This window comes from Streptomyces sp. NBC_01465, assembly GCF_036227325.1.
GTDB lineage: Bacteria > Actinomycetota > Actinomycetes > Streptomycetales > Streptomycetaceae > Streptomyces.
In genome coordinates this window covers 1022514-1078279 of sequence record NZ_CP109467.1, presented here as the reverse complement: position 1 = coordinate 1078279, position 55766 = coordinate 1022514, and the positions used below count along the sequence as shown (strand labels likewise).

The window sequence follows — 55766 nt, the reverse complement described above, 5'->3', positions numbered from 1 at the left end:
AGATAGGCGTTCCACTGCACCTTCACCGTGTCGGCGGTGTTCAGACGCTCCCAGGGGCGGCCGTCCACGTACAGCAGCAGGTGCGCGCAGGCGTCCCCGGCGAGGTCGGTGAGGCGCAGCTCCGTACCGCGCGCCAGGACGTTGTGGGCGTAGTTGCCGCCGGCCACCGTCTCCGCCCAGACGACGGGTCCGGGCGCGTCCCCGGGCCAGTCGCCCGCGGGCACCACGGGCATGGCCTCGGCGCGGCCGCCCTGCTGGGCGCGGGCGTGGTCCCTCGCCCCGTGTGTCGTGGCTGTCGCCATGGCTCGGCCTCCTCCGGATCGGCAGTCATTTCTGTCGTGCGACAGAAATTAGGGCGGCCCGGAGTCCTGCCCATTGCCCGTCTGTTGCGGGGGAGTTACCTGATCCTCACGGGGACCGGCGCCAAGATCCGGCGGCCCGCCGGTGTGCGACGATCGGTGGCATGAGCACCACGGGACGGCGCGTAGGACGGCCGCGCGCAGCGCAGCGGCCGGAGAGCGGGCTCTCGGCCCGCGACGAACTCCTGGAAGCCGCCGCCGAGTTGTTCACCACGCGCGGCTACGCGGCGACGACCACCCGCGCCGTCGCCGAACGGGCGGGGATGCGCCAGGCGACCATGTACCACTACTTCTCCGGCAAGGAGGAGCTCCTCGCCGAGCTCCTGGAGTCCACGGTCACCCCGTCGCTCGCCCTCGCCCGGCAGCTGCTGGCCGACGACACCGCGGAGCCCGCGAGCCGGCTCCACGAACTGTGCCGGTCGGACGTGGAGCTGCTCTGCGGCGGTCCGCACAACCTGGGCGGGCTCTATCTGCTGCCCGAGGTCCAGTCGGAGGCCTTCGCCGGATTCCACCAGGTGCGCGCCGATCTGAAGGACGCGTACGGGCAGCTCCTCGCGGCGACGCACGCGTGCGGGGCGCTCGACAAGGCCGAGCTGGCGCTCCGTACCGACCTGGTCTTCGGGCTGATCGAGGGCGTCATCCTCATCCGCCGCTCCGACCCCGACCGCACGGTGACCACCCTCGCCGAGGCGATGGCGGACGCGGCCCTGCGGATCGCGGGGGTCGTGTCAGCCGGCTGACCACGCTTCCAGGGTGCGGCTGCTCTCGAACCGGTGCTCACGACCCGTCACCGGATCGGTGAACTCCAGCCGCCGGGACAGGAGTTGGAGCGGGTGCGTGAAGTCGTCCGGGGCCGGGTCGGTGAGCACGGGGAAGTACGGGTCGCCGACGATCGGGACGCCCAATGTGTTCATGTGGACCCGCAGCTGGTGGGTGCGCCCGGTCACGGGGGTGAGGCGGTAGCGGCCGAGACCGCCGCGCTGCTCCGTCAGTTCGACGCGGCTCTCGCTGTTGGGCTCGCCCTCGATCTCCCGGGCGGCGACGATGCCGCGCACCTTCTCGATGCGGCTGCGGACCGTGCGCGGCAGGTCGAGATCGGCCCGGTACGGGGCGATCGCCTCGTACTCCTTGCTCACCTTCCGGTCCCTGAACAGCGTCTGGTACGCGCCGCGCTCCTCCGCCCGTACGCAGAACATGACCAGCCCCGCCGTCAGCCGGTCCAGCCGGTGCGCCGGGCTGAGCGTCGGCAGCTCCAGGTCGTGGCGGAGCCGCGAGAGCGCGGTCTCCGTGATGTGGCTGCCGCGCGGTGTGGTGGCGAGGAAGTGCGGCTTGTCGGCGACGACCAGATGCTCGTCGCGGTACAGCACCTCGACGGGGAACGGGACCGGGATCTCCTCGGCCAGGTCCCGGTGGAACCAGAGCGTGGAGCCGGGGACAAAGGGCGCATCGGCGCGGACCGGCCCGTCGAGCCCAACGAAAGCGCCGTCCCCCAGCATCGCGTCGACGACGTCCTCGCCCACGGGCAGCCGCTCGACGAGGTGGTCACGGACGGTCGCCCACTCCCCGTCCAGCGGCAGCTTCAGCCGTACGGGATCGACACCGAGGCGCTGCGGCAGCGGCGACGGCGGGAGGGGTGATCTTCGGCGGTGGCTCATCGCCTCAAGAGTACGAGTGCGCCTCGTCGAGTCGCTGAGCCAGTTCTACGAGGCCGGGCGCATCCAGCGTCCGCCCGCCCCACCCGGGCAGGGGTACGTGCAGCGGCGCGGTCCACCGCGCGGGCACGGCCCCGATCCCGTACACCGCACCGGCGAGCCCGCCGGTCACGGCGGCGACGGTGTCGGTGTCCCCGCCGAGGTCGATCGCAGCACCCAGCGCGGCCTCGAAGCCGGAGGTCGTGCGCAGCGCCCACAGGGCGGATCCGAGGCAGGGCCACACGGCACCGTTGAACTCCGTCGCCAGACCGGGATGCCAGTCCGGGTCCAGTACGGCCGCCCACCGCTCCCGGTGATCGGGGTGCACGGCGGCGAGGGCGTCCGGCAGAGCGGCCAGCGGATCGCGTCCGTCCAGAGCGTGCCGTACGAGCTCGTGGAAGACCGCGGTGCCCTCCCAGGCGGCCCGGTCGCCATGGGTGAGAGCGGCGATGCGGCGGGCCGCGTCCATGGTGGCGTCGCGGCCCGCCCGGGCGAAGTACACGGCGGAGGTGGCGGCCCGCATCAGCGAACCGTTGCCCGCGGCACGCCCGTTGACCTGGAAGTGCAGCGCTGCGGCGAAGTCCCACGCCTCGCCGTTGGTCAGGACGTCCTCGGTCTGCAGCCCGATGTCCTTGGGCTCGGACGCGGCCCAGCGCTGGAACCGCCGGAAGATGTCGGGGAGTTCGAGCCCGCCGTGCTCAAGGAGCGACTCACCGACGAGCACCGCCATCTGCGTGTCGTCCGTGGCCTCGCCCGGATCCCAGCCGCCGCCCCCGCACATCTCACCGACCCCGTCGGGAAACCGCTCGGCGAAGACGCCGGGCAGCCCGAACTCGAAGGGCGCGCCCAGCGCATCACCCACCGCCGAGCCGACGACGGCCCCGGCCACCCGGTCGCTGCGCTCCATCCCGCCAGCCTACGCAGTGGCCGTGCGCCTCCGCCGCAGCCGGTAGACCGCGCCGAGCGCCACCGTGGCTCCGACGAACAGCACCGCGAACCAGCGGAAGTACCAGTGCCCGCCCGCCGGGTCGTAGACCGTTCCCCGCGGCCACGCCAGGTTGACCGTCATGAACAGGCCGTAGACCAGCGCCAGCGCGTTGACCGGCACACCCCAACGGCCCAGCGAGAACAGCGGTTTGCCCTGTTCGTCCACCCCCTCCGTGCGCGCCGCGTACTCGCCCCGCAGCCGCCGGTACAGCATCGGACCCGTCACCATCGAGTACGCCAGGTACAGCATCACGATGCAGGTGGTCCCGATCGCCAGAAACGCGTCCGGGGAAGCGAAGTTGAGGAGCAGGAGCACCGCGGAGAGGATCCCCACGACCAGCGCCGGAGCGGTCGGCATCCCGGTGCGGCGGTTGACCCGGGAGAGCAGTCCCGAGCAGGGCAGCCGCCCGTCGCGGGCCATCGAGAACAGCATCCGGCAGGCCGCCGTCTGGACCGCGAGCGTCGCCACCGCGATCGCCACCACCACGTCCACCAGGAGCGCCCGGCCGACGCCGTCGCCCAGACTGCTGGTGAGGACGTAGCTCATGCCGTCGACCGCCAGGCGCCCGTCGGTGAGACTCGGCGCCGCCAGCAGCCCGCCCAGGACCAGCAGCCCGCCGAGGAGTCCGGCCGCGCCGAGCGCGGTGAGGACGGTGCGCGGTGCGGTACGGCGCGGGTCGCGGGTCTCCTCGCTCATCTCGCCCGCGCTGTCGAAGCCGATCATCACGTACGCCGCCGTGAACGAGCCCACGAGCAGCGCGCCGACCAGGCCCGCTTCCGTACCGCCGGTGTGGAAGGTGATGCCCGGGGTGCGCTCGGAGTGCGTGAAGAGCAGAACGGTGATCAGTACGGCGCCGATGATCTCGGCGGTGACGCCGACCCGGTTGACGAGCGACATGATCCGGTTGTCGAGGACGTTCACCAGGGTCGTCAGTACCAGCAGGATCGCCCCGAGCACCGCCGCGTTCGCCGCGCCCGACGACGTGAGGGGCGCGGGGTCGCCGCCGACGAGCTGGAAGCCGGACCAGATCGGCGGCAGCACCATCTGCAGCGCCAGCGCGGCGGCCGCGACGACCACGATCTGGCCGATGACCATGATCCAGCCGGCGAACCAGCCGAAGGTGAGGTTGCTGAGCCTCGTGGACCACTGGTAGATCGCGCCGGAGATCGGGTAGCGCGCGGCGAGTTCGGCGAAGCAGGCGGCGACCAGGAGCTGGCCGGCGAGGACCGCGGGCCAGGTCCAGAAGAAGACCGGGCCGCCGAACGCGTAGCCGACGGCGAAGAACTGGAAGACGGTCGTCAGGACGGAGATGAAGGAGAACCCGGCGGCGAAGGACGCGTACCGCCCGAGGCTGCGGTGGAGCTCCTGCTGGTACCCGAACTCCTGGAGGGAGACGTCGGGTTCGGTGCGTACGGGAGGATCCGGGCGGACGTCGGCGGGGGCGGTGGCGGACATGTGCGGCACCTGCTCTCAGGGGCTGGGGACGACGGGGGTGTGGCGGGCTTCCTGGCCGAAGGAGGAGAGGGCGAGGGCTCCGTCGGGCAGGGCGATCTCACCGGCGGCGAGCCGCTCGCGCAGATAGCCGAAGGTCTGGACGGTCTGCGCGTAGAGGTGTTCACCTGCGACGACGCCGGCGCGTGCGGGGCGGCCGGGTCCGGTGAAGGCGGGGAGCGGGGCGATGCGGGTGTCGTAGTCGACGGTGCAGAAGAGGGGGAAGGAGTAGCGCTCCTCGGCGACCTTGCGCACCCGGTGGGAGGTGGCGGCGAACTCGCCGTTGGTCCACAGCTCCAGCAGGTCCCCGGTGTTGACGACGAAGCAGTCGCCGAGCGGCGGTGCGTCGATCCACTGGCCGGAGCCGTTCATGACCTCCAGGCCGGGGGCGGTGGGGCGCAGCAGGGTGAAGCATTCGTAGTCGGTGTGGGCGCCGATGCCGGGACGGTCCTCGGCCGTCGGGTCGTACGGGTAGTGGATGAGCCTCAACTGGCTGGTGGGGCGGGTGAGATACGGGGTGAAGGCGTCGCGTTCCAGGCCGAGGGCCTCGGCGAAGCCGCCGAAGAGGGTGCGGCCGAGCGCGAAGACGGCGTCGTACCAGGCGGTGACGGCCTCGCGGAATCCGGCCGTCGCGGGCCACTGGTTGGGGCCGGTCAACGGGTTGTCGCGGTCGGGGAGTTCGAGGGAGAGGTCGAAGGCCTCCTTGCGGTCGGGGGTGCCGCCCGCGAAGACCTCCTCGCCCTCGGGGACGTAGCCGCGGTGGTTGGACGAGTTGCCGATCCAGCAGCGCATCTTCTCCTCGACGGGCCGGGCGAAGAAGTCCCGCGTCGCGCGCAGCAGCCGCTCGAAGAGCGCCGGGTCGACGCCGTGCCCCGAGACGTAGAGGAACCCTGTATCGCGCGCCGCACGGCCCAACTCGGCGACTGCGGCGGCGCGTTCGGGGCCGGACTCCTCGCGCAGCGCGGAGATGTCGACGACGGGCAGTGCGGTGAAGTCGGCGGAGCTCATCGGCGGGCGCCTTCCGATACGGGGGCGGGGGAGTGGAGCGCGTCGAGCGGGCCCTCGGCGGCGGTGATCTCGAAGGTCCGGGTGTACGGGGACGCGTCGTGGTCCGTGTCGCTCACCCGCAGCCCCGAGCAGCCGTCCAGGGCCGGTGCGAGACGGGCGCCGGTGCGATGGGGGAGCGTGGAGCGGGCGATGGTCCAGCGACCGTCGGCGATCCGCCCGAGGGAGAGCTCGAAGTCGACGAGGCCCCGGGCCCGTTCGAGCCCGTCGGCCCCGCGGACGAGGTCTTCGAGCGGGGCGTCGGCGGGTACGGGCTCGGCCCGGTCGCGTACGTAACCGAACCAGGACCCGGCCCTGACCAGCAGGCCCGCGCTGCCGGTCGCCGGATCGAGGAGCTCCAGGGCGGCGAACGGGCCGCCGGTCCGCTCGGGCTGCCAGTGCTCGACGTACGGAACGTGCTCGCCCGTCTCGACCAGTACGCCGTCCTCGTGACGGAGCCGCCCCGCGTCCGGCAGCGAGACAGGGCCGAAGTCGAGGAGCCGCGCCCAGTGGAAGACGTCGCCGCGCTTCCGCAGCCGGCCGGCGAAGGCCTCCTGGCGGGTGAGCGCGATGAGGTCCGGAAAGCCGAGCGCGGCCAGCGAAGCAGCCCCGGAGCGTGCCGGGTGGCCCGCGGGCTGGCGCAGATCGGCGTAGCGGGCGGGCCCCTGCACCCAGGTCACGGTGGTGGTGGTGTCCCGGACGCCGTCCGCGCCGACGAGCAGGGAGCGGTGCCAGACACCGGGGAGCCGGGAGAGCGATACGGGGGAGTCGGACATGGCAGCTCCTGATTCCTGTCGGATGACAGAAATTAGGGACGGCCTGTTTCTGGCGGATGACACGGCCGTGTCGGGGTGGCACCTAAGTGCTCACGGTGAACGGTCGCCGAAAGACGCGATACATCGCGGGTTGACGGTCTGGGAGGGTCGCGATATGTTCGGCTACGAGTATTCGTAGACGAGGTGAGGGTGATGGCAGGCAAGCGTCGCAAGCTCGGCAACCCACTGGCACTGGCCGTGCTGGTGCTGCTGTCCGAGCGCCCCATGCATCCGTACGAGATCGCGCAGACGCTCCGCCAGCGCGGCAAGGAACACAGCGTCAAGATCAACTTCGGCTCGCTCTACACCGTCGTCCAGAACCTGGAGAAGCACGGCTATGTCGAGGTCGCGGAGGTGCAGCGGAAGGGCAACCGCCCCGAGCGCACCCTCTACGGGCTCACCGAAGAGGGCCGGGTGGAGATGGTCGACTGGATGTCCGACCTCCTCGCCGTCCCGGCCGTCGAATACCCGCTCTTCGCGACCGCCGTCTCGCTGATGCCGGTGCTGCCGCCGGACGACGTGGCCCAGCACCTCGAGGACCGGCTGTCCAAGCTGGAGGTGCAGGCCGCCGGGATCCGGGGCGTGCTCCTCGCGCTCCACGAGAAGCTCCCGCGGCTGTTCCTGCTCGAGACCGAGTACCAGCTGCACATGATCGAGGCCGAGACGGAGTGGGTCCGCGCCTTCCGCAAGGACCTTCTCGACGGCTCGGTCGGCGGCCAGGAGGAGTGGGACGCCTGGCACCGCACCGGTGAAGTCCCCCAGGACTGGCAGGACTTGGAGGAGCAGAGCCCCAGAGAGTAACCAAGAAAAAGACCCCGGCGGTCGCCGTTGCAGCGGCTCCCGCCAGGGTCTCGAACCCCGGACCGAACTGCCGTGAAGGCAGGCCAGGCGATCGAGGTGCGGCACACCCAGGATAGCCCGGCGCTCTTCACGCGGCTCGGCCCGTCATGCCCGAGAACCCCGCTGACCACAGGAGAGCCCTGTCATGAGCACCCGTGCGCCCGCTGTCGCGGCGCGAGAACTGATCAAGACCTATCCCGGCGACGTCACCGCGCTGAACGGCATGGACGTCACCGTCGAGGCCGGCACCGTCTTCGGACTGCTCGGCCCCAACGGCGCCGGAAAGTCCACCACCGTCAAGATCCTCACCACCCTGGCCCGCCCCGACAGCGGCGAGGCGAGCGTCGCGGGACACGACGTCCTGCGCCACCCCGACCGCGTCCGCCGCGCCATCGGCGTCGTCGCCCAGAAGTCCGGCGCCGACCCCGTCGCCACCGGGCGCGAGAACCTCCTGCTGCAGGGGCGGCTGTACGGACTGAAGGGTGCGGCCCTGGCCCGGCGCGTCGATGAACTCCTGGAGCGCTTCGACCTCGCCGACGCCGGCGGGCGGATCGTCAGGGGCTACTCCGGTGGGATGCTGCGCCGCCTCGACGTCGCCCTCGGACTGGTCCACCGGCCCGAGGTGCTCTTCCTCGACGAGCCGACGACGGGGCTCGACCCCGAGGCCCGCACCGCCATGTGGGAGGAGATCTCCCGCCTCGCCGGTGACGAGGGGCTGACGATCCTGCTCACCACGCACTACCTGGAAGAGGCCGACCGGCTCGCCGAGCGCATCGCGATCGTCGACCGCGGCAGGGTCGTCGTCGAGGGCACCCCCGACGACCTCAAGGGCGAACTGCGCGGCGACGCCGTCCACTTGGAGCTGCGTACGGAAGGCGACCGCGTGGTCCTCAGCTCCGTGCTCTCCGGGCTTCCCGGCGTCCACGAGGTGCTCGTCGAGGGGCGCAGGGTCAGTGTCCGCGCCGACGACGGAGCCGCCGCCGTCCCCGCCCTGCTGGCCGCTCTGGAGCGTACGGGCGCCGCCGTCGCCGCCGCGACCGTCGCCAGGCCCTCGCTCGACGACGTCTATCTGCGCTACGCGGGCCGCCGCTTCTCGGAGGCCGAAGCCCAGTCCCAGTCGTCCGAACTCCTTCCCGCCGGAGATGCCCGATGAGTACCGAAACCCTCACCCAGACCTGGTACATGACGCAGCGTCAGCTGATGGCGATCGTCCGGCAGCCCGTCTTCCTGGTGATCTCCCTCATCCAGCCGGTGATCTGGCTGTTCCTCTTCGGGAACCTCTTCAAGAAGGTCGTCGAGCTCGGCGGCTTCGGCACGACGTCCTATCTGGACTATCTGATCCCCGGCATCGTCGTGATGAGCGCGCTCGGCTCCAGCATGTGGGCCGGCATGGGCACCCTGGAGGAGATCGAACGCGGCACCCTCAACCGCTTCCTCACCACTCCCGTCAGCCGCAGTGCGCTGATGAACGCCAACGTCGTACAGAACGGCATCTCCACCGCCGTGCAGTCGGTCGTCATCGTGCTGCTCGGACTGCTCGGCGGGGCCGACTACCCCGGCGGCTTCGGCGGACTGCTCATCCTCGTCGTCGCGTCGATCATGCTCGGCACGGTCTTCGGCGCGCTCTCCAACGCGCTGGGCATGCTGGTGCGCCAGCGGGAGTCCATCATCGGCATCAACACGTTCCTGCTGCTGCCGCTGACGTTCCTCTCCTCGGCCTTCATGGCGCCGTCCCAGATGCCGTCCTGGATGCAGCACATCGCGGACTTCAACCCGGTCAACTGGGCGATGATCGCGGGCCGTTCGGCGATGTCCGCCGACCCCGACTGGGGTGTGGTGCTCGGCCGGGGCGGGGCGCTCCTCGCCCTGGCCGTCGCCGCGGTGTGGCTGTCGACGCGCACCTTCCGCTCGTACCAGAAGTCCGTCTAGTACGAGCAGACGCGAAGGCCGGGCGGGGTCAGGCGGAAGCCTGTTCCTGCTCGGCCTCGACCTGTGCGTTCCACTCGCGCTTGATGGCGCGCCAGCCCTCGTCGTTCTGACCGAGGCGCCAGTAGCCCGAGATGGAGAGGTTCTCGCGCGGAACCTCGCGGTCCAGGCGGAGATGGCGGCGGAGCTCCTTCACGAAGCCCGCCTCGCCGTGGACGAAGGCGCAGACGCTTCCCGCGGGGAACTCCAGTTCGCGCACGGCGGCGAGGACGGCCTCGCCCACCGGGGCGTCGCCGCGGTGCAGCCAGGTGATCTCCACGCCGTCGGGCGAGGCGACCTTCTGCTCCTCCGAGGCGTCCGACACCTCGACGAAGGCGTGCACGACGGCGCCCGGCTCCATCCGCTCCAGGGACGCGGCGATCGCGGGCAGCGCGCTCTCGTCACCAACGAGCAGGTGCCAGTCGGCGGCCGCGTCCGGCGCGTAACCGCCCCCGGGGCCCAGGAAGTTGACCTTCGCGCCCGGCTGGACCCGCGCGGCCCACGGCCCCGCGAGACCCTCGTCGCCATGCACCACGAAGTCGACGGTGAGCTCGCGCTGCACCGCGTCCCAGGCGCGCACCGTGTACGTACGGGTGACGGGCCACTGCTCGCGCGGGAACTCCTCGCGGATGCGGTCCATCGCGAAGGGCTCCGGATAGCTCACACCTTCCGGGGCGAAGAGCACCTTGATGTAGTGGTCGGTGAACTCGGTGGCGTCGAAACCGGCCAGTCCCTCACCGCCGAGCACGAGACGCACCATGTGCGGAGTGATCCGCTCGGTGCTGAGGACCTGCGCCTCACGTGACTGCGGCGCCTTGCGGACGGGCTGTTCTGCCACTGCGGACTCCCCTGATTCCCCTGATAAGACAGTGCTTAGGTTTACCTAAGCTAGCACTTCACTCCGCGAGCACGGTCAACAGGCGCTGGAGTGAACCGCCCAGGCCCCACTGCGCCGCCAGCTCGTCCAGCGACGCGGGATCCAGCGGCTCCTTCGGCAGCGCGGGATCGAACTCCGGCAGCGGCACGTCCGAGGCGACCCGCACCACCGTCGGCGCGACCGCGATGTACGGCCGGGCCTCGTCCAGCTTCTTGCGCTGCGACGGCGTCAGCTTCGCCGCCGGGTCGTCGACCGCGGCCATGATCCCGGCCAGATCGCCGAAGGCGTCGAGCAGCTTGGCGGCGGTCTTCTCGCCGATGCCGGGAACGCCGGGCAGACCGTCGCTCGGGTCGCCGCGCAGAAGCGCCAGGTCCACATAGCCGGAGCCGGTCACCCCGTACTTCTCGCGGAGCACCGCCTCGTCGGTGAGCTGGAGGTTCCCGACGCCCTTGAGCGGATAGAGCACGCGCGCACCGCGGGCGTCGTCGACCAGCTGGTAGAGGTCGCGGTCGCCGGTGACGATGTCGACGGGTCCCGTCGCCAGGCCCGCCAGGGTGCCGATCACGTCGTCCGCCTCGTACCCCTCGACACCCACGCGCGCGATGCCGATCGCGTCCAGCACGTCCTCGATCACCGGGACCTGCGGGGCGAGCGTGTCCGGGGTCTCCTCCGTGTCCGGGCCCTCCTCGGTCTCCTCCGCGACGCGGTGCGCCTTGTACGAGGGGATCAGATCCACCCGCCACTGCGGACGCCAGTCGGCGTCCATGCACGCCACCAGATCGTCCGGACGGTGGTCCTGGACGAGGCGCGCGATGAAGTCGAGCAGCCCGCGCACGGCGTTGACCGGCGTGCCGTCGGGTGCGCGCACCGAATCGGGGACCCCGAAATACGCGCGGTAGTAGAGGGAGGCGGTGTCGAGGAGCATCAGTCGTCGGGTCACCACTCGATGATGCCGTACGCCACTGACAGTGACGGCAGGTGAGCTGGCTCACTCCTGTGTTTGGTGTGCATAAACGAGGGCAGGCGCGGCCTCGGAGCGAAACCTGTCCGAATTTCAAGTAACGGACGGGTGAGAGCGGGCCGAACCCGTGTCGCTCCACGACCTGTCGGCACGGGGGTGTCAGGTCGTTTCCGTTCAACGCGTGAGGTGTATGTGTCCAGGCTGCAGGCCGAACACTTGTACAAAGTATTCGGCAGACGACCCGACGAAGCTGTGACCCGGCTCAAGGGCGGTACCGACCGGGACGAGCTGCGCGCCGACGGGACGACCGCGGCCGTGATCGACGCCTCCTTCAGCGTCGACCCGGGCCAGATATTCGTCGTCATGGGTCTCTCCGGATCAGGCAAGTCCACACTGCTGCGCATGCTCAACGGTCTGCTGGAGCCGACCGACGGGCGGGTGCTCTTCGACGGCCAGGACCTGACCGCGCTCTCCGCGCGCGAGCTGCGCGCCGTCCGCTCCAAGAAGATCAGCATGGTCTTCCAGCACTTCGCTCTCTTCCCGCACCGCAGCGTGCTGGAGAACGCCGCCTACGGTCTCGAGGTCCAGGGCGTGCCGCGCGCCGAGCGCGAGAAGCGCGCCACGGAAGCCCTGGAGATGACCGGTCTGGCCGGCTGGGAGAAGTCCTGGCCCGACGAGCTCTCCGGCGGTATGCAGCAGCGCGTGGGCCTGGCCCGTGCGCTGGCGACCGACGCCGATCTGCTCCTGATGGACGAGTCGTTCAGCGCGCTCGACCCGCTGATCCGCCGCGACATGCAGGACCAGCTCCTGGAGCTGCAGAAGCGGCTCAAGAAGACGATCGTCTTCATCACCCACGACCTCAACGAGGCCATGCGCCTCGGCGACCGGATCGCGGTCATGCGCGACGGTGAGATCGTCCAGAACGGCACCGCCGAGGACATCCTGATCACCCCGGCCAACGAGTACGTCGCCTCCTTCACCAAGGACGTCGACCGCACCCGGGTCCTCACCGCCGCCTCGATGATGAGCGAGCCGCACCGCCCCGACGCGGGCAGCGGCTGCAGCTGCGAGACCGTCACCCCCGACACGAGCTTCAACGACCTCTGCGGAGTGGCCGCGCGCGTGCCGCATCCGGTCGCCGTGAAGGACGCCAAGGACAAGCTGGTCGGAGTCGTGCACCAGTCGCGGCTCGTCGGCTTCCTCGGGGAGTACGCCGAGGGACCCGTCGCCTGCGACGCCGCCCCCACGAACAAGGCGGTCGCAAGTGCCTAGGATTCCCTTCGGTGACTGGGTCAACAGCACCGTCGACTGGCTTCTGGACCACATGTCCTGGCTGTTCGATATCCTCAAGACGATCTTCCAGGGTGCGTACGACGGCGTCTACGACGTCCTGTCCGCCCCCGAGTCCCTGCTCATGGCGGGCATCCTCGCGCTCATCGCCTGGTGGCTGCGCGGTCTGCTCGGCGGCGTCCTCGCGTTCGCCGGATTCTCCTTCATCATCTCCCTCGAACTGTGGGACCACGCGATGATGACGCTGTCCCTGGTGCTCGTCGCCACGGTCATCGCCCTCGTGATCTCCGTGCCCGTCGGCATCTGGGCGGCCCGCTCCAGCACGGTCAGCTCGATCGTCCGCCCGGTCCTCGACCTGATGCAGACGCTGCCGGCGATGGTCTACCTCATCCCGGCCCTGCTGTTCTTCCGGATGGGCGCGCCCGCGGGCATCGTCGCCACCCTCGTCTTCGCGCTCGCCCCCGGTGTGCGCATGACGGAGCTGGGCATCCGGCAGGTCGACAAGGAACTGGTCGAGGCCGCCGAGGCGTTCGGCACCTCGCCGCGCAACACCCTCCTGCGCGTCCAGCTCCCCCTCGCACTCCCGACGATCATGGCGGGCGTCAACCAGGTCATCATGCTGGGCCTGTCCATGGCCGCCCTCACGGGCATGGTCGGCGCCGAGGGACTCGGTGCCGACGTCAACCAGGCGATCGGCCAGCTCGACGTCGGCCTCGGCGCCGAGGGCGGCATCGCCATCGTGATCCTGGCCGTCTTCCTGGACCGCATCACCAGCGGCCTGGGCCAGCAGGTCTCCCCGCTCGGCCGTCGCGCGCTCGCCAAGCTGCGGGCCGCGCAGGGCGTGAAGCTCTGGAACTACCAGCTGCAGCCCGTCGCCGCGCTCGCCGGCGTGGTCGCTCTCGCGCTCGTCGCGGGTGGCATGGGCGTCTTCGGCGGTACGTCGTCGCCGGCCACCACCTCGGACGCGAAGAACGTCGGCCAGGGCAAGAAGATCAACATCGGCTACATCCCGTGGGACGAGGGCGTCGCCTCCACCTTCCTGTGGAAGGAGGTGCTGGAGCAGCGCGGTTACGACGTGACCACCAGCCAGCTCGACGCAGGACCGCTCTACACCTCGCTCGCGCAGGGCGATGTCGACTTCGAGACGGACTCCTGGCTGCCGACGACGCACGCCGAGTACTGGAAGAAGTACGGCAAGGACCTGGAGGACCTGGGTTCCTGGTACGGCCCGACCTCGCTCGAGCTCACGGTGCCCTCGTACATGAAGGACATCAACTCGCTCGAGGACCTCAAGGGCAAGAGCTCCACCTTCGACGGCAAGATCACCGGCATCGAACCGAGCGCCGGAATGATGTCGATCCTGAAGGACAAGGTCCTGGGGGAGTACGGCCTCGACAAGGAGTACAAGGTCGTCGACGGCTCCACGCCCGCGATGCTGGCCGAGCTGAAGGCCGCGTACGCGAAGAAGGAACCGATCGTCACCACGCTCTGGTCCCCGCACTGGGCCTACAGCGACTTCGACCTGAAGAAGCTCAAGGACCCGAAGGGCGCCTGGGGCAAGGGCGACGGCGTGCACACGCTGTCCCGCAAGGGCTTCTCCAAGGAGAACCCGACCGTCGGCAAGTGGCTCAAGAACTTCAAGATGACAGAGAAGCAGCTCACCGGTCTTGAAGCGGAGATCAACAAGGCCGGCAAGGGCAAGCAGCAGGAGGCCGTGCAGTCCTGGCTGAAGAAGAACCCGGACGTCGTCGACAAGATCGCCCCGCTGCCGAAGAAGTCCTCGGGTTCCGACGAGTCGAAGAGGCCGCTGAACGCCGCGTACTTCGCGTGGGACGAGAACATCGCGGTCGTGAACCTGTGGAAGCGCGTGCTCGCCGACCGCGGCTACAAGATGAACCTGACGCCGTCCGACGTCGGCCCGGTCTACACCGGGCTCGCGCAGGGCGACCTCGACATCAACTTCGACGCATGGCTGCCGACGACGCAGAAGACGTACTGGGAGAAGAACAAGGCGAACCTCAAGGACCTCGGGTCCTGGTACAGCCCCACCTCTCTCGAAGTCGCCGTCCCGTCCTACGTCAAGAACGTGAAGACCCTCGCCGACCTCAAGGGCAAGGGCAGCACGTTCGACGGAAAGATCATTGGCATTGAGCCGGGTACGGGTGTGATGGCCGCGCTCAAGGACAAGGTCCTGCCGGGCTACGGCCTCGACAAGGAGTACAAGATCGTCTCCGGTTCGACGCCGGCGATGCTGACCGAGCTGAAGGCCGCGTACGCCAAGAAGGAGCCGATCGCGGTGCTCCTGTGGTCGCCGCACTGGGCGTACAACGAGTACAAGCTCACCAAGCTCGCGGACCCCAAGGTCGCCTTCGGCGAGGGGGACAAGATCCGCACGATCACGAGCAAGGACTTCCCCTCGCAGTACCCGCAGCTCACGCAGTGGATCAAGAACTTCAAGATGAGCGAGTCCGAACTCGCCGGCCTGGAGAACGAGATCAACAAGAAGGGCAAGGGCCATGAGGCCGACGCGGTCGACGCGTGGCTGAAGGCGCACCCGGGCTACGAGGACAAGATGGCTCCGCAGTAGTCACCCCGCACGAAGGAGGGGTGGGCGTCGCCTGTGGCGAAGCCCACCCCTTCGCGCTGTCCGCACGGCCCGCGCCCGCCCCTACGCTCGGTCGGATGCAGCCGTCGACCGCCACCCTGCGCCGGCCCGTGGCCGTCGCCGCGGTCGCCCTCGCCGCCGTGCTCGCCCTCGCGCAGATACGGTCCGCCGACGCGACGCCCGTCGCCGCGGCCGCCACCCGTCTCGCCTCGGCGATCGACGACGTACGGAGCTCGGACGGGCACACGTACAACACCACCGACTCCTCGGGGCGCACGATGGACGCGGCCCAGATCGTCCAGGCCGCCGACGGCACCTACCTCGCCGTCTACCACTCGATGCTCGCCGACGGCCGCTTCCACGCCGCCGTCGCCACCTCAACGGACGTGCTCCACTGGCAGCGCCGCCACGACTTCGGCGCCGGCACCTCCCAGCCGGACCTCGCCCGCGCCGACGACGGCCGCTATGTGCTCGCCTGGGAGAAGGACCCGCGCAACCACATCGCCGTACGCGGCTACCGCGACCTCGGCGCACTCCTCGCCGGACGCGCCGACCACAGCTTCGACGCGCCGCTCACCCTCTCCCGCTGCTCCGAGGGCACCCCCAGCATCACCTCGGTCCACGGCAGCACCATCGAGCTCACCGGCCACTACCGAAACAACTGCGACACCGACCACCAACTGCACGCCACCCTCAAGGACTTCACCACCTGGCACGCCGGGAGCGACACCCGCCTCGACCGCGCGCTCTACGACTGGGGCATCGGCGGGAACATCGGCGACCGCGACCCGGTGGTCTACCAGGGCCGCAGCCTGCTGCTCATCGAGGGGCAGGGTCGGCGGGGCGACTTCGCGAGCTGGCGCACGTACGTCTACGACCCGCACAGCGGCCGCGCCGTACTCGCCTCCCTGCACACCCACGGCGGCAGCACCGCCTTCGCCAACCCCTCGGCGACCCGCATCACCGCACCCGACGGCAGGACCGCCCTGCTGGTCAGCGTGTTCATCCCGAAGGAGGGAGCGGCGGCGGGAGAAGCAGGTCAGCTCTTGTACTGGCACTCCCTCTGAGCCCGCCGCGCACTATGGTGGTGCGACCGGACGGGAGGGGAGGCGCGATGACGGACGAGAAGCACGACCAGAAGCAGGACCAGAAGGACGTGCTCCGGGTCGGCGCAGCCGTCAGAAGGCGACGGCGCGGTCTCGGCCTGACCCTCACCACCGTCGCCGCGCGCAGCGGCCTCTCGGTGCCCTTCCTCAGCCAGATCGAGAACGAGCGCGCCCGCCCCAGCACCCGTTCGCTCCAACGGGTGGCCGAGGCCCTGGAGACCACCGCGGACCGGCTGCTGACCGCCGCCGACGCGGCCCGCGTGGTCGGCCTCGTCAAGGCGCAGGACGCCCCGGAGAGCGAGGCGGAGGCGGAGCCGGGCGTGCGGACGCTGGTGCGCGGACAGCACCAGATGCAGGCCCTGGAGTTCACCGGCGAGCACGACGCGGGCCGCGAATTCCTGCACCGCAACGACGAGTTGATGTACGTCGTGGACGGCGCCGCCGAGGTCGAGGCGGAAGGCCGGGTCTATCTGCTCGGCTGCGGCGACACGCTCTATCTGTCCGGGGGAGTACGCCACCGCTGGCGCGCCACCCTCGCCTCCACCCGCATCCTGCTGGTCGCCGTCGGCGACCACATCGACGCGACGGCCCAGCCCACCACGGCCCGTCAGTCGTCGGACGACGCGCCCTGCCGCTGAGCGACCCGGGCGACCCGAGGGGCGGCCAGCAGCCGGCCGTCCGCAAGTCCCCGTACGGTACGGATCCCGGCGACCGCCCAGGCGGCCGCGAGCACGATCCACAGACCCACCGCCAGCCACTCGTACGCGGCAAGCCCGGTGTGCCGCGCCAGCCCCGCCGCCCCCGTCACGCAGGTCCCGATCGGGAAGGTGAAGGCCCACCAGGTCATGGCGAAGGGCATCCCGCGCCGGGCCGCCCGCACCACCAGCGCCGCCGCGAGCGCCAGCCAGAGCAGGGCGAAGCCCATCACGGGGACCCCGTAGACGACGGCGAAGGCGCGGAACGCACCGGCGTACGGAGCCCCGATCGCGCCCTGCGCGACGTCCGCCAGCTGGTTGACGGCGGTGGTGGACTGGCCGAGCGGACCCAGTACGAGAAAGAGCGTGGGAGTCAGCGCCAGGGGCAGTGGGCCCGAGGTGATCAGCCGCCCGAAGACCATCGGCAGCATGACGAGCGTGGCCAGCAGGCTGACCCCGAACAGCGCGTAGCAGGCCAGGAGCATCGCCTCCTGCCACTGCCCGGCGGGCAGATGCGGGACCAGCCCGGGGCCGACCGCAGCGGACACCATGGGGGCGACCACCGGCAGCAGCCAGACCGGCGACGCGCTGCCGGGCTCGACGCGGTGGCGCGCCACCATCAGATACGGGATTCCCGCGGCGGCCACCAGTCCGGTGACCAGACCCGCGCTCCACAGCACCGCGTCGACGGCGACCGCCGCCGAGGTGCCCGTCCAGACATGGCCCACGGCCAGGGTGGCCCCGCCGACCGCGGTGAGCGCCATGGAGAGGCAGCCGTAGAAGGGGGCGACCGCCGGGTCGTCGAGATGGGCGCGGGCCTGGTCCCGGTGGAAGACCCAGTGGCCGGCGCGTGCCGCGAGCAGCACGAGCAGCAGGACCGCCGACAGCGCCCAGACGAACGGCAGCCCGGGGATGTGCACGGGAAGGGCTGCTCCCGCGGTGGCGACGATCGCCGTACCCATCACCGTGGCGTACCAGTTGGGGCCGAGATGGCGCAGCGCGGCGGGTGCGGCCGCGTAGGGGCGGGTCTGAGCGAGGACGGTCATGGTCCCAGGCTCCCGCCGGGCCGGTCGGCCCACCAGAGACCACTCGCCTATGAGGGCATAAGCTCGGCTTATGAGCAGTCCGCTGTCCCACCGCGTCCCCGACCTCGCCGCCCTGGAGCTGCTCCTCGCCGTCGCCCGCCACGGCAGCCTCGGCAAGGCGGCGAAGGAACTGGGCATCACCCAGCCCGCCGCCAGCGGCCGCATCCGCTCGATGGAGGCCCGGCTCGGCGTCGTCCTGGTGGAGCGCTCCCCGCGCGGCTCCCGGCTCACCGACGCGGGCGTCCTCGTCACCGACTGGGCGCGCAGGATCGTCGAGGCGGCCGAGGCCTTCGACGCGGGCGCCCAGGCGCTCCGCGACCGGCGCGACTCCCGGCTGCGCGTCGCCGCCTCCATGACGATCGCCGAGTACCTGCTCCCCGGCTGGCTCATCGCGCTGCGCACCCAGCGCCCCGGCACTGCGGTCTCGCTCCTCGCCGGGAACTCCGTCGCGGTCGCCGCGCACCTCCTGGGCGGCGAGGCGGACCTCGGCTTCGTCGAAGGTCTCGCGGTCCCCGAAGGCCTCGAAGGCACGGTCATCGGCCGCGACCGCCTGATCGTCGTCGCCGCGCCCACCCACCCCTGGGCCCGCCGCCGCACCCCGCTCACCCCGGCCGAACTCGCCGCCACCGCCCTCATCCTGCGCGAACAGGGCTCGGGCACCCGCCAGGTCCTGGACGCCGCCCTCGCCGCACACGGCGGCCTCGCGGCCCCCCTCCTCGAACTCGCCTCCACCACCGCGGTCAAGGCCGCGGCCGTCAGCGGGGCGGGCCCCTCCGTACTGAGCGAGCTGGCCGTACGGGAAGAACTCGCGGCCCGCCGCCTGGTGAAGATCCCGGTAGAAGGCATCCGGCTCAGCCGCGACCTGCGCGCCGTCTGGCCCACCGGACCCCAACCGGCAGGCCCGGCAAGGGACTTGCTGGTCCTGACACGCCCCGGCCGGGAAGCCGGCGGTTTGCCGGACCCGCCGCGGGCTACCCGGACCGCATGACGGATCACAACAGGACCAGCGACCAGGCAGCAACCGACGCCAGCCGCACCGCCGCGGCGGCCAAGGGCGACGCGGAGGCGGCGCTCGCCCAGTCCAGGGAGGCAGCGGGGAAGGCCGGAGAGGCCACGGACACCGCGGCCTCGGCAGCGCTCAAGGGCGCGCACGCGGGCCGGGAGGCCGCCGACGCGGCCAAGGGGGACGCGGACGGTGCGCTCGGCCAGGTGAAGGAGGCGACCGGGAAGGTCGGAGAGGCGGCGGACTCCGCAGCTTCGGCCGCGCTGAAGGGCGCGCACGCCGGCCGGCAGGCCGCCGACGCGGCCAAGGGTGACGCGGAGTCGGCGCTCGGCCACACGAAGGAGGCCGGCGGGAAGGTCGCGGAGGCGGCAGGAACCGCGGCCTCCGCCGCCCTCAAGGGCGTCCAGGCCGGCCGCCAGGCCGTCGAAGCCGCCTCCGGGCAGGCCGCAGCCGCCGCCAACACCACCTGGACGGCACTCAACACACGCAAGGCGCTGGTGATCGGCGCGGGCGCCGGCGCGGCGGTGCTGAGCGCGGCCTCGTACCTGGCCGGCCGACGCAGCGAACAGCACGCGCGAGGCCCCGTCACACGCCTCACCGGCGGCCGCATCTGACCGCGCCCCTCCGCAAATTCACTGGCGGGCCGGATGCCCGGCACGGACCATACGGTGATGAAAGCCGTCGCGCCGCCCGCCACCGGAGTCCGCCTCCACTGGGAGGATCTGCCCGCCCCCGTCCGCCGCGCCGTCGAGAACCTCCTCGGAGCGCCGGTCGACACGGCGGTGACGCAGCCCGGCGGCTTCTCGCCCGGGCTCGCCGCCCGGCTGCAACTCACCGACGGGCGCCGCGCCTTCGTCAAGGCGGTCAGCGCGGAGACCAACCCCCACAGCCCGTCCCTGCACCGCGCCGAAGGCCACAACACCGCTGCTCTGCCGACCGACGTCCCGGTGCCCCGGCTGCTCGGCTCGTACGACGACGGGACCTGGGTCGTGCTCGCCTTCGAGGACATCGCCGGGCACCAGCCGCACATCCCCTGGCAGCCCGAGGAGCTGACCCGGGTTCTCGACGCCGTCGGCGAACTCGCCGCGCGGCTCACGCCGTCACCGGTGGACGTCCCCTACGCGGCCGACATCCTGGAGTCCACCTTCAGCGGCTGGCGCAAACTGGCCGCCGCCGGTGACCCCGGCGATACGGACGGCCTCGACCCCTGGGCCCGCCGCCACCTGGACGCCCTCGTCAGGATCGCCGAAGGCTGGTCCGACGGCGTACGCGGCGACACCCTCGCCCACGGCGACCTGCGCGCCGACAACATGCTCCTCACACCCGACCGGGTCGTCTTCGTCGACTGGCCCCACGCCTGCCGGGCCGCACCCTGGTTCGACCTGCTGGTCATGCTGCCCTGCGTGGCGGCCCAGGGCGGCCCCGACCCGGAGGAGCTGTTCCTGCGCCACCCCCTGGGCCGGGACGCCGACCCGGAGGCGGTGACCGCCGTACTCGCCGCGCTGGCCGGTTATTTCGTACGGAACTCCCTGCAGCCCCCGCCACCCGGCCTGCCCACCCTCCGCGCCTTCCAGGGCGCGCAGGGCGCCGAAGCCCTCGCCTGGCTCAGGAAGCGGCTCGGACCAGCGCTTCCATGACCCGCAGGTCCTCGCCCATCTCCGGATGCCACTGGACTCCCAGCACCCAGCTCCCGCCGGGACGTTCGACCGCCTCGACCGTGCCGTCGGCCGCATGCGCCGAGGCGGTCAGCCCGCGCCCCAGCCGGTCCACGCACTGGTGGTGGTACGTCGGCACGCCCGACTCCTCCGGCACGGCCTCCGCGCAGAGCGAGCCCGGCACCGGCTTCACCGGGTGCTCGGCGAAAGCGCCGACCGGCCCGGTGTGCCCGTCCAGATGCTGTACGAGGGTCCCGCCGAGCGCCACATTGAGCAGTTGCATCCCCCGGCAGATCCCAAGGAGCGGAGTCTCCGACTCCAACGCCGCCCCGATCAGCGCCAGTTCCCAGGCGTCCCGCTCCGGCGCCGCGGGCCCGCACCGGGGATCGCGCGCGGCCCCGTACCGTACGGGATCCACATCGGGACCACCCGCGATCACGACCCCGTCGAGCCGGGCCACCACCTCGGCCGCCGCCGAGGGATCGTCGGGCGGCAGCATCACCGCGAGCCCGCCCGCGTCCCGCACCAGCCGCGGATAGCCGGCGGGCAGCAGCGCGGCCGGGAGATCCCAGACGCCCCAGCGCGCGGACTCCACCAGATAGGTGCTGATCCCGATCAGCGGACGACGACTCACGGGCGGCCTCCCAGGCAGCGCGGCGCGCGGAATTAACCGGCACCGTATCCAAATCCCTTGCCCAGAGCCTACGTTTGGATCATCTTCCGGCCCGTGAGGAGAGGATCCGCCCGTGCCAGTCCGTACGCCCGCGCTCGCCGTCGAGGAGCTGCGCATACTCGTCGAGAGCGGCGAGATCGACACCGTCGTCCTCGCCTTCCCCGACATGCAGGGCCGCCTCCAGGGCAAACGCTTCGCCGCCCCCTTCTTCCTCGACGAGGTCCTCGAACACGGCACGGAGGGCTGCAACTACCTCCTCGCCGTCGACACCGACATGAACACCGTCGACGGCTACACCATGTCCTCCTGGGACCGCGGCTACGGCGACTTCGCCATGCACCCCGACCTCGCCACCCTGCGCCGCATCCCCTGGAACGAGGGCACCGCCCTGCTCATCGCGGACCTCGCCTGGAACGACGGCTCGCCCGTCGTCGCCGCCCCCCGCCAGATCCTCCGCCGCCAGCTGGAGCGCCTCGCCGAGCACGGATTCACCGCGCACGTCGGTACCGAGCTCGAGTTCATCGTCTTCAACGACACCTATGAGCAGGCCTGGGACCGCAACTACCGCGACCTCACCCCGGCGAACCAGTACAACATCGACTACTCGGTCCTCGGCACCGGCCGCATCGAGCCCCTCCTGCGCCGCATCCGCAACGAGATGGCGGCGGCCGGACTGACCGTCGAGTCCGCGAAGGGCGAGTGCAATCCGGGCCAGCACGAGATCGCCTTCAAGTACGACGAGGCCCTCACCACCTGCGACCAGCACGCCGTCTACAAGACGGGCGCCAAGGAGATCGCCTCGCAGGAGGGCGTCTCGCTGACCTTCATGGCCAAGTACAACGAGCGCGAAGGCAACTCCTGCCACATCCACCTCTCCCTCCAGTCCATCGACAAGGCAGGCCACAACGTCATGGCGGGCGAGGGCCCCGACGGGATGTCGCAGGTCATGCGCCATTTCCTCGCCGGACAGCTGGCCGCCCTGCGCGACTTCTCCCTCCTGTACGCACCGAACATCAACTCCTACAAACGCTTCCAGCCCGGCTCCTTCGCCCCCACCGCCGTCGCCTGGGGCCACGACAACCGCACCTGCTCGCTCCGGGTGGTGGGCCACGGCCGCTCGATGCGCTTCGAGAACCGCCTCCCCGGCGGCGACGTCAACCCGCACCTCGCCGTCGCGGGCCTGGTCGCGGCCGGTCTGTACGGCATCGAGCAGAAGCTCGAACTCCCCGACCCCTGCCCCGGAAACGCCTACGCCGCGGACTACGAGCACGTCCCGACCACCCTGCGCGAGGCCGCCGACCTCTGGACCGCCAGCCCCATCGCGCTGGCCGCCTTCGGCGAAGAGGTCGTCGCCCACTACAGCAACATGGCGCGCGTCGAGCTGGAGGCCTACGACGCCGCGATTACCGATTGGGAGCTCCGCCGTGGATTCGAACGGCTCTGACGTGCAGCACACCGTCCTCAACCCGGCGACCGAAGAGGTCGTCGCCACCGTCCCGGCGACCACGGCCGCCGAGGTCGACGCGGCCGTCGTACGGGCAGCCGCGGCCCAGCGCGCCTGGTCGGCGGCCGCCCCCGCCGACCGGGCCCGACTGCTCCGCCGTTTCGCGGTCGCCGTGGACGAACACCTCGAAGAACTCGCCCAGTTGGAGGTACGCGAGGCCGGCCACACCCTCGGCAACGCCCGTTGGGAGGCCGGCAACGTCCGCGATCTCCTCGACTACGCGGCCGGGGGAGTGGAGCGCCTCACCGGCCGCCAGATCCCCGTCCCCGGCGGTCTGGACATCACCCTCCTGGAGCCCCTCGGCGTCATCGGCGTGATCGCCCCGTGGAACTTCCCGATGCCGATCGCCGCCTGGGGGACGGCGCCCGCCCTCGCCGCGGGCAACGCCGTACTCCTCAAGCCCGCCGAGACAACACCCCTCACCGCACTGCGCCTGGCCGAACTCGCCCTGGAGGCAGGCCTCCCCGAGCACCTTTTCCAGGTGCTGCCCGGCGCGGGCGACGTCGCGGGCAACGCGCTGGTCGAACACCCCGGCGTCGCCAAGATCGTCTTCACGGGCTCCACCCGGGTCGGCAAACAGATCATGGCGAAGTGCGCAGACCGGGTGAAGCGCCTCACCCTCGAACTCGGCGGCAAGAGCCCCAACATCGTCTTCGCCGACTCCGACCTGGAGGCGGCGGCCGCGGCCACCCCCATGTCCTTCCTCGACAACTCGGGCCAGGACTGCTGCGCCCGCACCCGCATCCTGGTCGAGCGGAGCGTGTACGACCGCTTCCTCGCCCTCGTCGCCCCCGCGATCACCTCGGTCGTGGTCGGCGACCCGTCGGACGAGAAGACCCAGATGGGCCCGCTGATCTCCAAGTCCCAGCTGGAGAGGGTCCGTTCGTACGTCCCGGCCGACTCCGAGGCGATCCGCGGGACCGCCCCCACCGGCCCCGGCTTCTGGTTCCCGCCGACGCTGCTCACCGCCGAGGCCCCCGACTCCCCGGCCGCCACCGAGGAGATCTTCGGCCCCGTGGCCGTCGTCCTCCCCTTCGACGACGAGGCCGACGCCGTACGTCTCGCCAACGCCACCGAGTACGGCCTCTCCGGCTCCCTCTGGACCCGCGACGTGGGCCGCGCCCTGCGCGTCTCCCAGGCGGTCCGCGCCGGCAACCTCTCCGTCAACTCCCACTCCAGCGTGCGCTACTGGACCCCCTTCGGCGGCTACCGCCAGTCCGGCCTCGGCCGCGAACTCGGCCCCGACGCCCTCACCGCTTTCACCGAAACCAAGAACGTCTTCATCTCCACGGAGGCCTGAGCACATGACCGAAGAGACCACCCCCGTCTGCCGCCGCCTCGTCGGCCGCACCGCCGTGATCACCGGCGCCGGCAGTGGAATCGGCCTCGCCACCGCCCACCGGCTCGCCTCCGAGGGCGCCCATGTCGTCTGCGGCGACATCGACGAGACCGCGGGCAAGGCGGCCGCCGAAGCGGTCGGCGGCACGTTCGTACGCGTGGACGTGACCGACGCCGCCCAGGTGGAGGCGCTGTTCAAGGCGGCGTACGACACCTACGGCAGTGTGGACATCGCCTTCAACAACGCGGGCATCTCACCGCCCGACGACGACTCGATCCTCACCACGGGACTCGAGGCGTGGAAGCGCGTCCAGGACGTCAACCTCACCTCGGTCTACCTCTGCTGCAAGGCCGCCATCCCGTACATGCAGCGCCAGGGCCGCGGCTCGATCATCAACACCGCGTCCTTCGTGGCCCGTATGGGGGCTGCGACCTCGCAGATCTCCTACACCGCCTCCAAGGGCGGGGTGCTCGCCATGTCCCGCGAGCTGGGCGTGCAGTTCGCCCGCGAGGGCATCCGCGTCAACGCGCTCTGCCCGGGGCCGGTCAACACCCCGCTGCTGCAGGAGCTGTTCGCGAGCGACCCCGAGCGGGCCGCCCGCCGTATCGTGCACATCCCGCTGGGGCGCTTCGCCGAGGCGAACGAGATCGCCGCCGCCGTCGCCTTCCTGGCCAGCGACGACTCCTCGTTCGTCAACGCCACCGACTTCCTGGTCGACGGCGGCATCTCGGGTGCGTACGTCACGCCCCTCTAGCCGCTACAGGAAGGTGTGACCCTCGCCCCGGTACGTCGGCACGGTCGCCGTCACCCGGTCCCCTTCCACCAGCTGCAGCGCGTCGAACCGCTCGCACAGCTCGCCCGCCTTCGCGTGGCGGAACCACACCTTGTCGCCGATCAGCAGATCGTCGGCGGGCGAGCCGAGCAGCGGCGTCTGCACTTCGCCGGGGCCCTCCTGCGGGTCGTAGCGCAGCCCCTCGGGGAGGTACGGAACGGGCAGCCGGTCCGGGCCCGCCGCACCGGAGGCCGGATATCCGCCGCCGAGCACGGTCACCACACCCACACCGGGACGCCGCACCACCGGCTGCGCGAAGAGCGCGGCGGGGCGGCCCGTGAACGAGGTGTAGTTGTCGAAGAGGCGCGGCACGTACAGCCCCGAACCGGCGGCGATCTCCGTCACCGCGTCCTCGGCGGCCGTGTGCTGGACGCTGCCGGTGCCGCCGCCGTTGACGAACTCCAGGTCCGGTACGACCGCCCTGACCGCCGCTACGACGGCGGCCCGCCGGGTCGCGAGCTCCTTGCGCGCCGCGGACTGCATCAGCCGCACCGCCCTGGAGCGCAGCGGCCGGCCCGCGATCGAGTCGCCGACACCGGCCACATGACCCTCGTACGCCATGATCCCCACCAGCCGGAAGCCGGGCCGGCGGGCCACCGACCGTGCCAGCTCGGCCAGTTGGGCGGGCTCGCGCAGCGGCGAGCGCAGGGCGCCGATGCGCACCTTGCCGCCGAGCATCCGCAGCGAGGTGTCCAGCTCCAGGCAGACCCTGATCTCCTCCGTGCCGCCGTCGCGCGCCGCGTCGATCAGCGCCAGCTGCGCCACGTCGTCGACCATCACGGTCACGGCGGCGGCGAGCTTGGGGTCGGCGGCCAGCTCCGCGTACCCGGCACGGTCCGCCGACGGATAGGCGAGCAGTACGTCCTCGAAGCCCGACCGTGCCAGCCACAGCGACTCGGCCAGCGTGAAGGACATGATCCCCGCGAACCCCTCCTGCCCGAGGACCCGCTCCAGGAGCGCCCGGCACCGAACGGACTTGCTGGCGACCCGGATCGGCTTGCCCGCGGCGCGGCGGACCAGATCACGGGCGTTGTCGTCGAACGCCTCGAGGTCGACGATGGCGAGGGGGGCGTCGAGATGGGCGGTGGCCCGGTCGTACCGGGTCCGGTCAGCAGCACGAGGCGTCATGACAGAAGCCTGCCAGATGTGATTACCGCAGGGTAGGGGGATGTTCCGGGCAGATGCCGCAGCCCGGAACACTGGTTCCGGCACCGTCGGTGCCAGCCCTTAGAGTTACGGAAAGACCGATGACCAGGGGGCGGGATGAGCACCGAAGCGCAACGCGCTCCAGTTCCGCCACGCCCGACAACACCCCCGCAGACGCTTCCGCCCGCACCCGACACGCCCCCTGCCGGCCCTCCCCGCGAAGCCCCCGCCGAGACCACCACCCGGCTGCGGCCCATCACCGCGCCCGCGCCCTCCCCCCGCGCCGCCGCGCCCCTGCCGCCCGAGATGCCGCCGCGCCCCGCCGCGCCCCCGCTCCCGCCCGGCCCCCCGACACCCGCCCGCCGCCGGCCCGTCGGGTCCGTCGATCTGACGCCGCGGCCCGGCGCCGGGCCGCCCACGCAGTACGCGCAGCCGCGCCCTTTCGCGGCCGAGCACCCGGCCGAGATGACCACCCGGCTGCGCCCCGTCTCGACCCGCCACCCGGCCAGGACCGCGGCCGCCGCCGTCTGCATGGTGCTCGGGCTCGGGCTCATCGGCGGTGCCGCCGCCGGGAGTTGGCTCACCGGAGACACCTCCGCCGAGCCCTCCGCCCGTACCGCCTACACCGAGGCGCGCGGCCTCTGGCACTCCACCCCCGTCGACTCCCTCTTCCCGCGCACCCTCAAGGGCGACGGCGCGGGCCCGGGCGGCGCTGACAGGACCTGGACCCGGCTGGCCGTCGCCCCGGACAGCTCCTGCGCGGGCGGCTTCGACCCGCTGCTGCTCAAGGTCCTCCAACCCGTCGGATGCGTACGGATGCTGCGCGCCACGTACACCGACGCGACCCACTCGTCCGTCACCACGGTCGGCATGGTCTTCACCGAGGCGGACCCCGCCGCGATGTCCGCCCTGCGCAGCCGTTTCACCCGTGAGGGCCTGGCGGAGCGCACCGATCTGCTGCCGCGCACCTTCCCGGTCAAGGCCACCGACGCGGCGGCCTTCGGCGACAAACAGCGCGCGAGCTGGACGGTCAGTGTCCTGACCGACGCACCGGTCGTCCTGTACTCCGTCACCGGTTTCGCCGACGGCCGTACGGTCACCGACCCCCAGCCCGCCGACCAGGCAGCCAGGGACGGCGCGACAACGGCCGCCGCCCAGGCAGGACTCGGCCACGACGCCAAGGGCATCGAGGAGCGCATCGAGCGCGGCGTACGCTCCTCGGTCGCCAAGGCAACGGAGAAACCTCAATGAGACGCCGAGGCCTCGTCGCCCTGCTCACCGCGGCAGCGGTGGCCGTGCTGCCCTCCACCACCGCCCACGCCGACTCCATCCGCGCCCAGCAGTGGGCGCTCGACGCGATGGGCACGCAGAAGGTCTGGCAGACCACCAAGGGCAAGGGCGTGACCGTCGCCGTCCTGGACACCGGTGTCGACGCCGGCCACCCCGACCTGGCGGGACAGGTGCTGCCCACCAAGGACTTCATCGGATTCGGGGCCAAGCAGGGCGACCGCCCCTGGGCCCGCCACGGCACCGCGATGGCCGGGATCATCGCAGGCCACGGGCATGGTCCGGGCCGCGCAGACGGGGTGCTCGGCATCGCGCCCGAGGCGAAGATCCTGCCGGTCCGCGTCATCCTGGAGTCCACCGACCCGGCCCGCAAGCAGGCCCGTACGAGCAAGGGCGGCGCCCTCGCCCAGGGGATCCGCTGGGCCGCCGACCACGGCGCCGACGTCATCAACCTCTCCCTCGGCGACGACAGCGCCTCCGCGCACCCGGAGGCCGCCGAGGACGCGGCGGTGCAGTACGCGCTCGCCAAGGGCTCCGTCGTCGTCGCCTCCGCGGGCAACGGCGGCGAGGACGGCGACCACATCTCCTACCCGGCCGCCTACCCCGGCGTGATCGCGGTCGCCGCCGTCGACCAGAACGGCACCCACGCCTCGTTCTCCACCCGCCGCTGGTACGCCACCGTCAGCGCCCCCGGGGACGGCGTGGTCATCGCCGATCCCGATCGCGCGTACTACCGGGGCTGGGGCACCAGCGCCGCCTCCGCCTATGTCTCCGGTGCGGTCGCCCTGCTGCGCGCTGCCCATCCCGAACTGACCCCGGCCCAGGTCAAGAAGGTGCTCACGGACACCGCGAGCAACCCCCCGGCGGGCGGCCGCGACGACGCCCGCGGCTACGGCTTCATCGACCCCCCGGCCGCGATCGCGGCCGCCGCGAAGGTCACGCCCGACGCCCCGCCCGCCCGCTACCGCAGCACGTATTTCGGAACGGGCCCCGACGCCGTACAGAAGGACGGAGGCCCGTCCGGCTGGCTCGTACCGCTCGCGGCCGGCGCCGGAGTGGCGCTGCTCGCGGGGGCCGTGGTCGTGTGGCGCGGCGGGTTCAGACGGCGCCGGCGATGGCGGTGACGGCGGTCCTCGCCGCGTCCTCGACCAGCGAAATACCCGCCTTCTGCGAGGAGTTGCCGCCGGAGAGCACGGCGAGGAGGTAGCTGCGCCCGCCCGCGGTGACGTGACCGATGCTGTTGATGTCCCACAGCCCGGTGGCGCTCCTGGGCAGCCAGCCGTTCTTCAGCTCCCAGCTGCTGCCCGCGGCGGAGACACCCCACTGCTGGTCGGCCTCGACCTGGCCCATCAGCCCCTTGATGTACGTACGCGAGGACGCATCCAGCACGGACGCGGATCCCGACCCGGACCCGAACACGGCCCGGAGCAGCGTCAGTTGATCGGCGGCGGTGGTCTGCGTCAGTCCCCACAGCTCACCGTCGCCACCCGTGGTGCCCGTCAGCCCGAGCCGCTGGTTCGCGGCATCGAGCCCGTCGGCGCCGCCGATCGCGTCCCACAGGGCCGTCGCCGAGGCATTGCTGCTGTTCTCGATCATGGTGGTCGCGTACGACTTCTCCTGCGTGGTCAGCGCACGCCCGTCGTCCTGCGCCCGCAGCAGCAGCGCCGCCAGGATGTCGACCTTGACGATGCTCGCGGTGTCGAACTCCCCGTCCCCGTACGTCGCCGACTCCCCGCTCCGCACATCCAGCACGGCCACCGACACCCTGGCATCGTCGCCCGGCACGACGGTCTTCATGGCCTCGGCCAGCACTGCGTCGTAGTCCACCGCGGGCTCCTCGGTCGTCGCCGCCACTGACTGTGTCCTCGATGTACCCGCTACGGCGGACGCGGAGGACGAAGGAGCCGAGGATACGTCCCGCGACGATGCCTCCAGGGTGGGAAGGGCCGCGTACACACCCCCGACGGCCACCACCACGGCGACCGCGGACAGATACAGGCGGGTTCGTCCGCCGCGCGAGGGGCGTGAGGGGGTACGGGACATGGGTCGGACGCTAGGAAGCGAACCTGGGCCTGCGCTGTGCCCGAGCTGAAGCCCCGGTGAGAAAGTCGCGCACGCCCGGCGGCTAGGCTCGTCGCGTGGCGCTCAAGAACATCCCGAACCCCGGTTTCTCCGACGACGACGGCACCGCCGACACCCGGCTGGCCTCGGCCCTCACCGCCTGGTCGGCGGACCGCACGACCGAACCGCAGCTGCTCGAAGCCCTCCGTGAGGCCCGGCTGCTGGTCCCCGTCGTCGCCGTACTCGGAGAGGTGGAGACGGACGAGAACGGACTGCGCCGCGAGAAGACCAGCGACATGGCGGTCCCCACGCTGCAGGCCGGCGACCGCCGCGCGCTGCCCGCGTTCACGTCCGTCGAGACCCTCGCCCTCTGGGACCCCGAGGCGCGCCCCGTGGCCGTGCCGCTGCATCAGGCGCTGCAGGCGGCCGCCCACGAGAAGGCCGACACGGTGGTCGTCGACCTCGCGGGTCCCGTCGCGTACGAACTGAAGGGAGCGGCGCTGCTCGCGCTCGCCGAAGGCCGTACGAGCGCGGACCCGCTCGACGACCCCGCCGTCACCGAAGCGGTACGTTCCGTGGTCGCCGCACAACCCTCCGTGACGCGCGCCCATCTGGGTCCCGGCGACGCGGACGGAACGCTCGTCCTGGTCCTGGAGCAAGGCGCCGATCCGGCGACGGTGGCCCGCGCGGTCGCCTCGGCCCTGGCGGCCGACGAGACGCTACGGGCGCGCCTGGTACGGGGGTTGGACCTCGCGCTGCTGCCGCCGGAGGCCCCCGCACCGAACGCGCCGCTGTTCGTTCGCTGACGCAGAACAGGCGAGCCTCGGCAACTCGGCGAATAATTGCGAAGAAATCGGACAATCTTCGCGAGGTGTACCCATGAAGACGGAGACTCGGACGATTGTGGCGGAGTTCCTGGGAACTCTGCTCCTGGTCTTCTTCGCAGTAGGAGCCGCGGTTCTCGCCGGCGAGTACATCACCGCCATCGGCATCTCTCTCGCCTTCGGCTTCACGCTGCTCGCCCTGGCCTACGCGCTGGGCCCGATATCCGGCTGCCACGTGAACCCGGCGGTCACCCTCGGCATGCTGACGGCCAAGAGGATCACTCTGCGCACCGCCATCGAGTACTGGGTCGCGCAGCTGCTCGGCGGCATCGTCGGCGCGGCCCTGCTCTTCCTGGTCGCCAAGCAGGTCCCGGGCCTGAAGACCAGCGGCGCCTTCGGCAGCAACGGCTACGGCGACCGCTCGACGGTGCACATCAATGTCGGCGGCGCGTTCATCGTCGAGGTGGTGCTGACGTTCCTGCTGGTCTTCGTCGTGCTGGCGGTGACCCACAAGGTCGCGGTCACCGGCTTCGACGGACTGCCCATCGGCCTGGCGCTGGCCACCATCCACCTCATCGGCATCCCGCTGACGGGTACGTCGGTGAACCCGGCCCGGAGCATCGGCCCCGCGATCTTCGCGGGCACCGCGGCGCTCTCCCAGCTCTGGCTGTTCATCCTGGCCCCGCTGATCGGCGGGGTGCTCGCGGCGTACGCGCACCGGCTGACGCACCCCGCGGACAACGTCCCGGGCGCCGAGGTCGTGGCCGAGCTCTCCGGGGAGAGCTCGTAACGCCCGCTCCTAGCCGTAGACGGGCCCGGTGTACTTCTCACCGGGCCCCTTGCCGGGCTCGTCCGGCACCACGGACGCCTCGCGGAACGCCAGCTGCAGCGACTTCAGACCGTCACGCATCGGCGCCGCGTGGAAGGAGCTGATCTCCGTGGCGCCGGCGTCCAGCAGGCCGGCCAGCGCGTGGATCAGCTTCCGGGCCTCGTCCAGGTCCTTGTGTGCTTCGCCCTCCTCGGCCAGGCCGAGATTGACGGCGGCCGCGCTCATCAGGTGCACCGCGACCGTGGTGATCACCTCGACCGCGGGGACGTCCGCGATGTCGCGGGTCAGGTCGTCGAAGCCGGGGGTGTTCTCGTCACTCATGACGCACACGATAAGGGGCCGTGCACCCGATTAGCCCCATCCCCCCTCGGGTGCTAACCTTGTGTAACGACCGGCCAGGCACCTGTGTGCCCGGCCCACAAGTGGAGGCTCCGATCTCCCACCTGGCTGTCCTCACGGACGGCGGGTCACCGGTCAGGCAGTGGCCATCGTTCCGTACGGACGATGGAAGTTGCCCGAAGTGCGCCCCGCGGTAGTACGCGGCGGTGCTCCGGTATTCCTTGGAGCTCCCGCCTGTGTCCCGTTCGGGGCATTTTTTCTGCCTCCGCTCGGTTGGTCTCCAGCAACAGACGTTACGCGGCTGCTCTCCAGGCAGCAGCGTGGTGCTACCGAGGAGGATCCATCAGCGCCGAACCCCGTATCAACGACCGGATTCGCGTTCCCGAGGTGCGACTTGTCGGCCCCAGCGGTGAACAGGTCGGGATCGTTCCGCTTGCCAAGGCCCTGGAGCTCGCGCAGGAGTACGACCTCGACCTCGTCGAGGTGGCCGCCACGGCGCGGCCTCCGGTCTGCAAGCTCATGGACTACGGGAAGTTCAAGTACGAGTCGGCCATGAAGGCCCGTGAGGCGCGCAAGAACCAGGCGCACACGGTCATCAAGGAGATGAAGCTCCGGCCGAAGATCGACCCGCACGACTATGACACCAAGAAGGGTCACGTCGTCCGGTTCCTCAAGCAGGGCGACAAGGTCAAGATCACGATCATGTTCCGTGGTCGCGAGCAGTCCCGCCCCGAGCTGGGTTTCCGACTGCTGCAGCGTCTCGCTTCGGACGTCGAGGAACTTGGGTTCATCGAGTCGAACCCGAAGCAGGACGGCCGGAACATGATCATGGTTCTTGGCCCGCACAAGAAGAAGACCGAGGCCATGGCCGAGGCTCGCGAGGCTCAGGCCGCCCGCAAGGCGGAGCGCCAGGGCTACGCGACCGAGGACTCCACGGACGCCGTGGACGTGGACGAGGTCGTAGAAGCAGAGGCCCCGGCCGAGGCTGCTGAAGCCCCGGTCGAGACCCCCTCCGAAGCGTGATCGAAGGGGCCCGCCACCCAGGCGGCCCCGGATCCCGCCCAGGAACCACAAACCAAGATCTGATGCTCCCGAAGTCCGGTGCTGTCACCGGGGGAGCGTCACTGACGAGGAGAGTACGGCGCGATGCCGAAGAACAAGTCGCACAGCGGTGCCAGCAAGCGCTTCAAGGTCACCGGTTCCGGCAAGATCCTGCGCGAGAAGGCCGGCAAGCGCCACCTGCTCGAGCACAAGTCTTCCAAGAAGACCCGCTCGCTGACCGGCACGGTCGTCGTGTCCCCGGCGGACGCCCCGAAGATCAAGAAGCTTCTCGGCAAGTGATTCACCGGCTCCGGGTGACCGGAGCCGTGGATCGACCGGGACCAATTCGTTTCCGGGCTGAGAGAGTTCTTCGTCTGAACCCCAGCCCCGCTGCAAGGAGTTAACAAGTGGCACGCGTCAAGCGGGCAGTCAACGCCCACAAGAAGCGCCGGGCAGTCCTCGAGGCCGCCAAGGGTTACCGCGGTCAGCGTTCGCGCCTGTACCGCAAGGCCAAGGAGCAGGTCACCCACTCCCTGGTCTACAACTACAACGACCGCAAGAAGCGCAAGGGCGACTTCCGCCGTCTCTGGATCCAGCGCATCAACGCCGCTGCCCGTGAGAACGGCATGACGTACAACCGCCTCATCCAGGGTCTGAACGCCGCCTCCATCGAGGTCGACCGCAAGATCCTCGCCGAGCTGGCCGTCAACGACCCGAACGCGTTCGCCGCGCTGGTCGAGGTCGCGCAGAAGGCCCTCCCGGCCGACGTCAACGCGCCGAAGGCCGCTGCCTGATCAGGCACGTACTTCCTCCAGTGGACCCGCAGGCGCATGCCGCCTGCGGGTCCACTGTGTTCCGCAGTCCCCCAGTTCGTTTTGTACGTACGTAAGGTGAGCCACCGATCATGGGCACCCCCGCCGAGCTGATCTCCCCGCGTTCCCCGCGCGTCGCCGCCGCCAAGCGCCTCGCACGGCGCAACTTCCGTACCAAGGAACGCCGGTTCATCGCCGAGGGCCCGCAGGCCGTACGGGAAGCGGCCGAGCACCGCGTCGACGGCGAGTCGACCCTGCTGGAGCTGTTCTCCACCGTCGAGGCCGCCGAGCGCTACGCCGACATCGTGGCCGCGGCCGAGGCCGCAGGGGCCCGGGTCCACCTCGCCACCGACGAGGTGCTCGCCGAGGTCTCACAGACCGTCACCCCCCAGGGCATCGTGGGCGTCTGCCGCTTCCTGGACACCCCGTTCGAGGACGTACTGAAGGCGCAGCCCAAGCTGGTGGCCGTACTCGCCCATGTCCGCGACCCCGGAAACGCCGGCACCGTACTGCGCTGCGCGGACGCCGCCGGAGCCGACGCGGTCGTGCTCACCGACGCGTCCGTCGACCTCTACAACCCCAAGTCCGTACGGGCCTCGGTCGGTTCGCTCTTCCACCTCCCGGTCGCCGTCGGCGTCCCCGTCGAGGATGCGGTCGCCGGACTGAAGGCGGCGGGCGTCCGCATCCTCGCCGCCGACGGTGCGGGCGAGGACGACCTCGACGCCGAACTCGACGCGGGCACCATGGGCGGCCCGAGCGCCTGGGTCTTCGGCAACGAGGCCTGGGGGCTCCCGGAGGAGACCCGCGCACTCGCCGACGCCGTGGTGCGCGTACCGATCCACGGCAAGGCCGAAAGCCTCAACCTCGCTACTGCGGCGGCCGTTTGCCTCTACGCCTCCGCCCGTGCGCAGCGCGCTTCCGGAGGGTGCCGCTCCGTCACCTCCAGCTAGTAGGGTGGCCAATTCGGGGGCCCACTGCGCTACATGGAGAGGTGGGGTACGGCCATGGTTGTCGCGTCACGCGGTACGTCGGCACAGCCACAGGGACACAGTTCTCTGTGGTGTGCGACCGACGGCCTTTCGGGCGCGGGGATAGACCCCGACGACCTGCCCGACGGACTGCTCGTCGCCGACGAGAGCGGCCGGGTGATCTGTTTCAACGCCGCGGCCGCCCGCATCACCGCCGTACCGCAGGCCACCGCGCTCGGCGCCCCGCTGGAGACCGCGCTGCCGCTGGAGGACCTCAAGGGCCGCCGCTGGTGGACCCTGACCGATCCGTACGGCGGACTCACCACCCGCAGGGGCCAGCCCGAGCTCAATCTGCTGCTGCCCGGCGGACGCGAGGTCCTGGTCTCCGCGCAGTACGTACGGGAGTACCCCACCGGGCCCGTCCGGCGCCTGGTCGTCTCGATCCGCGGCACCGAGGCCCGACGGCGCAGCGAGCGCAGCGACGCCGAGCTGATCGCCACCGTCGCCCATGAACTGCGCTCCCCACTGACCTCCGTCAAGGGCTTCACCGCGACGCTGCTCGCCAAGTGGGAGCGGTTCACCGACGACCAGAAGCGCCTGATGCTGGAGACCGTCGACGCCGACGCCAACCGCGTCACCCGGCTCATCGCCGAACTGCTCGACATCTCCCGCATCGACTCGGGCCGCCTGGAACTGCGCCGCCAGCCCGTGGACATCGGCGCCGCCGTCGGCCGCCACATCCAGGCGCATGTCGCGTCCGGGCAGGTCCCGGACCGCTTTCTCGTACGGATCAGGCAGCCGCTCCCCGACCTCTGGGCGGACCCGGACAAGATCGACCAGGTGCTCGGCAACCTGCTGGAAAATGCGGTGCGCCACGGCGAGGGAACCGTCACCATCGAGGTATCGACACTCCCCGCCAAGAACGACGAGAAAGGCACGGCAGTCACCGTGAGCGACGAAGGCCCCGGCATCCCCGAGGAGTCGATGGGCCGTGTCTTCACCCGTTTCTGGCGGGGGAGCAAGCGCGGCGGGACCGGGCTTGGCCTGTACATCGTCAAGGGCATCGTCGAGGCGCACGGCGGCACGATCACGGTCGGCCGCGGGCCCGGCGGCGGCGCCGAATTCCGATTTATTCTGCCCGTCGGCGCCCCGGCCTATCTGGCCTGAGCCGCCCTCGGGCTTCTTCGCCTCCCTGCGGCCTTTAGACTCGACCTTTGGCACCATTGCGCCCTCAGTCGTCGAGTGCGGCCGCGCCAGCCAGCCAATCGGAAGTACGGGAAGAGATGTCGGCACCGAACAAGTCGTACGACCCTGTCGAGGTCGAGGCACTGAAACCGGAAGAGATCGAGCGCATGCGGGACGAGGCGCTCGCCGCCTTCGCCGCCGCAGGCGACCTCGACGCGCTCGCCCAGGCGAAGACCGCGCACACCGGTGGCACCTCGCCGCTCGCCCTCGCCAACCGCGAGATCGGCGCCCTGCCCCCGCAGGCCAAGGCCGCCGCGGGCAAGATCGTGGGCATGGCCCGCGGCGCCGTGTCCAAGGCACTCGCCGTCCGTCAGGCGGAGCTGGAGGCCGAGCGCGACGAGCGCGTACTGGTCGAGGAGGCAGTGGACGTCACGCTGCCCTACGACCGTGTGCCCGCCGGCGCCCGCCACCCGCTGACCACGCTCTCGGAGCGCATCGAGGACATCTTCACGGCCATGGGCTACGAGGTGGCCGAGGGCCCCGAGGTCGAGGCCGAGTGGTTCAACTTCGACGCCCTCAACATCTCCCCGGACCACCCGGCCCGCGGTGAGCAGGACACGTTCTTCGTGGCCGGCGAGAGCGGCAAGTCGGACTCCGGCGTCGTGCTGCGTACGCACACCTCGCCCGTCCAGATCCGCTCCATGATCGACCGTGAGCCGCCGGTCTATGTGATCTGCCCGGGCCGCGTCTACCGCTCCGACGAGCTGGACGCCACCCACACCCCGGTCTTCATGCAGGTCGAGCTCCTCGCCATCGACGAGGGCCTGACCATGGCCGACCTCAAGGGCACCCTCGACCACATGGTCGTCTCGCTCTTCGGCGAGGGGATGAAGACCCGGCTGCGGCCGAACTACTTCCCCTTCACCGAGCCGTCCGCCGAGATGGACATGGTCTGCTACGTCTGCCGCGGCGAGTCCGTCGGCAACCCGGACCGCCCCTGCCGCACCTGCTCCTCCGAGGGCTGGATCGAGCTCGGCGGCTGCGGCATGGTCAACCCGAAGGTGCTCACCGCCGTCGGTGTCGACCCCCAGAAGTACAGCGGATTCGCCTTCGGGTTCGGCATCGAGAGGATGCTGATGTTCCGCCACAACGTCGAAGACATGCGAGACATGGTCGAGGGTGACATCCGGTTCACCCGGCCGTTCGGGATGGAGATCTGATGCGGGTCCCGCTTTCCTGGCTGCGGGAGTACGTCGATCTCCCCGCCACCGAGACCGGCCGCGACGTGCAGGCCAAGCTCGTCGACGCCGGCCTCGAGGTCGAGACCGTCGAGCAGGTCGGCGCAGGGCTCAAGGGCCCGCTCGTCGTCGGACAGGTCCTCACCATCGAGGAGCTGGAGGGCTTCAAGAAGCCCATCCGCTTCTGCACCGTCAACGTCGGCATGGCGAACGGCACCGGTGAGCCGCAGGAGATCGTCTGCGGCGCCCGTAACTTCGCCGTCGGCGACAAGGTCGTCGTGGTCCTGCCCGGCGCGGTCCTGCCCGGCGACTTCGCCATCGCCGCGCGCAAGACGTACGGCAAGACCTCGCACGGCATGATCTGCTCCGGCGACGAGCTGGGCATGGGAGACGACGGCAGCCACGGGATCATCGTGCTGCCGCCCGAGCACGAGGTCGGCACCGACGCGATCGAGCTCCTGGAGCTCGTCGACGAGGTCCTCGACATCGCGGTCACCGCCAACCGCGGCGACTGCCTGTCCATGCGCGGCGTCGCCCGCGAGACCGCCATCGCCTACGGCCTGCCGCTGCGCGACCCCGCGCTCCTGGACGTCCCGGCGCCCAATTCGTACGGCTACCTGGTCAAGGTCTCCGACCCGTCCGGCTGCGACCGCTTCACCGCGCGCACCGTCGTCGGCCTGGAGCCCGAGGCCCGCTCCCCGATCTGGCTGCAGCGCCGGCTGCAGAAGGCCGGGATGCGCCCGATCTCCCTCGCCGTCGACATCACCAACTACGTGATGCTCGAGCTCGGCCAGCCGCTGCACGCCTACGACCGCTCGCGCATCGACGGTCCCATCGGGGTGCGCCGTGCCGAGCAGGGCGAGAAGTTCACCACGCTCGACGGCGCCCAGCGCGTGCTCGACGGCGAGGACCTGGTCATCACCGACAACCGCGGGCCGATCGGCCTCGCGGGGGTCATGGGCGGCGCCAACACCGAGATCGCGGACGCCGTGATCACTGCATCTGATTCCTTTGGCTCGACCGGCACCGTACAGGGCACCACCGAGGTCGTCATCGAGGCCGCGCACTTCGATGCGCTCACCATCGCCCGCACCGCACGCCGCCACAAGCTCCCCTCCGAGGCGTCCAAGCGCTTCGAGCGGGGCGTCGACCCGCAGGCCGCCTCCGCGGCGGCCCAGCGGACCGTCGACCTGCTCGTGCTGCTCGCGGGCGGCACAGCCGAGGCCGGCGTCACCGAGATCATCGCGCCGTCCGCGCCGCGCACCGTGTCGATGAACGCCGACCACCCGGACAAGGTCGCGGGTGTCGAGTACGGCCGCGAGACCGTCGTCCGCCGCCTCCAGCAGGTCGGCTGCGACGTCTACGGCCAGGACGAGCTCGTCGTCACCGTTCCGTCGTGGCGCCCCGACCTCGCCGAGGTCAACGACCTCGCCGAGGAGGTCATCCGCCTGGAGGGGTACGCCAACCTCCCCTCGACCCTCCCGACGCCCCCGTCGGGCCGCGGACTGACCGAGCGCCAGCGGCTGCACCGCCGCGTCGGCCGGGTCCTCGCCGGAGCCGGTTACGTCGAGGCGCTGAACTACCCCTTCATCGGGGAGACGGTCCTCGACCAGCTCGGCTTCGACGCGGACGACGCCCGCCGCGTCACGGTCAAGCTCGTCAACCCCCTCTCCGACGAAGAGCCGTCGCTGCGCACCACGCTGCTGCCGGGCCTGCTCACCGCGCTGCGCCGCAACCACGGCCGCGGCTCGCACGATCTGGCGCTCTTCGAGACGGGTCTGGTCTTCCGGCCCACCGGCGACGAGCAGAAGTCGGTCCGCCTCCCGGTCGACCGCCGTCCCACCGACGAGGAGATCGCCGGGCTCAACGCCTCGCTGCCGCGTCAGCCGCGCCGCGCCGCCGTCGTCCTCTCGGGCGCCCGCGAGCAGGCCGGCTGGTGGGGCAAGGGCACCCCGGCGCTCTGGGCCGACGCCGTCGAGGCGGCCCGGACCGTCGCGGCCGAGGCGGGAGTCGAGCTGACCGTACGCAGCGACCAGCACACCCCGTGGCACCCCGGCCGCTGCGCCGCGCTCTACGCAACGGTCGCGGGCGAGGAGACGCTCGTCGGCCACGCCGGTGAGCTGCACCCGCGCGTCACCAAGGCGCTCGGCCTGCCCGAGCGCACCTGCGCCATGGAGCTGGAGCTCGACCTCGTCGAGCAGGCCTCCACGGGCGCACTGCAGGCGCCCCGGATCTCCACCTTCCCGGTGGCGACCCAGGACGTCGCACTGGTCGTCGACACGGCCGTCCCGGCCGCCGACGTCGAGACCGCCCTGCGCGAGGGCGCGGGTGAACTCCTCGAATCGCTCCGGCTGTTCGACGTGTACGAGAGCGAGCAGCTCGGCGAGGGCAAGAAGTCCCTGGCCTACGCCCTGCGCTTCCGTGCCGCCGACCGCACGCTGACCGTCGAGGAGGCCTCGGCCGCGCGCGACGCGGCCGTCGCCCTCGCGGCCGAGCGTACGGGGGCGGTGCTGCGCGGCGCATAGGCGCATCGCGGTCTCGTATTGCCTGGTGAGGGGCGCATCCGGATCTCCGGATGCGCCCCTCACTCGTTCGAGTGAGATGCGGAGGCGATTTACGCAAACAGGTGCGGACGGTGGACACAATCGTCCAGCCCGACCAGGACACGGAGGGGGCCCACGGCATGATCCGCAGCAGGCCGAGGCGAGCGGTGCTCGCCTTCGGACTCCCCATCCTCTGGCTTGTGCTCGTGACCACGTGGGAACTGACCTGCCCGATGGCCACCGACGACGCGCTGACCGTACGGATCGCGCTGTGCGCCGCCTTCCTCGTCGCCGTCGTCTCCCTCTGCGCGAGCGTCAGGCTCGGTCCCGTACGGGAGTTGAAGCAGGCGCGCGAGGTCGCCCACGCCACCCAGCAGGCGCTGCTGAGGCCGCTGCCGGCCCGGCTCGACGGGCTCGCCGTCGCCGCGGGACAGCTCTCGGCCAGCCCGGGGGCCACGGTCGGCGGTGATCTGTACGAGGCGCTCTCCACCGTGCACGGGGTGCGCATCGTCATCGGTGACGTACGCGGCCACGGACTGCCCGCGCTCGGGGCGGTGGCCGCCGTCCTCGGCAGCTTCCGCGAGGCCGCCCACGACGAGCCCGAACTCGCCGGTGTGATGCGGCGGTTGGAGCGGGCGCTGGAGCGTCATCTGCGGGAGCGGTCCCGGGACGAGCATCCGTCGGCGGGCGGCGCCGACCCGGAGAACCCCCTGGCCGAGGAGTTCGTGACCGTACTGCTCATCGAGATCGGTGCGGCGGGCGAACTGCTCGCGGTCAACTGCGGGCACCCGTGGCCCTACCGGCTCCGGGGGAGCGCGGGGCCACTCTCCGACGCCGACCCGCTGCCGCCGCTGGGTCCCTTTCCGCTGCCCGCCGCGATCCCGCTGCAGCGGTGCGGACGGCTGCTGCCCGGCGATGCGCTGGTGCTGCACACCGACGGGGCGGCCGACGCACGCGACTCCGGGGGCCGGTTCTTCCCGCTGGAGGAAGTCCTCGCGACGGCGGCGCTCAACTCGCCCGTCTCGCCCGCCGATGTGATCGACCGGGTGCACAGGTCGCTGCTGCGGCACACGGGCGGCCGGCTCTGTGACGATGTCGCACTGCTGGTCCTCCGTAACGACCGCAGCCGGGTCCCCGCGCAGCCCGGTGCCGTCCAGGCCGTCCGGGCCCGGCACTGAGGCGGTGGGGCGCCGTCCGCCCCGCCGCGGGAGTTGCCGGGCAGATCCGGCAGGACGGACGGCGCCGGGAGCCGGGCCGCCGCACTGTACGAGGGGGAGCCGGCGGCCCGGACGCCTCTGTGTGAGAGGCAGTTCAGTACATCGGGGCGAGGGGTGCGCGGGCAGAGTCCAAGGGGTCCTGATGCGGTCACTCCGATCACACCCCGTGTGAACCCGACTCCATTACGCTGTGCCCCACCGAGCCACCGGAGGGCCCTCATGCTGCCCAATACCCTGCTCGACGCCTTGCTCGACGAGGCGGGAATGTCCAACGCCGGTCTTGCGGTCCGGGTCAACCAGGCGGGCAAGGCGCGCGGACTCCAGCTGCGGTACGAACACACCGCCATCGCACGCTGGTTGAAGGGCCAGCGCCCGCGTGGCCAGGTGCCCGATCTGCTCTGTGAAGTCTTCGCCGCCCGGCTGCGCAGGCCCGTCACGCTGGACGACATCGGTCTGGGCGTCCCCGGCAGCCCGGCGCCCCAGCACGGCACGCCGCTCTCGGGGTTCGTGGAGCGGGCCGCCGCGCTGTGGCGCTCCGACGAGCAGCAGCGCCCGCACATACTCGGCGCGCCCGCCGTCACCGGTACGCCTGCCGTGCTGCCGGTGTGGGAGTGGGAGAACCCGCCCGAGGACGTGGACGTCTCCCGCAGCGGCCAGACCCGGGTGAGCCTCGCGGACACCGAGACGCTCCGGGCGGCCCGCGCGCACTACGAGCAGATGTACCGCAAGGCGGGCGGCATCGCGACGCGCGCCCGTATCGTCGGCTTCCTCAACACGGAGACCGCGCCGCTGCTGCGCGGCAGCTACACCGATGCCACCGGGCGCCAACTGCACCGCGCCACGGGCGGGTTGGTGGCCATCGCGGGGATCTGCGCGTACGACTCCAACGCCCAGGGCCTCGCCCAGCGCTACTTCCACCAGGCGCTGCGCCTGGCCAAGGCCAGCGGGGACCGCGGGCTCGGCGCGTACGTCGTGGCCCTGCTGGTCAACCAGACGCTGTTCATGAAGGAGTACCGGCAGGCCGTCGCCTTCGCGGAGGCCGCGCTGCGGGCCGCCGGCAAGGAGCTGACTCCGGCGCTGGCGACCGATCTCCATGCCATGCAGGCCAAGGCGTACGCGTATCTCGGTGACAGCAGCAACGCCCTGTCGTGCATCAGGCGTGCGGAGGCGGCTGCCGAGCGCATCAGCCCCCGTGCGGAGCCCGATGAGACGGGCTACGTCCAGCCGGGTCTGGTCAACGTACAGGTGGCGGAGGCGCTGCTCAGACTCGGCGACCTGCCGGCCGCGCGCGAACAGGCGGCCGCGGCGGCCGGCGCTCCCGCACATGACCGGGGGCGGGTCCACCGTCTGGCGATGCTCGCCCAGATCGAACTGCGGCAGGGAGAGGCTGACCGGGCCGTGCACACGGCTGTCGAAATGGCCGAGGCGGCCCGGGGGATGGAGTCGCAGCGGCTCCGGGACCGGCTGCGTGCGGTGCGGAATCATCTCGCCGCGAGCGGATTCGCACAGGCGGATGAAGCCGCTGCACTCATCGACGGGGCTTTGCGCGTTCCGCTGTGACCGTGCTCCTGCTGCGATGTTGCCATCTACTTGTCGGAAGGTGGCAGAAACGTGCAGTGGACGAACTTAAGCGAACAGACTGTGTACAAGAACCGCTGGTTCCGGGTGAACCTGGCGGACGTCGAACTCCCCGACGGCCGCCACCTCGACCACTTCGTCATACGGCTCCGCCCCGTCGCCGTGGCGACCGTCGTCAACGAGGCCAACGAGGTGCTGATGCTCTGGCGCCACCGCTTCATCACCAACAGCTGGGGCTGGGAGCTCGCGGCCGGAGTCGTCGAGGACGGTGAGGACATCGCGGTGGCCGCGGCCCGTGAGATGGAGGAGGAGACCGGCTGGAGGCCCGGCCCCCTCCACCATCTGCTCACCGTCGAGCCGTCCAACGGACTGACCGACGCCCGGCACCATCTCTACTGGTCGGAGCAGGGCACGTACATCGGTCATCCCGAGGACGACTTCGAGTCCTCGCGCCGCGAATGGGTCCCGCTCAAGCTGGTCCCGGACATGATCGCCCGAGGCGAGGTGCCGGCCGCCAACATGGCCGCCGGGCTGCTGATGCTTCACCATCTGCGGCTCGGCTGACCCGGTCCGCTAATGCCCGAGGGCCTGCCACACCGCCACTGTCAGCGCGCCGACGGCAGTCAGTGCGGCGACCGCGGGCAGCGGCCAGCGGGTGTGCTCCAGGGTGGTGATGCGCGCGGTCAGATCGGTGAGGTCCTTGTCGATCTGACCGTCGCGCTGGGTGAGCAGGGCAAGGCGTCCGTCGATCTGGGCAAGCCCGACGTCCAGGTTGCGGTGCAGTTCGGCGAACTCTTCGACGACCAAGGGAAGGTCGGCATCGGATGACACGGTTCCGCTCCTTTTCTCCTTGAGGAGGGCCGTAACCGAGTCAACTCGCCTTGTCCGTACAGGGACAGGCAGTGCGCGGGGCATATGCGAGCACGCCCCGCACACTCCGTGCGAATCAGGAGTACGGGTAGAAGCCAGAGCCGGTCTTGCGGCCGAGCCGACCCGCGTCCACCATGCGCTGCAACAGCGGGGGAGCCGCGTACAGCGGCTCCTTGAACTCGGCATACATGGAATCCGCGACCGAGGCCACGGTGTCCAGACCGATCAGGTCCGCGAGCTTCAGCGGGCCCATCGGGTGGGCGCAGCCCATCTCCATGCCGTTGTCGATGTCCTCGCGGCTGGCGATGCCCGACTCGAACATCCGGATCGCGGAGAGCAGATACGGAATGAGCAGCGCGTTGACCACGAAGCCCGAACGGTCCTGCGCGCGGATCGCGTGCTTGCCCAGCACGTTCTCCACCAGCGTCTGCGAGCGCTTGACCGTCTCCTCGGAGGTGGTCAGCGCCGGGATCAGCTCGACGAGCTGCTGGACCGGGGCCGGGTTGAAGAAGTGGATGCCCATGACCTGGTCGGGACGGGAGGTCGCGACGGCCAGCTTCACCAGCGGGATGGAGGAGGTGTTGGAGGCGAGGATCGCGTCCGGGCGGGTCATCACCTGGTCGAGGACCTGGAAGATCTCGGTCTTGACCTGCTCGTTCTCCACGACGGCCTCGATGACGAGGTCGCGGTCGGCGAACTCCCCGAGGTCGGTGGTGAAGCTCAGGCGCGCCAGGGTCGCGTCACGCTCCTCCTCGGTGATCTTGCCGCGCTCGGCGGCCTTCGAGAGGGAGTTGTGCAGCCGGGTGCGGCCGATCTCCAGGGCCTCGCCGGTGGTCTCGGCGACCATCACCTCGAGGCCGCTGCGGGCGCACACCTCCGCGATGCCCGCGCCCATCTGGCCACAGCCCACCACTCCGACGCGAGTGATGTCCGTAAGCGAGTCCGTCACATCCAGCCTTTCGCAGATCTCTCCGGACGAGTCCCCCGATAGTGCTTCCGGCGCCCGTCCCGGCCCTTGACGTTACTCCTGACCTGCGGGTGAATGGCGTGCCGGGTTAACAATCGCTTACTGAGCAAGGGGCGACGCATGAGGTCTGTGAGCCGAAGAGCACTGGTGACGGGCGCGACAGCGGTGGTGTCGGGCCTTGTCCTGCCCGGCGAGGCGGTCGCCCGGCCGCCGCGCCCGCACCGGGAGCTGCGCGGAATGTGGATCGCGACCGTCGCCAACCGGGACTGGCCCTCCGTGGCGGGGCTCACAGCGGCGCAGCAGCGCGCGGAGCTCATCGCGTACCTCGACGCGGCGGCGGGGCGGAAGCTCAACGCCGTGATGTTCCAGGTCAGGCCGACCGCCGACGCGCTGTGGCCCTCGCCGTACGAGCCGTGGGCCGAGTATCTCACCGGAGTGCAGGGGCAGGACCCGGGCTGGGATCCGCTGGGCACTGCGGTGAAGGAGGCCCATCGCCGGGGGCTCGAGCTGCACGCCTGGTTCAACCCGTACCGCGTCGCCAACCACACCGACCCCTCCCGGCTGGCGCCCACGCACCCCGCGCGCCTCCACCCGGAGTGGATCCTTCCGTACGGCGGGAAGCTCTACTACAACCCCGGTCTGCCCGAGGTCCGGCGCTTCGTGCAGGACGCGATGCTCGATGCCGTACGCCGCTATGACATCGATGCCGTCCACTGGGACGACTACTTCTACCCGTACCCGGTGGCCGGGCAGACCTTCGCCGACGACGACGCGTACGCGCGCTACGGCGCGGGCTTCCCCGACAAGGCGGCCTGGCGGCGCGACAACACGGACCGCCTGGTGCGCGGGATGGCGGCCGGCATCAAGCGGATCAAGCCCCGGGTCCGCTTCGGGATCAGCCCCTTCGGGGTGTGGCGCAACGCGGCCACCGACCCGCTCGGCTCGGCGACGACGGCCGGCGTGCAGACGTACGACAACCTCCACGCGGACACCCGTAAATGGGTCAAGGAGGGATGGATCGACTACATCTGCCCGCAGGTCTACTGGAACATCGGCTTCGCCGCGGCGGACTATGCGGCCCTCGTGCCCTGGTGGGACGACGTCGTACGCGGCACCGGCGTCGACCTCTACATCGGCGAGGCCCTCTACAAGGCGGGCGACCCGGCCCAGCCCGCGCCCTGGCAGGACCCGGCCGAACTCTCCCGCCATCTGACCTTCGCCGACGGGTACCGACAGGTGCGCGGCCATGTCTTCTTCTCCGGCAAGGAGGTCGCCACGGACCCGACCGGGTCGATGGCCAGGGTCGTGGCCGACCACTACCGGACGCGCGTACGCCCCTGAGCTACTGAGGGCGCCGGGGCTGGACCACCGAGTCCGGCCCCGGTGACATGAGCGCCTCGTGGCCGTCCTCGAACCGGACGCGGTACGGGGGCAGGCCGTCGGTCCCCAGTACTTCGACGATCTCCGCGACCCGGTCCTGCTGTCCTACGGTCCTGCCATGCACCAGCAGATGGTCGCCCACGCTTGCTTGCATGGCGTCAAGTCTACGGCGGGCAGCGGGAGTTGCAGCCCGCTGCGTCACCGCGATGCAGACCAGTACGGCCCCTGCGGCGACCGGCGCCGCGGGGGAGAGGTGCTCGCCGAGCAGGGTGACCGACCAGACGAGGGTGAGCAGCGGCTGGGCGAGCTGGAGCTGGCTCGCCTTCGCCACGCCGATCTCCGCCATGCCGCGGTACCAGACCACCAGACCGAGGAACTGCGACCCGACGGCGACCCAGGCCAGACCCGCGACGCTGTGCGCGGTGAGGTGGACCGGCTCGACGGCCAGGGCGAGCACCGCGGCCACCACGGTGAGCGGCAGACAGAGCACCAGCGCCCAGCCGATCACCTGCCAGCCGGGCATCTCGCGGGCCAGGCGCCCGCCTTCGGTGTACCCGGCCGCGCACACCAGGAGCGCCGCGAAGAGGAAGGTGTCCCCGGCGGAGAGCGCGCCTCCCGACTGCTGCACGGTGAACGCGATCACCACGGCGGCTCCGGCGAGGGTGGCCGCCCAGAAGGTGCGCGAGGGCCGCGCCCCGGTCCGCAGCGCCGACATCGCGGCCGTCGTCAGCGGCAACAGGCCCACCACGACGGCCGCATGGGACGTGGTCGAGGTCTGCAGTGCGAGCGTGGTCAGCAGCGGGAAGCCGACGACCACCCCGAGCGCCACCACCGCGAGCCCGGCCCAGTGGCGGCGGGGCGGCAGCGGGATCCGGCAGACGAGCAGCGCGGCTCCGGCGACGAGGGCGGCGAGGACGCACCGTACGGCCACCAGCGACCAGGTGCCGAAGCCTTCGAGGCCCCAAGCCGTCGCGGGGAAGGTCAGCGAGAAGGCGACGACCCCCAGGGCGGCCTGGGCGGTTCCACTGCCAACTGCTATCGCACCGGGGTGAGTAGCGCTATTCTGTGCTGTCATGCATGAGCGTAGCAGTGTGGCTGATCTGGTGAAATCCCTTAAGGGAGAGCTCGATCGCTACCCGGAGCATGGAAAGCTGCCGTCGAGCCGGGCGATGGTGGAGCGCTACCGGGTCAGCCCGGTGACCGTCTCGCGCGCCCTCGCCCAGCTGGCCGCCGAGGGCCTGGTCGTGACCCGCCCCGGCGCCGGAGCCTTCCGCGCCGAGCCCCGCACCCGGCCGCCCGAGCCCGGCGACACCTCCTGGCAGGAGATTGCGCTCGGCGTGGAGGGCGCCACCGGTGCGGCACCGCGCGCGGTCGACGCCTCGGGCGTACTGGTCTGCCTCGCGGCCCCCGCCGCCGGCGTCATCGAGTTCAACAGCGGCTATCTGCACGCCTCCCTGCAGCCCGAACAGGCCATGGCCGCCGCCCTCGCCCGGGCCGGCCGCCGGCCCGGCGCCTGGGGACGGCCGCCCACCGACGGACTCCCCGAGCTGCGCGAGTGGTTCGCGCGCGGCACCGGCGGCATGATCACCGCCGCCGAGGTGCTGATCACGGCGGGCGGCCAGAGCGCGCTCACCACCGCGGTGCGCGCCGTCGCCCCGCCCGGCGCCCCCGTCCTCGTCGAATCCCCGACCTACCCCGGACTGCTGGCCATCGTCCGCGCGGCCGGACTGCGCCCCGTGCCCGTCCCCGTGGACCGTGACGGCGTACGCACCGAACTCCTCGCCGCCGCCTTCAAGGCCACCGGCGCCCGCGCCTTCATCTGCCAGCCGCTCTTCCAGAACCCCACCGGAGCCGTCCTCTCCGCCGAGCGCCGCCCCGAAGTCCTGCGCATCGCCCGCGAGGCCGGGGCCTTCGTCATCGAGGACGACTACGTACGCCGCCTCGCCCACGAGGACGCGGGCCCGCTGCCCCGTCCGCTCGCCACCGACGACCACGACGGCACCGTCATCCATGTCTGCTCGCTCACCAAGGCCACCTCGCCCAGCCTGCGCATCGGCGCCCTGGCCGCGCGCGGACCCGTACTGGAGCGGATGCGCGCCATCCAGATCGTCGACAGCTTCTTCGTCCCGCGCCCCCTCCAGGAGGCCACCCTCGAACTCGTCGGCTCACCCGCCTGGAACCGCCATCTGCGGCAGGTGTCCGCCGAGTTGAAGATGCGCCGTGACACCCTCACCACCGCCCTCGCCCTCCATCTCCCCGAACTCGCCCTGCCGCACATCCCCTCCGGCGGCTACCACCTCTGGCTCCGCCTCCCCGACGGCACCGACGAGAGCGCCCTCGGCTCGGCCGCCCTGCGCGCGGGCGTCGCGGTCACCCCCGGCCGCCCGTACTTCTCCGCCGAGCCGCCCGCACCGCATCTGCGGCTCTGCTACGCGGGGGTGTCGGGCCCCGCCGAGATCACGGAGGGGGTGCGCAGGCTCCGTACCGCCTGCGACGAGGTGCTCGGATAGCCTCACGAGATGAACGACACGACCTTCGGCGCGTACGAGATATCCGCGGACCCGGCCCGGCTGGACGCGGTCCGCATCCACCACTGGCTCTCCACCGACGCCTACTGGGCGATGGGCCGCAGCCGCAAGAAGCAGGACCTCGCCATCGCCGGATCGCTCAACTTCGGTGCGTACGACGCCACTTCGGGCGAGCAGGTCGCCTACGCCCGCGTCATCACCGACGGCGCCACCTTCGCCTGGCTCTGCGACGTGTACGTCGACCGCCAGGCCCGCGGCACAGGCCTCGGCACCGCCCTGGTGACCGCCGTACGCGACCACCTGGAGCCCAGCGGTCTGCGGCGCATCCTGCTCGCGACCGCGGACGCCCACGGGGTGTACGAGAAGGTCGGCTTCACGGTCCTGGAGAGCCCGGAGAAGTGGATGGCGCTCGGCGCGCAGTGACTCAAGGGGCGGGCCGTGCGAACTCCGTGACGAGCAGCAGATCCTTGGCCGGCCCGCGCACCCGCCACACCATCCGCCAGCTGTCGGGCCCGAGCACCTCGAACTCGCCCCGGTAGAGGTCGGCCGAGCACGGATGGTCGGCGGTGTGGCGCCCCGTCCGCAGATCCAGAGCGTGGAAGAACCGCCCGTCGGAGAAGTGGACCTCCACGGTCCCGGCTGCCTCCCCGGGCAGGAACCGCAGCGTCCGCTCCGCCGGCCGCGCCACACCCTGCCAGGTGAACACACCGGACTCGTGGTGCAGCAGCCCGCCGCCGTCCAGCGGCCCGAACTCCGTACGCCCCGTGAACCGCCCCTCCGCGCCACCAGCCAGATCACGGACCGTGCGCTCCACGCTCCAGGTCCCCGCCAGATAGGCCAGGGTGTCGGGCACGGGGTGCGGCATGGCGGCGGATCTCCTCGGGGCGGGGTCACACGAGCCTACTGGTGCCTCTTGACCACCAGGGCTTTCGGCCGGACGATCACGGCCATGGACACACGGGTCACGCTGGTCGCCGCCGCGCGCAGTTCCTCCCGCCTCGCCGAGCGGTTCGACGACGACCGGCCGCTCGACCAGACCGGCTGGCACGAGATCCAGCTCGTCGCGCACACCCTCGTCCCCCTCGGCGCGGCCGAGCTGCGCTACTGCTCACCGACCGCCCGCTCCCGCGCCACCGGCGAGGCGCTCGGCTACGCCCCGCTCGTCCAGCCCGCGCTCAGCGACTGCGACATGGGCCGCTGGCGCGGTTACACCCTGTCCGAGGTGACGGCCCGCGAACCGGGCGCCGTCGACGCCTGGCTCGCCGACCCGCGCTCGGCCCCGCACGGCGGCGAGTCACTGCTCGCCTTCATCTCGCGGATAGGCCGCTGGCTGGACACCCGGCCCGCTGATGCCGCCGGCAGCATCGTGGCGGTGGCCGAACCGGCCGTCGTACGGGCGGCTCTGGTGTACGCGCTGAAGGCGCCCCCGTCCGCGTACTGGAACGTGGACGTCCGCCCGCTCTCGACGGTCACGGTCAGCGGCCGGGCGGGCCGCTGGAGCCTGCGGCTGGAGGCCGGGGTCTGATGCGGATCACCAAGTACACCCACTCCTGTGTCCGCCTGGAGCTCGACGGAGGGGGCACGCTGGTCATCGACCCCGGCATCTGGAGCGAGCCCAGGGCCCTCACCGGCGCCGATGCCGTCCTGGTGACCCATGAGCACGGCGACCACGTCGACGCGCTGCGGCTGAAAGGTCTCGGCGTGCCCGTGTACGCACCCGAAGGGGCCCGGATCCCCGGCCTCGACTTCCGGTGCGTCCGCGCCGGTGAGGAGTTCACCGCGGCCGGATTCAGGGTGAGCGCCCACGGCGGGCGGCATGCGCGCATCTACGGCGACCTCCCGGACTGCGCCAACCTCGCCTACCTCGTCGAGGACAGCCTCTACCACCCCGGTGACTCGCTGCACCGCCCCGACCGTCCGGTGGAGACCCTCCTCGTCCCGCTGCAGGCGTCCTGGCTGAAGACGGACGAGGCCATCGACTTCGTACGTGACGTCGCTCCGCAGCGGGCGTACGGAATCCATGACGCGCAGATCAACGAGCGGGGGCTGAGCAGCATCAACGGCTGGCTCACCGACGAGTGCGGCGACCGCTACCACTGGCTGCCGCCGGGCGCGTCCGCATAGAGGCTGCTTGACCTTGACACGGTGACAAGGTTTTCAGTGATCGCCGAGGAGGTGGTCACGATGACGACCACGACAGCGCTTCAGGCGTTGGAGGACAGCAGTGCGTCCGTGCGGCTGCGGGCCGCTCTCGAAGTCGGTACGACGCCGGACCCGAGCTTCGTCGAGCCGCTCATGGAGCGATGCGCGGTGGAGCCCGAGTTCTTCGTGCGCGACATGCTGACCTGGGCGCTCACCCGCCACCCGGCGGCGTCGACGCTGCCCGCACTGCTCCGCGCACTCCGCTCGGAGCGTGCGCAGGCGCGGAGCCAGGCGCTGCACACCCTGTCCAAGATCGGGGACGGGCGGGCCTGGCCGGCCCTCACCCGGACGCTGCTGACGGACGCCGACGACGAGGTGGCGCGCAGCGCCTGGCGGGCCGCGGTCCTGCTCGTACCGGAGGGCGAGGAGACCGCGCTGGCCGCAGCGCTGGTGACTCAACTCGGGCGCGGTGGACGGGAGACGCAGCTGAGTCTCAGCCGGGCGTTGGTCGCGCTCGGCGAAGCGACGGTGCCGGCGCTACGAGCAGCAACGGCGGCCCCCGACCCACGCACGCGGGTGCACGCGGTCGCCACGGAGCGGCTGCTGCGCGACCCGGACACCGGGTTCGAGTTCGCGATCGAGGAGGCGAAGCGCGTCGTCGCTCTCGGCGGCTCCGGTCAGGAGGGACGATAGAGGCGTGCTGATCGGTGAGGTGGCGCGACGGTCCGGGGTCAGTGCCCGCATGCTCCGGCACTACGAGTCGCTCGGTCTGGTGCGGCCCTCGGGCCGTACCGGCTCCGGGTATCGGGAGTACTCCGCGGAGGACATCCGGCGGATCTTCCATGTCGAGAGCCTGCGGTCGCTGGGTCTTTCGCTGCGTGAAATCGGGCGCGCGCTCGACGACGACGGCTTCGTGCCCTCGGAGCTCATCGGCGACCTCGTCCTGCGGACACGCGAACGCATCGCGGCCGAGACCGAGTTGCTCACGCGGCTGAGCCGCATCGACGCAGCGGACCCCAGCGACTGGGAGGACGTCCTCCAGGTCGTCGCGCTCCTCCAGGCGCTGGGCTCCAAGAGCGCGGACACGCGCCAGCGCGCGGCGCTCTCCTCGGACGACGCGGTGCCGGTGGAGGCACTGGTCGAGGCAGCCCTGAGGGAGACGGACCCGGTCGTCGCCGGGACCCTGCGCTGGGCGCTGGCCCGCTCGGGCGACGGCGGTCCGGCCCTTCTGGTGAAGGCCCTGGGCTCACCGACGGCCGCCGTACGGGAACGTGCGGTCCGCTCCCTCGCCGAACTGCCGGGGGACGAGGCCGCCGCATACCTCCGTGACGCTCTCGCGCACCCCGACGACGCGGTCCGCGGGTGTGCGGCGCTGGCGCTCGGGGCACGAGGGGAGTCCGAGGCGGTTCCGACGCTCATGGACATGATCGTGGAGGGCCGCAACGACACCGATGCCGCTGATGCGCTCAGCGTGCTGGCGGGCGACACCGCGACGGCGGACCGGATCGCGGCCGGCCTCGTCGAGCGCCTCGCCGACGACTCCGCCGATCCGCGCGCACGCGGGCGACTGACCCAGGCGCTGGGGGGTGTCCAGGGGACGACCGCCTCGGCTGCCCTGGTGGAACTGGAGCAGGACGGGGACCGCGCGGTCGCGCTGACGGCGACGTACCTGCGCAGGCTGCGCGCCTGATCGGCGATCATTTTCTTTGCATAAAACTGCGTCGCTGCGTATAGTCATGCCATCAACGAGGAGGGTTCGATGGCGGTACGAGCAGCAGTGGCAGGGGCGAGCGGGTACGCGGGCGGGGAAGTCCTGCGTCTGCTCCTCGCGCACCCCGGCATCGAGATCGGCGCCCTCACCGGCAACTCCAACGCCGGACAGAAGCTCGGCTCGCTGCAGCCGCACCTGCACCCGCTCGCCGGACGCACCCTGGAGCCGACCACCCCCGAGGTGCTCGCCGGCCATGACGTCGTCTTCCTCGCGCTGCCCCACGGCCAGTCCGCCGCCGTCGCCGAACAGCTCGGCGACGATGTGCTCGTCGTCGACATGGGCGCCGACTTCCGGCTGAAGGACGCGGCCGACTGGGAGACGTTCTACGGCTCCCCGCACGCCGGCACCTGGCCCTACGGCCTCCCCGAACTCCCGGGCGGGCGGGCGGCGTTGGCGGGCAGCAAGCGCATCGCCGTGCCCGGCTGCTACCCGACCGCCGTCTCCCTCGCGCTCTTCCCCGCGTACGAGGCCGGGCTCGCCGAGCCCGAAGCGGTGATCGTCGCGGCCTCGGGCAGCTCCGGCGCGGGCAAGGCGGCGAAACCGCATCTGCTCGGCTCCGAGGTCATGGGCTCCATGTCCCCGTACGGCGTCGGCGGTGGCCACCGCCACACCCCCGAGATGATCCAGAACCTCTCCGCCGCGGCGGACGAGCGCGTCTCCGTCTCCTTCACCCCGACGCTCGCCCCGATGTCCCGCGGCATCCTCGCCACGTGCTCGGCGAAGGCGAAGCCCGGGGTGACCGCCGAGACCGTACGGGCGGCGTACGAGAAGGCCCTGGCCGACGAGCCGTTCGTATACCTCCTCCCCGAGGGGCAGTGGCCCGCCACCGCTTCCGTGTACGGCTCCAACGCCGTGCAGATCCAGGTCGCGTACGACGAGGCCGCAGGCCGCATCATCGCGATCAGCGGCATCGACAACCTCACCAAGGGCACTGCCGGCGGCGCGATCCAGAGCATGAACATCGCCCTCGGACTTCCCGAGGACACCGGACTTTCCACGATCGGAGTAGCACCGTGAGCGTCACGGCAGCACAGGGATTCACGGCGGCGGGCATCGCCGCCGGAATCAAGGAGAGCGGCAGCCCCGACCTGGCCCTCGTGGTCAACAACGGTCCGCGCCGCGCCGCTGCGGGCGTCTTCACCTCCAACCGTGTGAAGGCCGCCCCCGTCCTCTGGTCGGAGCAGGTCCTCAAGGGCGGAGAGGTCACCGCCGTCGTCCTCAACTCCGGTGGCGCCAACGCCTGTACGGGACCGAAGGGCTTCCAGGACACGCACGCCACGGCGGAGAAGGTGGCCGAGTCGCTCAACACCGCCGGGTATGACGAGACGGGCGGTCACAGCTCTGGAATGGTCGCGGTTGCCTCCACCGGACTGATCGGCGTCCTGCTGCCGATGGACAAGTTGCTGCCCGGGGTCGACAAGGCGGTCGCGCAGCTGAACGCGCACGGCGGCGAGAAGGCCGCCATCGCCATCAAGACCACCGACACCGTCCACAAGACGTCGGTCGCCACCGGCAACGGCTGGACCGTCGGCGGCATGGCCAAGGGCGCGGGCATGCTCGCCCCCGGCCTCGCCACCATGCTGGTCGTCCTCACCACCGACGCCGACCTGGACAGCGCCACGCTCGACAAGGCGCTGCGCGACGCCACCCGCCAGACCTTCGACCGGGTCGACTCCGACGGCTGCATGTCCACCAACGACACCGTGCTGCTGCTCGCCTCCGGAGCCTCCGAAGTCGCCCCGGACTACCAGGAGTTCGCGGAGGCCGTACGTACCGTCTGCGACGACCTCGCCCGCCAGCTGATCGGCGACGCGGAGGGGGCCAGCAAGGACATCCGTATCGAGGTGATCAACGCCGCGAGCGAGGACGACGCCGTCGAGGTGGGCCGGTCCATCGCCCGCAACAACCTCCTCAAGTGCGCCATCCACGGCGAGGACCCCAACTGGGGCCGCGTGCTCTCCGCGATCGGCACCACCTCCGCCGCCTTCGAGCCCGACGAGCTGAACGTCGCCATCAACGGCGTCTGGGTCTGCAGAGACGGTTCCGTCGGCGACGACCGGGACCTGGTCGACATGCGCTACCGCGAGGTGAAGATCACCGCCGACCTGGCCGCAGGCTCCGAGTCGGCCGTGATCTGGGCCAACGACCTGACCGCGGACTACGTCCACGAGAACAGCGCGTACAGCTCATGAGCACACGACGGCACACCGCACTGCCCAAGGCGCAGATCCTCGTCGAGGCGCTGCCCTGGCTGACCCGTCACCAGGGCAAGACCGTCGTCATCAAGTTCGGCGGAAACGCCATGATCGACGAGGAGTTGAAGGCCGCCTTCGCGCAGGACATCGTCTTCCTGCACCACGCGGGCCTCAAGCCCGTCGTCGTGCACGGCGGCGGCCCGCAGATCAGCAAGGCCCTCGACCGGCACGGCATCGTCAGCGAGTTCAAGGCGGGCCTGCGCGTCACCACCGAGGACGCCATGGACGTCGTACGGATGGTGCTCGCCGGCGGGGTCCAGCGGGAACTCGTAGGCCTGCTCAACCGGCACGGCCCGCTCGCCGTCGGCCTCACCGGCGAGGACGCGCACACCATCACCGCCACCAAGCACCAGCCCCGTATCGAGGGCGAGTTGGTCGACATCGGCCGCGTCGGCGAGATCACCGAGATCAACACCGGTGCCATCGAAGCCCTGCTCGCCGACGGCCGTATCCCGGTCGTCTCCTCGATCGCCCGCTCCCAGGACGACCACCATGTCTACAACGTCAATGCTGATACGGCGGCTGCGGCACTCGCTGCTGCGCTGGACGCCGAGACCCTGATGGTCCTCACGGACGTCGAGGGACTCTACGAGGACTGGCCGAACAGCGACGAGGTGATCAGCCGTCTCACCGCCACCGAGCTGGAGAAGCTCCTGCCCGACCTGGCCAGCGGGATGGTCCCCAAGATGGAGGGCTGTCTGCACGCGGTGCGCAACGGCGTCAACACCGCCCGCGTGATCGACGGCCGCGTCCAGCACTCGATCCTGCTGGAGATCTTCACCGACGAAGGAATCGGCACGATGGTCGTGCCCGACGCGCAGACACAGGGGGAGTCATGAGCAACCAGGAACTGTCGCAGCGCTGGCAGGGCGCGCTGATGGACAACTACGGAACCCCGAAGCTCTCCCTCGTACGCGGCGAGGGCGCGAAGCTCTGGGACGCCGACGGCAAGCAGTACACCGACTTCGTCGGCGGCATCGCGGTCAACGCGCTCGGCCACGCCCACCCGGCGGTCGTCGCCGCGGTCACCCACCAGATCTCGCAGCTCGGCCACGTCTCCAACCTCTTCATCGCCGAGCCGCCCGTGGCGCTCGCCGAACGGCTCCTGCAGATCTTCGGACGCCAGGGCCGGGTCTACTTCTGCAACTCGGGCGCCGAGGCCAACGAAGCCGCCTTCAAGATCGGCAGGCTCACCGGCCGCACCCACATGGTCGCCACCGAGGGCGGCTTCCACGGCCGCACCATGGGAGCCCTCGCGCTGACCGGCCAGCCCGGCAAGCAGACCGGTTTCAAGCCACTCCCCGGCGATGTGACCCATGTGCCGTTCGGCGACGTGGAGGCGCTGCGCGCCGCCGTCACCGAGAACACCGCCTTCGTGATCATCGAGCCCATCCAGGGCGAGATCGGCGTGGCCGTCCCGCCCAAGGGCTATCTGCGGGCCGCCCGTGAGATCACCCGCGCCACCGGCACCCTCCTGGTCCTCGACGAGGTCCAGACGGGCGTCGGCAGGACCGGCACCTGGTTCGAGTACCAGGCGCACGAAGGCGTCGACCCCGACGTCGTCACCCTCGCCAAGGGCCTGGGCGGCGGGCTGCCGCTCGGCGCGACCATCGCCTTCGGCGATGCGGCCGAGCTGCTCCACCCCGGCCAGCACGGCACCACCTTCGGCGGGAATCCGGTGGCCTGCGCCGCCGGCCTGGCCGTGCTCGACACGATCGAGGGCGACGGAATCCTCGACCAGGTGAAGCGGACCAGTGAGAAGCTGCGCGACGGAATCGAGACTCTGGGCCACCCGCTGATCGCCCACGTCCGTGGTGCGGGCCTGCTGCTGGGTATCGTGCTCACCGAGCCCCTCGCATCCCAGGTGCAGCAGGCGGCTCTGGACGCAGGCTTCCTGGTGAACGCGCCCGCCCCCGATGTCGTACGGCTGATGCCGCCGCTGAACATCGGCGACGACGAGGTGGACG

General features: G+C 71.2%; 56 protein-coding genes (2 of these 56 cut by a window edge). 39 read left to right on the top strand and 17 right to left on the bottom strand.

The genetic code is table 11. The features are described 5' to 3' along the window. A protein-coding gene (locus OG707_RS04845; protein ID WP_329114690.1) for an urea amidolyase associated protein UAAP1 crosses the window boundary here: on the bottom strand, positions 1-302 show its 5' portion. The gene continues 517 nt to the left of window position 1, outside the view; the window shows 302 of its 819 coding nt (coding positions 1-302); its start codon is at positions 300-302; its stop codon lies beyond the left edge, outside the window. 161 nt (positions 303-463) lie between these two features. Here OG707_RS04845 and OG707_RS04840 point away from each other — a divergent pair, with 161 nt between their 5' ends. Next, on the top strand, positions 464-1099 hold the full coding sequence (locus OG707_RS04840; protein WP_329114688.1) for a TetR/AcrR family transcriptional regulator: 636 nt from the start codon (positions 464-466) through the stop codon (positions 1097-1099). Here the strand turns inward: OG707_RS04840 and OG707_RS04835 are convergent. The 5 genes from OG707_RS04835 to OG707_RS04815 are packed head-to-tail and all read right to left on the bottom strand — an operon-like array spanning position 1088 to position 6349. Further along, complete coding sequence (locus tag OG707_RS04835; protein ID WP_329114686.1) at positions 1088-2014, bottom strand: RluA family pseudouridine synthase; 927 nt, start codon at positions 2012-2014, stop codon at positions 1088-1090. The two genes, OG707_RS04840 and OG707_RS04835, sit on opposite strands and share 12 nt — an antisense overlap. A gap of 4 nt (positions 2015-2018) precedes the next feature. Further along, entirely contained in the window at positions 2019-2957 is a 939-nt protein-coding gene (locus tag OG707_RS04830; protein ID WP_329114685.1) for an ADP-ribosylglycohydrolase family protein, read from the bottom strand. 9 nt (positions 2958-2966) lie between these two features. Beyond that, on the bottom strand, positions 2967-4493 hold the full coding sequence (locus OG707_RS04825; RefSeq protein ID WP_329114684.1) for an amino acid permease: 1527 nt from the start codon (positions 4491-4493) through the stop codon (positions 2967-2969). A gap of 15 nt (positions 4494-4508) precedes the next feature. Further along, on the bottom strand, positions 4509-5537 hold the full coding sequence (locus tag OG707_RS04820) for an isopenicillin N synthase family dioxygenase (RefSeq protein ID WP_329114683.1): 1029 nt from the start codon (positions 5535-5537) through the stop codon (positions 4509-4511). Further along, a complete protein-coding gene (locus OG707_RS04815) occupies positions 5534-6349 on the bottom strand; it encodes a hypothetical protein (RefSeq protein ID WP_329114681.1) in 816 nt (271 codons plus the stop codon). The genes OG707_RS04820 and OG707_RS04815 overlap by 4 nt, the downstream gene beginning before the upstream one ends. Before the next feature lie 192 nt (positions 6350-6541). On the opposite strand from OG707_RS04815, the gene OG707_RS04810 reads away from it, so the two are divergent. From OG707_RS04810 to OG707_RS04800, 3 genes are all read left to right on the top strand, one after another. Further along, a complete protein-coding gene (locus OG707_RS04810; protein WP_329114678.1) occupies positions 6542-7189 on the top strand; it encodes a PadR family transcriptional regulator in 648 nt (215 codons plus the stop codon). Positions 7190-7373: 184 nt separating this feature from the next. Beyond that, positions 7374-8381, top strand: coding sequence for an ATP-binding cassette domain-containing protein (locus tag OG707_RS04805; protein WP_329114676.1), 1008 nt, complete (start codon positions 7374-7376; stop codon positions 8379-8381). After that, positions 8378-9157 carry an ABC transporter permease gene (locus OG707_RS04800; RefSeq protein ID WP_329114674.1) on the top strand — a complete coding sequence of 260 codons (780 nt, stop codon included), beginning with the start codon at positions 8378-8380 and terminating at the stop codon, positions 9155-9157. Before OG707_RS04805 ends, OG707_RS04800 begins: the two co-directional genes overlap by 4 nt. A gap of 28 nt (positions 9158-9185) precedes the next feature. Here the strand turns inward: OG707_RS04800 and OG707_RS04795 are convergent, their stop codons facing one another. Together OG707_RS04795 and OG707_RS04790 are read right to left on the bottom strand one after the other, a co-directional pair. Further along, entirely contained in the window at positions 9186-10031 is an 846-nt protein-coding gene (locus OG707_RS04795; RefSeq protein WP_329114672.1) for a siderophore-interacting protein, read from the bottom strand. Between the two features lie 58 nt (positions 10032-10089). Beyond that, on the bottom strand, positions 10090-10995 hold the full coding sequence (locus OG707_RS04790) for a 5'-3' exonuclease (protein ID WP_329127614.1): 906 nt from the start codon (positions 10993-10995) through the stop codon (positions 10090-10092). Positions 10996-11217: 222 nt separating this feature from the next. Between OG707_RS04790 and OG707_RS04785 the strand changes: the two genes are divergently transcribed. The 4 genes from OG707_RS04785 to OG707_RS04770 all read left to right on the top strand — a co-directional run bounded on the left by OG707_RS04785 (position 11218) and on the right by OG707_RS04770 (position 16670). After that, positions 11218-12303: a quaternary amine ABC transporter ATP-binding protein gene (locus tag OG707_RS04785; protein WP_329114669.1), complete on the top strand. Its 1086-nt coding sequence runs from the start codon at positions 11218-11220 to the stop codon at positions 12301-12303. Next, complete coding sequence (locus OG707_RS04780; RefSeq protein ID WP_329114667.1) at positions 12296-14908, top strand: ABC transporter permease/substrate binding protein; 2613 nt, start codon at positions 12296-12298, stop codon at positions 14906-14908. The genes OG707_RS04785 and OG707_RS04780 overlap by 8 nt, the downstream gene beginning before the upstream one ends. Positions 14909-15003: 95 nt before the next feature. Beyond that, the gene (locus OG707_RS04775) at positions 15004-15993 is read left to right on the top strand and encodes a hypothetical protein (protein WP_329114665.1); all 990 of its coding nucleotides are present in this window, start codon (positions 15004-15006) and stop codon (positions 15991-15993) included. 47 nt (positions 15994-16040) lie between these two features. Further along, positions 16041-16670, top strand: a complete 630-nt coding sequence (locus OG707_RS04770; protein WP_329114662.1) for a helix-turn-helix domain-containing protein — start codon at positions 16041-16043, stop codon at positions 16668-16670. Here the strand turns inward: OG707_RS04770 and OG707_RS04765 are convergent. Further along, complete coding sequence (locus OG707_RS04765; RefSeq protein ID WP_329114660.1) at positions 16640-17773, bottom strand: TDT family transporter; 1134 nt, start codon at positions 17771-17773, stop codon at positions 16640-16642. The genes OG707_RS04770 and OG707_RS04765 overlap by 31 nt on opposite strands. Before the next feature lie 70 nt (positions 17774-17843). Between OG707_RS04765 and OG707_RS04760 the strand changes: the two genes are divergently transcribed. The 3 genes from OG707_RS04760 to OG707_RS04750 are packed head-to-tail and all read left to right on the top strand — an operon-like array spanning position 17844 to position 20452. Next, positions 17844-18800: a LysR family transcriptional regulator gene (locus tag OG707_RS04760; RefSeq protein ID WP_329114658.1), complete on the top strand. Its 957-nt coding sequence runs from the start codon at positions 17844-17846 to the stop codon at positions 18798-18800. Further along, entirely contained in the window at positions 18797-19429 is a 633-nt protein-coding gene (locus OG707_RS04755; protein ID WP_329114656.1) for a hypothetical protein, read from the top strand. Before OG707_RS04760 ends, OG707_RS04755 begins: the two co-directional genes overlap by 4 nt. 57 nt (positions 19430-19486) lie before the next feature. After that, entirely contained in the window at positions 19487-20452 is a 966-nt protein-coding gene (locus tag OG707_RS04750) for an aminoglycoside phosphotransferase family protein (RefSeq protein WP_329114654.1), read from the top strand. Here OG707_RS04750 and OG707_RS04745 read toward each other — a convergent pair. Further along, complete coding sequence (locus OG707_RS04745; protein ID WP_329114652.1) at positions 20421-21104, bottom strand: gamma-glutamyl-gamma-aminobutyrate hydrolase family protein; 684 nt, start codon at positions 21102-21104, stop codon at positions 20421-20423. The two genes, OG707_RS04750 and OG707_RS04745, sit on opposite strands and share 32 nt — an antisense overlap. Positions 21105-21216: 112 nt before the next feature. On the opposite strand from OG707_RS04745, the gene OG707_RS04740 reads away from it, so the two are divergent. The 3 genes from OG707_RS04740 to OG707_RS04730 are packed head-to-tail and all read left to right on the top strand — an operon-like array spanning position 21217 to position 24740. After that, positions 21217-22587, top strand: a complete 1371-nt coding sequence (locus OG707_RS04740; protein WP_329114650.1) for a glutamine synthetase family protein — start codon at positions 21217-21219, stop codon at positions 22585-22587. Then, positions 22568-23947, top strand: a complete 1380-nt coding sequence (locus OG707_RS04735) for an aldehyde dehydrogenase family protein (RefSeq protein ID WP_329114648.1) — start codon at positions 22568-22570, stop codon at positions 23945-23947. The genes OG707_RS04740 and OG707_RS04735 overlap by 20 nt, the downstream gene beginning before the upstream one ends. Positions 23948-23951: 4 nt before the next feature. Then, a complete protein-coding gene (locus OG707_RS04730) occupies positions 23952-24740 on the top strand; it encodes a 3-oxoacyl-ACP reductase (protein ID WP_329114646.1) in 789 nt (262 codons plus the stop codon). 3 nt (positions 24741-24743) lie between these two features. Here OG707_RS04730 and OG707_RS04725 read toward each other — a convergent pair whose 3' ends face one another. Beyond that, on the bottom strand, positions 24744-25946 hold the full coding sequence (locus OG707_RS04725) for an amino acid deaminase/aldolase (protein WP_329114644.1): 1203 nt from the start codon (positions 25944-25946) through the stop codon (positions 24744-24746). 135 nt (positions 25947-26081) lie between these two features. Here OG707_RS04725 and OG707_RS04720 point away from each other — a divergent pair, with 135 nt between their 5' ends. Next, positions 26082-27215 (top strand): hypothetical protein, encoded by a 1134-nt coding sequence (locus OG707_RS04720; protein ID WP_443071263.1) that lies wholly within the window; start codon positions 26082-26084, stop codon positions 27213-27215. After that, on the top strand, positions 27212-28375 hold the full coding sequence (mycP, locus tag OG707_RS04715; RefSeq protein WP_329114642.1) for a type VII secretion-associated serine protease mycosin: 1164 nt from the start codon (positions 27212-27214) through the stop codon (positions 28373-28375). Before OG707_RS04720 ends, mycP begins: the two co-directional genes overlap by 4 nt. Here mycP and OG707_RS04710 read toward each other — a convergent pair. Beyond that, the gene (locus tag OG707_RS04710) at positions 28350-29294 is read right to left on the bottom strand and encodes a serine hydrolase (protein ID WP_329114640.1); all 945 of its coding nucleotides are present in this window, start codon (positions 29292-29294) and stop codon (positions 28350-28352) included. The genes mycP and OG707_RS04710 overlap by 26 nt on opposite strands. 95 nt (positions 29295-29389) lie before the next feature. Between OG707_RS04710 and OG707_RS04705 the strand changes: the two genes are divergently transcribed. Together OG707_RS04705 and OG707_RS04700 are read left to right on the top strand one after the other, a co-directional pair. Beyond that, positions 29390-30118: an SseB family protein gene (locus tag OG707_RS04705; protein WP_329114638.1), complete on the top strand. Its 729-nt coding sequence runs from the start codon at positions 29390-29392 to the stop codon at positions 30116-30118. A gap of 73 nt (positions 30119-30191) precedes the next feature. Next, positions 30192-30926 (top strand): MIP family channel protein, encoded by a 735-nt coding sequence (locus OG707_RS04700; RefSeq protein WP_329114636.1) that lies wholly within the window; start codon positions 30192-30194, stop codon positions 30924-30926. A gap of 9 nt (positions 30927-30935) precedes the next feature. Here the strand turns inward: OG707_RS04700 and OG707_RS04695 are convergent, their stop codons facing one another. Next, positions 30936-31286: a DUF1844 domain-containing protein gene (locus OG707_RS04695; RefSeq protein WP_329114634.1), complete on the bottom strand. Its 351-nt coding sequence runs from the start codon at positions 31284-31286 to the stop codon at positions 30936-30938. Between the two features lie 291 nt (positions 31287-31577). Here OG707_RS04695 and infC point away from each other — a divergent pair, with 291 nt between their 5' ends. The 10 genes from infC to OG707_RS04645 all read left to right on the top strand — a co-directional run bounded on the left by infC (position 31578) and on the right by OG707_RS04645 (position 42450). Then, entirely contained in the window at positions 31578-32327 is a 750-nt protein-coding gene (infC, locus tag OG707_RS04690) for a translation initiation factor IF-3 (protein WP_329114633.1), read from the top strand. 123 nt (positions 32328-32450) lie between these two features. Continuing rightward, complete coding sequence (rpmI, locus tag OG707_RS04685) at positions 32451-32645, top strand: 50S ribosomal protein L35 (protein ID WP_329114632.1); 195 nt, start codon at positions 32451-32453, stop codon at positions 32643-32645. 107 nt (positions 32646-32752) lie between these two features. Further along, a complete protein-coding gene (gene rplT / locus OG707_RS04680) occupies positions 32753-33139 on the top strand; it encodes a 50S ribosomal protein L20 (RefSeq protein ID WP_329114630.1) in 387 nt (128 codons plus the stop codon). A gap of 110 nt (positions 33140-33249) precedes the next feature. Next, positions 33250-34107 (top strand): TrmH family RNA methyltransferase, encoded by an 858-nt coding sequence (locus tag OG707_RS04675; protein WP_329114628.1) that lies wholly within the window; start codon positions 33250-33252, stop codon positions 34105-34107. Positions 34108-34161: 54 nt separating this feature from the next. Continuing rightward, positions 34162-35292 carry a sensor histidine kinase gene (locus OG707_RS04670; protein ID WP_329114626.1) on the top strand — a complete coding sequence of 377 codons (1131 nt, stop codon included), beginning with the start codon at positions 34162-34164 and terminating at the stop codon, positions 35290-35292. Positions 35293-35408: 116 nt separating this feature from the next. Further along, positions 35409-36530, top strand: a complete 1122-nt coding sequence (gene pheS, locus OG707_RS04665; RefSeq protein ID WP_329114624.1) for a phenylalanine--tRNA ligase subunit alpha — start codon at positions 35409-35411, stop codon at positions 36528-36530. Beyond that, a complete protein-coding gene (gene pheT, locus OG707_RS04660; protein ID WP_329114622.1) occupies positions 36530-39073 on the top strand; it encodes a phenylalanine--tRNA ligase subunit beta in 2544 nt (847 codons plus the stop codon). Before pheS ends, pheT begins: the two co-directional genes overlap by 1 nt. 158 nt (positions 39074-39231) lie before the next feature. After that, a complete protein-coding gene (locus OG707_RS04655; protein WP_443071471.1) occupies positions 39232-40269 on the top strand; it encodes a PP2C family protein-serine/threonine phosphatase in 1038 nt (345 codons plus the stop codon). A gap of 258 nt (positions 40270-40527) precedes the next feature. Beyond that, positions 40528-41868 carry a transcriptional regulator gene (locus OG707_RS04650; protein ID WP_329114618.1) on the top strand — a complete coding sequence of 447 codons (1341 nt, stop codon included), beginning with the start codon at positions 40528-40530 and terminating at the stop codon, positions 41866-41868. 51 nt (positions 41869-41919) lie between these two features. Next, positions 41920-42450 carry an NUDIX hydrolase gene (locus OG707_RS04645; protein ID WP_329114616.1) on the top strand — a complete coding sequence of 177 codons (531 nt, stop codon included), beginning with the start codon at positions 41920-41922 and terminating at the stop codon, positions 42448-42450. A gap of 9 nt (positions 42451-42459) precedes the next feature. Here the strand turns inward: OG707_RS04645 and OG707_RS04640 are convergent, their stop codons facing one another. Then, positions 42460-42717, bottom strand: coding sequence for a hypothetical protein (locus OG707_RS04640; RefSeq protein ID WP_329114614.1), 258 nt, complete (start codon positions 42715-42717; stop codon positions 42460-42462). 115 nt (positions 42718-42832) lie between these two features. After that, positions 42833-43705, bottom strand: a complete 873-nt coding sequence (locus OG707_RS04635; protein WP_329114612.1) for a 3-hydroxybutyryl-CoA dehydrogenase — start codon at positions 43703-43705, stop codon at positions 42833-42835. Between the two features lie 138 nt (positions 43706-43843). On the opposite strand from OG707_RS04635, the gene OG707_RS04630 reads away from it, so the two are divergent. Continuing rightward, complete coding sequence (locus OG707_RS04630; protein WP_329114610.1) at positions 43844-45064, top strand: glycoside hydrolase family 10 protein; 1221 nt, start codon at positions 43844-43846, stop codon at positions 45062-45064. A gap of 1 nt (position 45065) precedes the next feature. Here the strand turns inward: OG707_RS04630 and OG707_RS04620 are convergent, their stop codons facing one another. Beyond that, positions 45066-46178 (bottom strand): DUF1918 domain-containing protein, encoded by a 1113-nt coding sequence (locus OG707_RS04620; RefSeq protein ID WP_443071262.1) that lies wholly within the window; start codon positions 46176-46178, stop codon positions 45066-45068. Between OG707_RS04620 and OG707_RS04615 the strand changes: the two genes are divergently transcribed. Continuing rightward, positions 46177-47613, top strand: a complete 1437-nt coding sequence (locus OG707_RS04615) for an aminotransferase-like domain-containing protein (RefSeq protein ID WP_329114608.1) — start codon at positions 46177-46179, stop codon at positions 47611-47613. The two genes, OG707_RS04620 and OG707_RS04615, sit on opposite strands and share 2 nt — an antisense overlap. Positions 47614-47622: 9 nt before the next feature. Beyond that, complete coding sequence (locus OG707_RS04610; RefSeq protein ID WP_329114606.1) at positions 47623-48054, top strand: GNAT family N-acetyltransferase; 432 nt, start codon at positions 47623-47625, stop codon at positions 48052-48054. Position 48055: 1 nt separating this feature from the next. Here OG707_RS04610 and OG707_RS04605 read toward each other — a convergent pair whose 3' ends face one another. Continuing rightward, entirely contained in the window at positions 48056-48496 is a 441-nt protein-coding gene (locus tag OG707_RS04605; protein WP_329114604.1) for a DUF6314 family protein, read from the bottom strand. Between the two features lie 84 nt (positions 48497-48580). Here OG707_RS04605 and OG707_RS04600 point away from each other — a divergent pair, with 84 nt between their 5' ends. The 8 genes from OG707_RS04600 to OG707_RS04565 form a co-directional block, all read left to right on the top strand. Continuing rightward, positions 48581-49156 (top strand): histidine phosphatase family protein, encoded by a 576-nt coding sequence (locus OG707_RS04600; protein ID WP_329114602.1) that lies wholly within the window; start codon positions 48581-48583, stop codon positions 49154-49156. Next, positions 49156-49755, top strand: a complete 600-nt coding sequence (locus OG707_RS04595; RefSeq protein WP_329114600.1) for an MBL fold metallo-hydrolase — start codon at positions 49156-49158, stop codon at positions 49753-49755. Before OG707_RS04600 ends, OG707_RS04595 begins: the two co-directional genes overlap by 1 nt. 60 nt (positions 49756-49815) lie before the next feature. Further along, on the top strand, positions 49816-50466 hold the full coding sequence (locus OG707_RS04590; protein ID WP_329114598.1) for a HEAT repeat domain-containing protein: 651 nt from the start codon (positions 49816-49818) through the stop codon (positions 50464-50466). A 4-nt stretch (positions 50467-50470) separates the two neighbouring features. After that, entirely contained in the window at positions 50471-51463 is a 993-nt protein-coding gene (locus OG707_RS04585) for a HEAT repeat domain-containing protein (protein ID WP_329114596.1), read from the top strand. A 69-nt stretch (positions 51464-51532) separates the two neighbouring features. After that, positions 51533-52561 (top strand): N-acetyl-gamma-glutamyl-phosphate reductase, encoded by a 1029-nt coding sequence (argC, locus tag OG707_RS04580; RefSeq protein WP_329114594.1) that lies wholly within the window; start codon positions 51533-51535, stop codon positions 52559-52561. Further along, on the top strand, positions 52558-53736 hold the full coding sequence (gene argJ, locus OG707_RS04575) for a bifunctional glutamate N-acetyltransferase/amino-acid acetyltransferase ArgJ (RefSeq protein ID WP_329114592.1): 1179 nt from the start codon (positions 52558-52560) through the stop codon (positions 53734-53736). Before argC ends, argJ begins: the two co-directional genes overlap by 4 nt. Further along, entirely contained in the window at positions 53733-54638 is a 906-nt protein-coding gene (gene argB / locus OG707_RS04570; RefSeq protein ID WP_329114590.1) for an acetylglutamate kinase, read from the top strand. Before argJ ends, argB begins: the two co-directional genes overlap by 4 nt. Then, positions 54635-55766, top strand: partial view of an acetylornithine transaminase gene (locus OG707_RS04565; RefSeq protein ID WP_329114589.1) — the 5' portion only. 59 nt of this gene lie beyond the right edge of the window; only the first 1132 of its 1191 coding nucleotides appear in the window; its start codon is at positions 54635-54637; its stop codon lies off the right edge, out of view. Before argB ends, OG707_RS04565 begins: the two co-directional genes overlap by 4 nt.

Excerpts from the sequence above, each read along its gene's own strand:
- OG707_RS04590 (WP_329114598.1), top strand. The coding sequence starts at position 49,816 with ATGACGACCACGACAGCGCTTCAGGCGTTGGAGGACAGCAGTGCGTCC.
- OG707_RS04830 (WP_329114685.1), bottom strand. The coding sequence starts at position 2,957 with ATGGAGCGCAGCGACCGGGTGGCCGGGGCCGTCGTCGGCTCGGCGGTG.
- mycP (WP_329114642.1), top strand. The coding sequence starts at position 27,212 with ATGAGACGCCGAGGCCTCGTCGCCCTGCTCACCGCGGCAGCGGTGGCC.
- OG707_RS04600 (WP_329114602.1), top strand. The coding sequence starts at position 48,581 with ATGGACACACGGGTCACGCTGGTCGCCGCCGCGCGCAGTTCCTCCCGC.
- OG707_RS04595 (WP_329114600.1), top strand. The coding sequence starts at position 49,156 with ATGCGGATCACCAAGTACACCCACTCCTGTGTCCGCCTGGAGCTCGAC.
- OG707_RS04675 (WP_329114628.1), top strand. The coding sequence starts at position 33,250 with ATGGGCACCCCCGCCGAGCTGATCTCCCCGCGTTCCCCGCGCGTCGCC.
- OG707_RS04765 (WP_329114660.1), bottom strand. The coding sequence starts at position 17,773 with ATGACCGTCCTCGCTCAGACCCGCCCCTACGCGGCCGCACCCGCCGCG.
- OG707_RS04620 (WP_443071262.1), bottom strand. The coding sequence starts at position 46,178 with ATGACAGCACAGAATAGCGCTACTCACCCCGGTGCGATAGCAGTTGGC.
- OG707_RS04790 (WP_329127614.1), bottom strand. The coding sequence starts at position 10,995 with ATGCTCCTCGACACCGCCTCCCTCTACTACCGCGCGTATTTCGGGGTC.
- OG707_RS04670 (WP_329114626.1), top strand. The coding sequence starts at position 34,162 with ATGGTTGTCGCGTCACGCGGTACGTCGGCACAGCCACAGGGACACAGT.
- OG707_RS04825 (WP_329114684.1), bottom strand. The coding sequence starts at position 4,493 with ATGTCCGCCACCGCCCCCGCCGACGTCCGCCCGGATCCTCCCGTACGC.
- OG707_RS04710 (WP_329114640.1), bottom strand. The coding sequence starts at position 29,294 with ATGTCCCGTACCCCCTCACGCCCCTCGCGCGGCGGACGAACCCGCCTG.
- OG707_RS04800 (WP_329114674.1), top strand. The coding sequence starts at position 8,378 with ATGAGTACCGAAACCCTCACCCAGACCTGGTACATGACGCAGCGTCAG.
- OG707_RS04755 (WP_329114656.1), top strand. The coding sequence starts at position 18,797 with ATGACGGATCACAACAGGACCAGCGACCAGGCAGCAACCGACGCCAGC.
- OG707_RS04725 (WP_329114644.1), bottom strand. The coding sequence starts at position 25,946 with ATGACGCCTCGTGCTGCTGACCGGACCCGGTACGACCGGGCCACCGCC.
- OG707_RS04730 (WP_329114646.1), top strand. The coding sequence starts at position 23,952 with ATGACCGAAGAGACCACCCCCGTCTGCCGCCGCCTCGTCGGCCGCACC.
- rpmI (WP_329114632.1), top strand. The coding sequence starts at position 32,451 with ATGCCGAAGAACAAGTCGCACAGCGGTGCCAGCAAGCGCTTCAAGGTC.
- OG707_RS04750 (WP_329114654.1), top strand. The coding sequence starts at position 19,487 with ATGAAAGCCGTCGCGCCGCCCGCCACCGGAGTCCGCCTCCACTGGGAG.
- OG707_RS04700 (WP_329114636.1), top strand. The coding sequence starts at position 30,192 with ATGAAGACGGAGACTCGGACGATTGTGGCGGAGTTCCTGGGAACTCTG.
- argC (WP_329114594.1), top strand. The coding sequence starts at position 51,533 with ATGGCGGTACGAGCAGCAGTGGCAGGGGCGAGCGGGTACGCGGGCGGG.
- OG707_RS04630 (WP_329114610.1), top strand. The coding sequence starts at position 43,844 with ATGAGGTCTGTGAGCCGAAGAGCACTGGTGACGGGCGCGACAGCGGTG.
- OG707_RS04835 (WP_329114686.1), bottom strand. The coding sequence starts at position 2,014 with ATGAGCCACCGCCGAAGATCACCCCTCCCGCCGTCGCCGCTGCCGCAG.
- OG707_RS04805 (WP_329114676.1), top strand. The coding sequence starts at position 7,374 with ATGAGCACCCGTGCGCCCGCTGTCGCGGCGCGAGAACTGATCAAGACC.
- OG707_RS04815 (WP_329114681.1), bottom strand. The coding sequence starts at position 6,349 with ATGTCCGACTCCCCCGTATCGCTCTCCCGGCTCCCCGGTGTCTGGCAC.
- OG707_RS04615 (WP_329114608.1), top strand. The coding sequence starts at position 46,177 with ATGCATGAGCGTAGCAGTGTGGCTGATCTGGTGAAATCCCTTAAGGGA.
- OG707_RS04810 (WP_329114678.1), top strand. The coding sequence starts at position 6,542 with ATGGCAGGCAAGCGTCGCAAGCTCGGCAACCCACTGGCACTGGCCGTG.
- pheT (WP_329114622.1), top strand. The coding sequence starts at position 36,530 with ATGCGGGTCCCGCTTTCCTGGCTGCGGGAGTACGTCGATCTCCCCGCC.
- pheS (WP_329114624.1), top strand. The coding sequence starts at position 35,409 with ATGTCGGCACCGAACAAGTCGTACGACCCTGTCGAGGTCGAGGCACTG.
- OG707_RS04695 (WP_329114634.1), bottom strand. The coding sequence starts at position 31,286 with ATGAGTGACGAGAACACCCCCGGCTTCGACGACCTGACCCGCGACATC.
- OG707_RS04655 (WP_443071471.1), top strand. The coding sequence starts at position 39,232 with ATGATCCGCAGCAGGCCGAGGCGAGCGGTGCTCGCCTTCGGACTCCCC.
- argB (WP_329114590.1), top strand. The coding sequence starts at position 53,733 with ATGAGCACACGACGGCACACCGCACTGCCCAAGGCGCAGATCCTCGTC.
- OG707_RS04650 (WP_329114618.1), top strand. The coding sequence starts at position 40,528 with ATGCTGCCCAATACCCTGCTCGACGCCTTGCTCGACGAGGCGGGAATG.
- OG707_RS04760 (WP_329114658.1), top strand. The coding sequence starts at position 17,844 with ATGAGCAGTCCGCTGTCCCACCGCGTCCCCGACCTCGCCGCCCTGGAG.
- OG707_RS04820 (WP_329114683.1), bottom strand. The coding sequence starts at position 5,537 with ATGAGCTCCGCCGACTTCACCGCACTGCCCGTCGTCGACATCTCCGCG.
- OG707_RS04775 (WP_329114665.1), top strand. The coding sequence starts at position 15,004 with ATGCAGCCGTCGACCGCCACCCTGCGCCGGCCCGTGGCCGTCGCCGCG.
- OG707_RS04770 (WP_329114662.1), top strand. The coding sequence starts at position 16,041 with ATGACGGACGAGAAGCACGACCAGAAGCAGGACCAGAAGGACGTGCTC.
- OG707_RS04840 (WP_329114688.1), top strand. The coding sequence starts at position 464 with ATGAGCACCACGGGACGGCGCGTAGGACGGCCGCGCGCAGCGCAGCGG.
- OG707_RS04720 (WP_443071263.1), top strand. The coding sequence starts at position 26,082 with ATGAGCACCGAAGCGCAACGCGCTCCAGTTCCGCCACGCCCGACAACA.
- OG707_RS04610 (WP_329114606.1), top strand. The coding sequence starts at position 47,623 with ATGAACGACACGACCTTCGGCGCGTACGAGATATCCGCGGACCCGGCC.
- OG707_RS04605 (WP_329114604.1), bottom strand. The coding sequence starts at position 48,496 with ATGCCGCACCCCGTGCCCGACACCCTGGCCTATCTGGCGGGGACCTGG.